Below are 57,671 nucleotides of genomic sequence, written 5' to 3'. Positions count from 1 at the left end.
ACATATAGGTTTTGTAGGAACTGGCGTTATGGGTACAAGTATTGTAAAACATTTATTGTCGTCTAATTATCAAGTAACTATTTATACACGTACAAAAGAAAAAGCGGAAGACCTTTTAAATATGGGAGCTCAGTGGGCCTTAACTCCAGGTGAAGTAGCATCTGAAGTAGATGTAGTTTTTACGATGGTTGGTTATCCATCAGACGTTAAAGAAGTTTATTACAGCGAACAAGGAATCTTTTTAAATGGTAAAAAAGGATTAATCGTCGTAGATTTGACTACATCTACTCCAACTCTTGCTATAGATATTTACAATAAAGCACTTACATTAGGGATGAATTCACTTGATGCACCAGTGTCAGGTGGTGATATTGGAGCGAGAACAGGGAAGTTATCAATCATGGTCGGAGGCGACAAAGAAGTTTTTGATACAATTTCCCCTATATTTAAGTTATTTGGAGAGCATGTTATTCATCAAGGAGATGCAGGAGCTGGTCAACATACAAAAATGGCAAATCAAATTGCTATTGCATCTACGATGATAGCAACATGTGAAGCGATTACCTATGCTAAAGAAGCGAAACTTGATCCGGAGTTGGTATTGAAATCAATAACGGTAGGGGCTGCTGGCTCATGGTCATTATTAAATTTGGCACCTCGAATGTTACAAGAAGATTTTAAACCAGGGTTTTATATGAAGCATTTCATAAAAGATATGGGCATTGCATTAGATGAGGCTCAAAAAATGAATTTGAAGTTACCAGGATTAGATATGGCTTATTCGATGTATCAAAATCTCGCAAATGAAGGGTTTGAAAATTTAGGAACACAAAGTTTAATAAAAGCCTACAATAAATAGATTTCATTCAAGCGGGGGGTATTCAGATTGGACAATCAACAAGCGACTCCACGGAGTCCAATTGCTCTTTATCTATCTTTACCAATATTGTCTTGGGCTTTTTATGACTTTGCCAATACAATTTTTTCATCCAACATTAATACTATATTTTTCCCTTTTTATACTGATGAAGTTATTGGAACAAGTTTAGCCCGACAACAGGTAGCAAGTACTTTCGTTTCGTATGCAAATGCTGTAGCTAGTATTTTCTTAGCTATTTTTTCCCCATTGTTTGGTGTTTGGATTGATCGAACTGGGTACAAAAAATTGTTTATTGTATGGTTTACATCTATTTCAATCGTTGCAACGTTTATGATGGGAGTGTTTGGTGGTATTCAGTCAGATGTACTCATGTGGGGCGTACCACTTTCTTATGCTTTAGTTGTTGTAAGTTTCGTTATTGCAAAGTTCTTTTTTAATTCAAGTCTTGTCTTCTATGATTCGATGATGAGCGATTTAGGAACAAAACAGGAGATGCCTTTAATTTCAGGCTTCGGGGTCGCGGTAGGTTATATTGGGACAATAGTCGGTTTATTAGTCTACATACTAGTAAGTGAAGGAGATTTTTATAAAGCATTTATTCCTACTGCTATATTATACCTTCTATTTTCTTTGCCACTATTTTTTATTAATAAGGATACACCAATCCCAAAACATGAACGAATAAAAGGGTCTTTTTTTGAAGGATATAAAGAAATCATTAAAACATTTAAGGATATGAAATCCCATAAGCCAGTATTTACTTTTATGATTGCCTATTTCTTTATTAATGATGCAATAGCTACCACGATAGCAATGATGGCTATTTATGCAACAGTTATCGTAGGTTTTTCATCAGGACAATTCATAATTTTATATTTGGTTTCTACAATTTCGGCGGTTATTGGTTCCTTTGCATTTGGGTATATTGCTAAAAGAATAGGTGCCAGGAATTCAGTTAGCATTGTGGCAGTACTAATGATTGTTGCCCTATTTATCGCGGTCTTTGCGTTTGATCAATGGATGTTCTGGATAGCTGGAAGTATGATTGGTATATCTCTAGGATCGATGTGGGTAACCTCTCGAACCCTAATTGTTGAATTAACCCCTGAAAATAAGCGTGGTCAATTCTTTGGCTTATTTGCATTTTCGGGAAAAGTTTCTTCTATAATAGGTCCAGCGATGTACGGGACAATCACATATCAGTTACAAGATTATGGCCCACTGGCAAGTAGAATAGCTTTATCAACATTAATTATAATGACTGTTATTGGACTAATTATTCATTTGAGCTTAAGAAAAGATTCAATAGCCAAAACCACATAGGTTTTGGCTATTTATTCATATTATTTAATCTAAGTAAGTGCTTCCAAAAATATATGACCGTTTTTTTACTGGTTTTTTATTTGATTGGGAGAAGGGCATTTGAGTGGGTTTATTCTTTAAGTTCGACTGATGTAAACCGGTGTATTCGCTTAACAGCTGCTTTGCTAGATTTAAACTCATTCTTCTTTGTGGATTACGGTAATTTTCATCTAAATGCCCCAAATGTGTTAGGCTTTGAAAATCTTCTTTTTTGGGTAATAAATGAAAATAGTAATCAGCACATTGAACTAATACAGAAGATTGTTGTTGACTAAATCGAGGATTTTCCACAAAGTGTAGTCCCAGTTTTTTAGCACGTCCAGTTTCAATCATTTTTTCAATGGTTAATCTCTTTAATTCATAGAGATATTTGTTATCAGTAGCCGTTTTAGCATGACGATTTACTGAAAAAATAGCAGAAGCTAGTTGTTCGTCAGTCCTATTTGGTTTCATGAAACCCCACCCTTCACACCTTAGAAAATTTTAAATAGCTATATTAAAGAAAATTCAGAGCATTCAATTAAATATATCATACCAATTCCTTCCCAATTTGTATAGATAATAATTAAAATGGTATAAAAAAAGATCATGAGTATAATAAAACGCAAATAAGTATTAACAATTGATGCACGTAGATGGAACACTTTAGACGCATACTTAATGGATATCAAATTACAAAGCATAGTTTCCATTTGAAATTTTTATCTTGAACATATATACAATTACTTCTTTTCAAAAAGAATAATTATTCTTTTGCGTAGAAACACAGATTTCATTTTCTTTCACATTGATGGGAGAGCCAAGAGCAATGTGTATAAATACTTCAACAACACTATGAATATCCAATTACTAGTATACAGCAACATAAAATGGATGTAAAAGATTTGGATTTCACTTTGAATTAGCAAATTTATGAATAATAGAATTAAAAAAGTGTACAATATCAAGTACTTCCAAGTTGATTATTAAGACATTAGTATGAAAGTCTAAAAGTAGAGATAAATAAAAGTTCTACAAATCGTCTATGTACTTTTGTAAGCTAGTAATGGCATAATAGATTTATGAATGAATATTCAGTATTTAAGGGGGAATAATATGTTATTACAAGATCAAACAATAATTATCACTGGTGGTTCAAGTGGAATGGGTTTTTACATGGCGAAGCGATTTGTTGAAGAAGGTGCAAATGTTGTTATTACTGGACGTAATTTAGAGCGATTAGAAACGGCTCAAAAGGCAATTTCCCATGATTTTAACCGTGTAGGTATTTTTCAAATGGATGTACGTGAACCTGAACATGTAAAGGCAATGGTCCAATTTGCTGATGAGAAGTTTGGTAGGATTGATGGACTTGTAAACAATGCTGCTGGAAACTTTATCGTTCATGCTGAAAAACTATCGCCAAACGGCTGGAAATCTGTTATTGACATTGTTTTAAATGGAACGTTTTATTGTTCTCAAGCAGTAGGTAACTACTGGATTGAAAAAGAGCAGAAAGGATCCATACTTAATATGTTGGCAACGTATGCATGGAATGCTGGAGCGGGAGTTGTACATTCTGCTGCAGCAAAAGCAGGCGTTATGTCTTTAACGAGAACGCTCGCGGTAGAATGGGGAACTCAATTTGGGATTCGAGTGAACGGAATAGCTCCAGGACCAATTGAACGCACGGGTGGAGCTGAAAAGCTATGGGAATCTGAGGAGGCAGCTGAACGTACACTTAAATCAGTACCACTTGGACGACTGGGACTTCCAGAAGAAATTGCTGATCTCGCTGCATTTATGCTTTCGAAAAAAGCAGCATATATGAATGGAGAAATCGTCACACTTGATGGCGGGCAATGGTTAAATAAATATCCTTTTTAAAGAGTAAAAATAACGATACAACCCATACTAAGCTTACTTCATTGAAAGGGTAGGATAACTATGGGTATGTGGACGTGGCCGTTAATGGGTGTAGTACTTATCATTAGTGCTATTGGTTTTAACGCAACAAGGAGAATTATGACGTTTGAAAGGAAACGCCAATCAGCAAATGATTCACCAATCCCGGAATCTGTGAAAGAACATCCTTTTGTACTAAATCCAATCATTTGGGTTTATCTTGCTTCACTTATATTTGTATCACTTCTAATATTTTATTATGCAACTTCTTTGCCTTATTAGGTAAAGAAGTTTTTATTCTGTGCTAAACCATTACTTCTCTCTTCTGTCGCTGAATATGATATGATAATAGAGTAATACGCTGTTCGTTTGTAGAACAGATAAAGGAGTAGAAGTGTATGATTTCACTTACAAGCAGAGATTTTTTAGATATGCAAATCGAAGAATTCATCATCTCGTCAGAAAAAGTTGCACACGTCCAAGTTGGTAATAGTGCAGAACATGCATTACTCGTCTTGACAAAAACAGGTTACTCGTCTATCCCGGTTCTAGATTCTAAATACAGATTAAAAGGGTTAGTAAGCACACAAATGATTACAGATTCAATTCTAGGTCTTGATCATATTGAGTACGAACGTTTGCCAGATTTGAAAGTAGATCTTGTCATGCAAATGGCTCCAATTATTCATATTACTGAAAAGTTCAAAAAAGGACTCGACCTATTGATCAATCATCCTTTTTTATGTGTAATCGATGATGAAGAAACATTTTTAGGTATATTAACGAGACGTATTGTATTAAAACAACTGAAAAAACATATCTATCTAAATAGTTAGTAGCAATAAAAAAGAAGATCTCCGAAGCAGGAGATCTTCTTTTTCACGGGTTAGAGTGGTCGTGCTTTTTAGTAAAGCTAGGATGGCCATGCTTTTGAAGGTTCTTATAAGGAGTGAGATTAATGACGACGAATGAATGGCAAATTATTAAGATACTTGCAGAAGAGGGCAATATGAGAAAAGCAGCGGAGCGCCTGTTCTTGTCCCAGCCCGCATTATCCCAACGTCTCCAATCGATTGAAAAAGATTGGGGGGTACAATTATTTCTTCGTTCGCAAAAAGGTCTCACTCCTACACCTGCTGGTGAACTTGTAATTCAATTTTCAATCGAAAATATTTTAAAGAAAGAAGAACTTCATGAAATCATTCATTCCTTGACCTCTAAGGTGCACGGAACTTTAAAAATTGCATGTGCTTCAATTGTCGGGCAAAATTGGTTGCCAATGGTGTTAAAAGATTTTGTCACAGAATATCCAGAAGTTAAAATTTCACTTATTACGGGTTGGAGTTCAGAGATTGTGAAGGCCTTATACGATGGAGAAGCTCATATTGGAATTGTTAGAGGTCATACTGAATGGAAATCTACAAAAATTCATTTATTTAGAGACACACTGTATTTAGTAGACAAAGAATTGAAAGAAGTTAAAGATGTTTCGTCAACCGACCGTCCTTTTATCCAGTTTAAAAGTGATTCAAACTACTATCAAGAGATACAAGCATGGTGGCAAAGTCACTTTTCCTCAAGTCCGAAACACCAAATTACAGTAGATCAGATTGAAACCTGTAAACAAATGGCTTTGAATGGAATTGGATATGCTATTTTACCATCCATCACTTTAAGTGGTTTAGAAAAAATCAATAAAATTGCATTAACCAACCAAGCCGAAGAGTTTGAATTAACACGTGATACTTGGCTAATAGCATATGAGTCTGCCTTTAAACTTCGACAAGTTGAAGCTTTTGTTGAAATTGTGAAAGATCATGCAGAAAGACTGCATGATTTCTCAAATTAATTACGTGTATTATTATTCGTTTTCCTGTACAATTAGACCATATTTCGCAAGATTGAAAGGGAGTTTATGAATTATGAAACAAATGGATGCATATGAAATTATTTCTTATATTCAACATGCAAAAAAATCAACACCAGTTAAGGTTTATGTAAATGGTAAAAACTTAAATAAGATATCTTTTGGTGAAAATACGAAAGTCTTTGGAGAAGGTAATTCACTTGTGTTATTTGGTGAGTGGTCTGATCTTGAAGCTGTTTTAACTGAAAATAAAGATCAAATAGCAGATATAGTGGTGGAAAATGACCGTCGTAATTCTGCAATCCCGTTAGTAGATTTAAAAGGTATAAACTCCCGAATTGAACCTGGCGCATTTATCCGTGACCAAGTTGAAATAGGTAATAACTGTATTATTATGATGGGTGCGATTATTAATATTGGAGCAGTTATTGGCGATGGGACGATGATAGATATGGGTGCGATCCTAGGTGGACGTGCTACAGTTGGGAAAAACTGTCACATTGGTGCGGGTGCTGTATTAGCAGGTGTAATTGAGCCACCTTCTGCAATGCCGGTTACTGTGGAAGATGATGTACTTATTGGCGCAAATGCAGTTGTTTTAGAGGGTGTTACAATTGGCAAAGGGTCAGTAGTTGCAGCCGGAGCTATCGTAACAAAAGACGTTCCTCCCTACACGGTAGTGGCAGGTATGCCAGCAAAAGTTATTAAGGAAATAGACGATAAAACAAAATCAAAAACTGAAATTATGCAAGAACTTCGTCAACTTTAGGATTAGATGATGAAAACACTTCAACAAATACGACGTGAATTACATCAAATTCCAGAGACTGGTTTCCACGAATATAAAACACAAGCTTATTTATTAAAGGAACTTCATACTCTTAATAAACAGCGATTAACAATTGTGGAGTGGAAAACCGGTATTATTGTTCACGTAAAAGGACTAAATCCAACGAAAATTATTGGTTGGAGAGCTGATATGGATGGTCTTCCTATTAAGGAACTTACATCTCTTCCTTTCCAATCAACTCATCATGGATATATGCATGCATGTGGTCATGATATTCATATGACGGTCGCTTTAGGATTGTTAAGACAAATTAATGAAATACCTATTAACGATTCTATGGTTTTTTTATTTCAACCTGCTGAAGAAGGACCAGGTGGAGCACTACCAATGCGAGAATGGATAAAGGAACAACATCCAGAGTTGTTACCGGATTTAATTTTAGCTTTTCATATTGCGCCAGAGTATCCTGTTGGGACAGTAGCAACTCGTCCAGGTCTATTATTTGCAAATACATCAGAGCTCTTTATAGATCTTCATGGAGTGGAAGGTCATGCAGCATATCCACATCAGACGAAAGATATGACAATAGCTGCTGCAAGTTTATTATTACAACTTCAAACGATTGTCAGTCGTTCAATCAACCCGCTTGATTCTGCAGTAGTAACAATTGGTAAAATGACTTCTGGCACAGTTCAAAATATTATTTCAGGTCATGCACGGCTAGAGGGAACAATACGTACAATGAACGCACAAACAATGACTAGTGTGAAACAACGAATTGAAGCATTTTGTCAAGCAACAGAAGTTGCTTTTGAATGCCAGGTTAAAGTAGACTATGGGTCTTCTTATTATCAAGTGTTTAATACACCAAAGATTACTAAAGAGTTTTTGAACTTTGCTAAGGATGATAAGTCGACTGTTTCAATAGAATGTGATCCAGCAATGACCGGAGAGGACTTCGGATATTTCTTGCAAGAAATTCCTGGACTTTTATTTTGGGCAGGAGTTGATTCTCCTTCCGGCTTACACAATGCAAAACTTAGTCCAGATGAAAAAGTAATAGAATATCTCGTCCCTTTTGTGGAATCTTATATACGTTCACTCTAATATATTTTTAAAAAAACCCTTCATTCTATGTGCTATTTTGCATGAATGAAGGGTTTTTATTGTGCATTAGTGAGAAATAGCAAAGTCATTAATAGAATCAGCATCATATAATATCATGAAGGACAATTTGAAAGAGATGTTTGTCTATGTATCTGTAATGTTGATAAAAACTTTACTATATCATTTGCTCGTGCTGAAAACATGTCAAAAGTCCTTCAAAAGAGGACTTTTTTATATGTCTCTTTCTATATGAAAAGGAGGTGTTTTACATGGAAAAAATCTTATTTGTTCTTTCAATCACTGGATCATGGTTCTTATTTTTAATTGGTGGATGGCAAATGCTACTAACAGTCCTAATTGTTTTTATGGTTATAGATATCATAACCGGGTTAATTAAAGCTGCGATTGAAAAGAAACTCAGCTCTAAACAGGGTTACAAAGGGTTCTTGAAAAAAGCAGCGATGATGTTAGTAATTATTTTAGCCAATTGGATAGATATGTTAACAGTTTCAGATATTCCAGTCTTTAAAACAACGGCAATTTATTTCTATATCGGTATGGAGGGATTATCAATCTTAGAAAATCTTCATTCTATTGGTGTACCAATACCTAAGATCATCTCAAAGTTTATTGATAAAATATCTAATGATGATTAACTCATACAGATAATATTTGACGTCATTCTTTATTAGTGACGTCCTTTTTTTATGGAAAGTTAACCGAGTCAATTTCATAATAAAAAATCTAGTAATAATATCCGAACAAAGTTGATTTCCGCTCCATGCGGACGCTTTCCGTGGGGCACGGCTTCAATCTCCTCGTCACTCTAAAAACATGTGCTCCTGCGGTTACTCGTCGCAAAGATCCTGGCTTTTGGCCAGTATCTTTCCTGCGGGGCTTCCAGTTTGTGCTGTTCCCACTGGAGTCGCCTTGCGCTACAATCAAACGATAGCAGTTTAAAATTAACGGATAATTAATGTGAAAACCAATTAAATGTTCTTGTTTATTATCAAATTAAGGAGTTATGAAATTGACTCAATTGTATTTCTATTTATTGAAAATCGGATGTATATCTTTCAAAATATTTATAATTTTGTTTTTTAATGTATGAGAATATATGAGGTTTCAATTCAATGATAAGCAAGATATAATTTTCTGTTAATTTAAAGGAACCTTTAAGTAGCCATTTCGTACTAATATTTATAGAGACAAAGGGGGAAGAGAGATGATTCAAAGTATTCGATGGTGTTTTGCCTTATGCATAATATTTTTGTTAAGTTTTTTATCATTAACAGAAGCATCTGCAGCAACCAAACTAGAGGTTAAAGCAACTGCTGGCATTCAAAACAAAGTTAAACACAGTCAAGGGTTACCCCTTACTATAACTGTCGTAAACAATGGGGATGATTTTTCTGGGGATCTAGTTATTGACTATTCGGAATCCTATGCAGTGGGTTCAGCAAAAGCGATTCCATTTACGGTAGGATCAGGGGAAACCAAGACATTAAATTTAACTCTACCTGGTTTAACACCTGAATTTATGTACTCAGGTTCGGAAACACAAATGTTTTATTTTTATGAAGATAGCTGGGAACACGGTAAAGAACTTGAATATATAGGAGATAAATCAATAAGTCCTAAGTTTTATGAACCCGAAACTAATTTTGTATTAACACTAACGGAAAGTCAGGATCGGCTCAGTCCATTCTCCAAGATCAAATTAAATGGTATGACTGATACTCAAGTAATAAATCTTGCACAATTAAACAATTTTGAATTTCCCTCCGATGGATCTGCATATGGCCTTGCCAATCTTATAGTAGTTGATGAGTTTGTATTAGCTGATCTGCCAGATGAGGCTCAACAAGCAATATTAGATTGGGTCCAAACAGGCGGTGTTGTCATAGTAGGTGCATCGGATAATACTGCAGCTGAATTAGGCTTGTTGTCATCACAATTGCCACTTAATCTATCTCAAGAACGACAACAAATTTCAAAAGATGTCTTTGCCAACTTTACAAACAAACAACAATTCTCTGAAGATGTTTCTTCATTCAAAGCCACATTAAACGAACAATCTCGCTTGTTAATGCAGTCGGATAATCAACCACTTGCGGCAGTAAAATCGATTGGTACAGGGGCAATTATTCAAACTTCTTTTTCGCTTGGAGATGAGCCATTCTCTAAAGAAATAAATGCTTCAGCATTTATTTCTGAATTGATTAAAAAAGCGAATCTCGGGGTCTTTACATACTCAAAGATGAATTCCGGTGATCAAGGAATCAAAGAAACAATATCGTATGAAGTGGGCCAGACGAATGAACTATTCCCATCATTTCAAGTATCCACACCTTTAATGATCACAATTGTCATCATCTATATCATGTTAGTTGGCCCGTTATTGTATTTCCTATTGAAGAGAAGAGATAAACGAGAACATGCATGGTGGATCATTCCAACTATATCTATTCTAGCGTCTGTAGCCATATTTGCTTACGGAGCAAAAGATCGCCTTATACGCCCCCAAATTCAACAGTCAAGTTTTTATACAGTCCAAGAGGATGCAAGTCTTTCTGGTTATTATATAGAATCTTTGTTGTCAAATAGGACCGGTAATTTCACATTTGAAGCTGAACCAGGGACAACGATGGTAGGCATGAAACGAATGAATGCTTTTTCATCACCTACAGGTAGTGTTCATTCAATGTCCATTCTGCAAGAAATGGCAAATAAAAATCGATTAATAATGCGAGATGTCGGTTTTTGGTCTGTTTCTTCTGTAATTGGTGAATCTCATATTAAGGACGTAGGGAAATTTGCTATTGATTTATCAGTTGAAAGCGGTAATATACGCGGAACGGTTAAAAACGAGTTTTCTTTTACAGTGAAAGATGTTTCAATATGGTCAGGCACTAAAATGATTGAGGTTGGTGATTTAGGTCCAAATGAATCTGTGGGAGTAAATGAACCGATTGGTTCCGCGATTCTTTTACCAATAGCTACTGGAGCAATTCCTTACATGGGACATTCAACAATGACACAAAGTAGTGACTTACCTAAAGAAAGAAAAAACAGTTTGATTCGTATGTCTCAAATGACCGGTAAAACCACGGCGCATCCTGCTATAATCGCACATACAGAAGATGCAATTGTCCCTATCTCTTTAGTAGATTCTCGCGCAGAAATGTCTGCAGTAAATGTACTTATACAGTCCTTTACTCCAAAAACTACTATGTCAGGGGAGTTCACATTACCTTCGTCTGCTTTTGATATCAGCGTGAGTCCAGAAGATTCATCTGCACATTATGAACAAATTGATGAAAGTAAATTTGAAGGAATCATGGTCAATGGTTCTTATATGTATGAATGGATAATACCAAGTTCTGTCCCGCTTAAACAGGTCAATTGGTTAGAATTACAGTTAGCAAATACAGATACTTCTACAATCACAATAGAAATTTATAATGTTTCATCGAAATTTTACGAAACGGTTAAAAGTGGGCGACTTTCAATCAAAGAAAATGTCAATCAATATATTTCACCAGATGGCAAAGTCCAGTTTAAAGTGACTAAACAATCATTAAACGGAGATGACTATACGCGTTTACCAGAATTACGTTTAAAAGGGGAGGTCCAAAAATGATTGAAATCAAAGGACTCACCAAAAAATATGGTTCACTATATGCACTTAATGACTTAAATCTAACGTTGAGTGAAGGAACTGTTTTTGGATTTGTAGGAGCTAATGGAGCAGGAAAATCTACGACATTCTCAATTTTAGCCACTCTCTTGCAGCCTACATCTGGTGATGCGTTCATAAATGGGAAAAGTGTTAAAACTGAACCACATGAAGTGCGTAAGCAAATCGGTTATATGCCAGACTTTTTTGGTGTATATGACCAATTAAAAGCAGATGAATACTTAGACTTTTACGGTGCAAGTTATGGAATTTCAGGAGTAAAGAGAGCAGAACTTATTCCACAATTATTAGAACTTGTGAACTTAACGAGCAAACGATATGAATATGTGGATTTGCTTTCGCGAGGAATGAAACAACGTTTATGTTTAGCGCGAGCATTAATTCATGACCCTCAGGTGCTAATCTTGGATGAACCAGCATCTGGTTTAGACCCACGTGCACGAGTTGAGATGCGTGATATATTAAAACAACTAAAAGAAATGGGAAAAACTATTCTTATTTCTTCTCATATATTGCCAGAGCTTGCTGGAATGTGTGATGAAATTGGTGTGATTGACGGTGGTAAGCTAATAGCCCATGGTTCCGTATCAGATATTCAAGCTCAATTAAAAGGAGAGCGTCTCATTACTGTAAAACTTAAAGGGTTAACTGACCGAGCAGCTCTTTTCTTTGAAGAAGACCCTTTTGTGACAGGACTAGAACAAAATTCTGAGAAACATGCGATTACGTTTAAATATCGAGGTACTGAAGATGATCAAATGCGTTTATTAAAACACGCCTTACAAGAAAATCTATCAATATTGTCATTTGCTGAACAAGAAACTAATTTAGAGGACGTATTTATGGAAATTACAAAAGGGGTGGATAGTATATGAGAGTCAACTTAAATAATCCGGTTCTCGTTAAAGAACTTAAACTCCGATTCAGGTCCATAAAAAGTTTTACAGGTATTTTGTTTTCCTAATTGCAATGAGCATTTTCGTTTTTGGTTTTATCTATCTAACGACTTCATTTAGTGGTACAGGTTATTTTAGACCAGAAGAAAGTTTTATGTTGTTCGGCCTATTGACATTTATTCAGTTAGGGCTTGTGTTGTTTATTACACCAGGGTTAACAGCCGGTTCAATCAGCACGGAACGTGAAAAACAAACGTTAAACATACTATTGACAACATCTCAAAGCTCGATGCAAATTATTCTTGGGAAACTGTCTTCATCAATAGCATTTTTGTTACTCATGTTAGTAGCTGGATTGCCAATCTATAGTTTGGTGTTCTTGTTTGGAGGTATTTCACCGGGTCAATTAGGATTAATTTTGTTGTTTTTCATTTTAACCATGATTACCGTTGGAAGTTTTGGAATTATGTTTTCGACCATTACAAAGAAAACAATTGTCTCTATGATTGCAACCTATGGGACTATGATCTTCTTAACAGGCATTACAGCCTTTTTCTTTATAATTACCTTACAGGTGGACATGATGAATTCAGGTGGGATTCAAAGTTCTTCTCCTATGGCTCACTTTTGGGCAAGTATTAATCCAGGGATATTAATCTTTACTCTGTTAAATCCAACTACTGAGAGTTTTGTAAATGAAATGACTCAAATTGAATTTCCTATATGGCTAGGGTATACCATATTCTATGTTCTACTAGCAGCATCAGCCATTACAATTTCAGTTAAAAAATTACGTGTTAATATGAAAAAATCACAATAAGAAAGTGCTAGATATGATATGGAGTGTGAAATCACGCTGGTCACAATTTCGAGAAAAAGCAACGGTAGACCAACCTATATCTAGTAAAGGACTAATATTGCTAAGCTCTTAAAGGGAAAAAAGAAACGTTAAATTAGTTTTCTGAGGTTCTTTCCAATATAGTATTATTTTGTTAAAATAAAAAAGGGTGTTCCTGAAGACTTTGCTTCTAGGAACACCCTTTTATAATGTGGCTTTTGTTTCAGCCAGTGACCTTCTTTGAGACATAGAAGCAATAAAGAAACAGATGATTAATACTATGGTACCTGCAATATAAGGGAAACTCATATTTATATCAAAGAGCACTCCTGCTAGTGCAGGGCCCACCATATTGCCAAGACTCATATAAGCATTGTTCATTCCTGCTGCAAAACCTTGTTCATTTTCAGCTTGTATTGAAATTAGAGTATTTACTGCAGGCCTTAGTAATGAAGCAGCCGTGAAAAATACGCTTGAAACAAGTAAGATTGGCCAGAATCCACCCACAAAAAGGACGGAAATCATAGCAAGTGCAGCCACAAGTAGGTTGACTAGAATTACTTTCATTTCACCAAAACGTTTGAACAATTTATTGATTACGAATGTTTGAACGATCACACCTGTAAAACCACCGACAGTAATCAATGCAGCAATTTCACCAGGTGTAAATCCATACTTTATATCCACATATAAAGCAATTGTAGCTTGAAAATTTGAAAGTCCAAAAGAAAATACAAACACTACAATTAACATTAAAAAGTATGGAGTAGTTGTTGAACGCTTCATTTGTCTGAATAGATTTTCACGTTTCAAGGTTTGAATTTGACTATCCACAGAATTTTTTATGTTTGGAAGGACCAACATTGAGATGGTTGCGGCAATTAATGACGCTGCAGTAGCAACATAAAAAGGGAATTGTATGCTAACTTCTGCTAAAAAACCTCCGATAGCAGGTCCAATCATAAATCCAAGCGACATAGAAGCACCAAGTAATCCCATTCCTTTGCCACGTTCTTCTTTAGTTGTAATATCAGCAACAAAAGCCATCATTGGAGGTACGATGAAGGCGGAACCAACACCACTAAAAAAGCGTGCTAAAAACAATACCCATAGTTCTGTCGCTGCACCGAACATAAGTTGGGATAATCCGAAAATAATCAGTCCTATAATTATTAAATACTTTCGACCGAACTTATCTGATAAATCACCAGCTAAAGGTGAAAATAAAAATTGGGAAAAAGCAAACATAGCAATTAAAAAACCAAGAGCTTGACCAGCTACACCAAATGTAGCTAAATATGCAGGCATAATTGGTATTATCAATCCTATTCCAGACATCGCAATAAACATGTTAAACATTAGTATATAAAGTGCAAAGCGATTAGGATTCCCCGCCATTTTACATCCTACTCTCTATTATAAACTCTTTCGATACACTAAAATTTTAACACAAATCTAAAATAATACCATGTAAAAAAACTTGCGGAGTTGATAACAGAATTATTGTGTTGTTAAATATTTATTCATTTGTATGGTTTGTGTCCGGAATACTCCAATTATTCACGTTCGGAGCTATAATAACAGGCATTTTAACTATAGATAAACCTATTCCTGAAAAAAAAAATATGTTACGATATAATTGAAAAGGAGTGACAGTTGTGGGGAAAACGATGATGTTATTTTTAGATCCTAACGAACGCAAATATAAAACAAAAGAAAAACTAATAGAAGGAACATTTTTACTAGTTGATAATATTGTCATTGCTGCTGAAGATCTTATCAATTACTGTAATGATTGCTTTGTCTCTTTATCGTATTCTAAAGAATACGATGCTTGTTACTGTGAACCATGTAACAAATGGATAGAAGAAGCATGTACGGATCCATCTTGTGAATATTGTGAAATAAGACCTAATCGCCCTTTATCGTAAAGGGTTTTAGGTCTTTTTATTTCCACGAAACTTACTTTTCATGAAACCTTTATATTTCGACACGGAATGGATATAAAGCAGTTTTTCTAATTTAAATGGATGACGAATAATTGATTAACGAGTAGCATTTTGTTAGTATTTAAATTGTGCTATTTATAAATACATTTCATAAGTATATCAATATTTTTTGGAGGTTTTAATGTGTCTGAACGTATGGTAGGTAAACTAGCACCACATTTTACAATGGATGCTGTGCTAGCAGATAAGTCTTTCGGCAAAGTATGTTTGGAAGAAAATATGAAACAAGATAAATGGACGGTATTATTCTTTTACCCTATGGATTTTACTTTTGTATGTCCAACTGAAATAACAGCAATGTCTGATCGTTTTGATGAGTTTGAAGATTTGGACGCGGAAATTATTGGAGTTTCAACTGATACAATTCATACTCACTTAGCTTGGATTAACACAGCACGTCAAGATAATGGATTAGGTGAACTTAAATATCCGCTAGCAGCTGACACCAACCATGAAATATCTCGTAAATACGGTGTGTTGATTGAAGAAGAAGGAATTGCACTTCGAGGACTCTTTATCATCAACCCTGAAGGTGAAATGCAATATCAAACAGTGTTCCATAACAACATTGGACGTGATGTGGATGAAACTCTAAGAGTATTACAAGCGCTTCAAACTGGAGGCCTTTGCCCCGCAAACTGGCGTCCGGGTCAAGAGACACTTTAAGCGAATTTAAAGTTTCTTTTATATCTTTTATTACCTAAAATAATGCTGGATATCTTTTTTTACTTAGACATCAACAAATCCCCACGCATACGATACGCTGTGGGGATTTTTTCACTTTACGAACAAGGAGGAATTAAATATGAAATTACGTTCACCAATGCCTGATTTAACCGGCGCAACTGTTTGGCTAAATGGGGAAGTATTGAGAAATAAATTAATTGGGACCAAACCAACACTTATCCATTTTTGGTCTGTCAGTTGTGAACTATGTAAAGAAGCAATGCCTGAAGTTAATGCCTTCCGTGATAAATATAAAAACGAACTGAATATCATTGCTGTTCACATGCCTCGATCGGAAAAAGACATGGACCTAGCAAATATAAAAAAAGTAGCATCAAAACACGATATTACGCAACCGATTTACGTTGATAACGGTCTAATATTAACAGATGCTTTTGACAATCAATATGTACCAGCTTATTACGTATTTGATAAAAACGGTCAACTTCGGCATTTTCAGGCTGGAGGAAGTGGTATGAAAATGCTTGAAAAACGTGTCAATCGAGTATTAGATGAGATGCGAAATTCTTAAATCAATTATTGTTGAGATATAAACAAGTTAGGCTCCAATGGGTTAGTGGGAAGTTTAAATTCCTTCTAGTTTAATGGGGCTTTTTTTATGACATTTTCATTTATCAACTTGATAAGAATAGAGAAGTTGGATTAATCATAGCTTAAAAGATGTTTATTAGACATAATGTTATTTCAAAAAAATATTATTTTAAATTGAAAGAAAATAGTAGCCATTTATTTCGGAATCCGTTATATTGGATTATGTGTCGTTTAGAATTAGGGGGAATGAAGCTTGGAAATTTTTAAAAAATTAAAAGAATATTATTGGCCAAATAAGCATCTATTCTTTTGGTCTCTCTTTATGCTTCTTATAACATTGTTAGTTACAGTTGCGTACCCGGTTATATTGCAACAAACAATTGATCGCGTAATTAAGGATGGTCAATATGACTTAGCATGGACTCTTGCCGGTATTTTTATTGCACTTATGATTGTCAAAGGATTTGCAACATATATAGGACAATACACAGGTGATATGTTCGGGATAAGATCCGTATATGAATTGCGAAATGGATTATATGGAAAACTGCAACGTTTACCATTTTCCTATTATGATAATGCAAAGACAGGTGACTTGATGTCACGATTAACTGCAGACGTAGAGGGGTTCCGATTTTTCTTATCGTTCGGATTCGTTGAGTTATTCCGTTTAGTGTTTCTTGTGTCCGTGTCTCTATGCATTATGTTTTACTATTCCGTGTCGTTGACGTTTGTTACTATGGCTACAATGCCATTATTAGTGGTAGCAGTTTTTCGTTTTGATAAACTCGTACATCCTGCATTTCGAGACATTCGGAAATCCTTTGGAAAGTTAAATACGAATGTTCAAGAAAATATTAGTGGGATTCAAACTGTAAAATCTCTTTCACGAGAATCTTTTCAAATTAATAAATTCAATAATTCTAATAGTGATTATAAAGATCGGTATATCTATACAGCTGAAATTTGGGCAAAATATTTTCCGGTTATGGAGTTGTTAGGAAATTTAAGCATTGTCTTATTATTCGGATATGGTGGTTTCCAAGTAATGAATGGTCAATTGACAGTAGGAGAGTTAGTGGCGTTCTATAGTTTACTAGGTTACATTATTTTCCCTATCATGAATTTAGGTTTTACGGTCAATTTGTTTTCACAATCAAAAGCTTCAGGAGAACGTTTATTAGAAATCTTAGAAGCACCAGAACCAATTACCTCAAAAGTAAACGCACAAGATGGTTCAGATATAAAAGGACATGTAGCTTTTGAGCATGTAACGCTTAAGTATCAGGAAGATGATCAAGTTGCTCTTAACGATGTTAATTTGACAGTAGAAGCCGGAAAGCGTATAGGCCTACTTGGATCAACTGGTTCAGGGAAAACTAGTTTAACGCAATTACTAACTCGTTTTTATGAACCAACAAAAGGAACAGTCAAAATTGATGGTATTAATGTTAATGATTATACATTAACTTCATTACGTTCGAATATTGGATTTGTTCTACAAGAGTCATTTTTATTTTCTTCTTCTATTAAAGCAAACATTTCTTATGGACGACCAGACGCTGCGATGGAAGATATAATCAATGCAGCAAAACGAGCAAATGCACATGATTTTATTTTGGAACAACCTAATGGATATGACACAATGTTGGGTGAGCGAGGACTAGGTTTATCGGGTGGTCAAAAACAAAGGATTGCGATTGCACGTGCACTATGTCAAAATCCAGCAATCTTGGTGCTAGATGATGCAACAAGTGCAGTTGATATGAAAACTGAATTACACATTCAACAGGGTCTGGAAGAAGTCATGAAAGGACGAACTACATTTATTATTGCTCACCGTATTTCATCGGTAAAACATGCAGATGAGTTAATCATTTTTGAGCATGGTAAAATCGTCCAACGTGGTACGCATGAGGAATTAATACAACAGCAAGGTCTTTATAAACGAATTTATGAAATTCAATACAAAGATCAACTCGAAGAAACATATGCATAGAAAGGAGGAATCTATATGGAAAAACAAGTCAATCCTAGTGTACTAAAACGATTCCGCTACTCTACCGATGAAATAATTGATGCACCATTTAACTGGCCACAACTTATTCGATTATTTACGTATGTGAAACCTTATTCACGCACGCTACTACCAAAAGCAATAATCGCTGTAACCATTACTACACTCATTAGACTACTTATACCAATTTTAATTGGTGTATATGTCATCAATAAAGCTTTAGAAAATAAAGATGGGCAGCTACTATGGATTCTTGTTGGTTCTATTGCAGTATTATTTTTAATTAATACAGTAGCCAATCGTTTTCGAATACGATGGATGAATGAAATTGGGCAAAACGTGATTTTAGATTTACGGAAGCATTTATTTACACATGTTCAATGGTTATCTCATCGATTCTTTGATCGAAGGTCGGCAGGATCTATTCTTGTTCGAATCATGAACGATATAAACTCACTTCAAGAACTATTTACTAATGGAATAGTTAATTTATTGATGGATTTGTTACTTCTTATAGGTGTTCTTATTATTTTATTTACTTTAAGTCCACCGCTTGCATTGGCAGTATTTATTATTTTGCCAATTATGTTTTTCATATCAACGACACTACGTAAAAAAATCCGTCGTTCTTGGCAAGATGTACGATCGAAGCAATCCAAGATAAACTCACATTTGAATGAGAGTATTCAAGGTATGCGTATTACACAATCGTTTACACAAGAAAATGAAAATATGGCTTTCTTTAATGGAATTAATGAAGAAAGTTACGAATCATGGCGTGTGGCTACGAAAAAGAACTCAATGTTCCGACCATTCGTAGAAATGACGAATGCAGTTGGATCAGTGGTATTAATCGTCTACGGTGCTTACTTAATTAAAAATGGAAACCTGGATCTTGGAACTTTCGTTGCTTTTGCATTTTACTTAGGCATGTTTTGGGAGCCAATTTCACGCCTTGGTATGGTTTATAATCAATTATTAATGGGAATGGCATCATCAGAACGTATTTTTGAATTCTTAGATGAACAACCTTTAGTTAACGAAAAATCAAATGCTAAAAGAGTAAGTCATTTAAAAGGTCATATTGAATTTGAAGATGTAGAATTTGGTTATGAAAAAAATCGTTTAGCATTAAAAGGAATTTCTCTTGACATGAAAGCTGGTGAGACCGTTGCTCTTGTTGGACACACCGGTTCTGGTAAGACAACGATAGCCAGTTTAGTTTCACGTTTTTATGATCCGACTAGTGGTGTTGTTAAAATGGATGGAATGGATATTCGTGATTTGTCTTTGAGTGATTTACGTGGACAAATAAGTATTGTATTGCAAGAAACGTTTATTTTCTCAGGAACAATTATTGAAAATATTCGTTTTGGTAATCCAGATGCTACAGATGAGGAAGTAAAAACAGCGGCACAAGCTGTTGGAGCCAATCATTTTATTGAACGTTTACCTAATAGTTATGATACAGAAGTAGAAGAGAGAGGAAATATATTATCTGTTGGTGAACGCCAACTATTATCATTTGCACGCGCGATCCTTGCAAATCCACGAATTATTATTTTAGATGAAGCAACTGCATCAATTGATACTGAAACTGAACTTCAAATTCAAGTAGCTTTAAGAACTCTTCTGAAGAACCGTACAGCTATTATGATTGCTCATCGATTATCTACGATACGAGAAGCAAGTCAGATTATTGTATTAGAACAAGGAAGTGTCTTAGAATCTGGTAATCATGACACGTTAATGAAGCACAGAGGTCATTATCATCAACTAGTGATGTCTCAGTTTCAAGACGAATAAAAATGAATTTGAGCGTCTTCTAAAGTTGTGATACACTATGAACATTCGTTTGGTAACGGAGGTTGAAAGGTGAAGAAAGAATTCGTAGTTATAGGATTAGGTCGATTTGGTGGAAGTATCGTTCGTGAGCTTGTTGAACAAGGTGCAGATGTTATGGCTATAGATAAATTTGCTGAACGTGTTGATGAATTTGCTTCTATCGCAACTCAAGCAATTGTGGCAGATACAACGGATGAATCTGTTTTGAAATCACTTGGAATTCGAAACTTTGAACATGTAATTGTAGCGATTGGTGAAGATATTCAATCTAGTATTTTAACCACATTGATGTTAAAAGAAATTGGTGTTAAAAAGATTACTGTCAAAGCACAAAACGACTATCATGAAAAAGTGTTACGTAAAATAGGAGCCGATCAAGTAGTACATCCAGAACGTGATATGGGGATTCGAATTGCCAATAATATTATGTCTAACAATGTACTTGATTACTTAGAATTGTCTGACGAGCATTCAATTATGGAGATTAAGGCCAATGAAATATTAGCTGGTTCAACATTAATTGATCTTGATATTCGAGCGAAATATGGAATAAACATCGTAGGCATCAAACGTGGAGCTGATATACTAGTATCTCCACAAGCAGATGAAGAGATTCTTATGGATGACGTTCTTATCGTTATCGGTGCTGATGCAGATATTATACGGTTTGAAAAGAAAGCAATGCACTAAGAAAAACGTGGAAGATTATTTGCTTTGCATGTTGATAAAAGAATATAACAATTTTAATCCCATCATAAAAGCCTTCAGTCTGGGATTTAAAGCTAAGTGAAAAGATAGGTTGTACAATAAATGACGTTGGTGAAAGAAAATCCCCATCCCTTTAAAGGGAGATGAGGAGGATCTTCACTAACGTCATTTTTTATAAATATATTGGATAAGGTAGGTTTCCGTTCCAAGCGTCCATTTGGAACGAAAAACAACGGGATACATGGAAGACTATATGAAAAAGGACTATCCTAAAAAATCAGCTTTACTGACTTCTTGGATAGCCCGACAATAACTAAGTTATGGTTGGCTACTATTCTTCACCAACGTCATTTGACAAAGAACCAAAAGGATCAAAGTAAAAACAAGAAAATCAAAAAAGCTGTGTAGCTATCACATATGTGATAAACTACACAGCTTTTTAAATGTCTTATACTTCCATGATAACAGGTAAAATCATTGGACGACGTTTAGTTTTTTCATATAAATAAGGTCCTAATATGTCTATAATTTCATTTTTTAATTCAGACCAAGGAGTTGATTTAGAATGAATTGACTTTTGTAAATGACGGTTTAACATATGTTGCGCTTCATTTATCATCGCGCCTGATTCTCTCATATATACGAAACCACGAGATATGATGTCTGGGCCAGAAACAATCTTCTGACGCTCTTGATCTGTACTAACAACGACAATAACTAAGCCTTCTTCTGATAGAATTCTACGATCGCGCAATACAATATTACCAATATCACCTATACCACTTCCATCAATGTAGATATCACCTGATGGGATACGACCTGCTATTGCTGCTTCATTTTGACTAAGTGCTAAAACTTCACCATTTTCCATAATGAATGTATTATCTTTTTCAACATCACAAGAGACAGCTAATTCCGTATGTATTTTTAGCATACGATACTCACCATGAATAGGCATAAAGAATTTAGGTTTCATCAATCTCAACATCAATTTTTGTTCTTCTTGTGATCCATGACCTGAAGTATGAATGTTATTCAATGAACCATGAATGACATCTGCTCCAGCACGGAACAATAAGTTAATTGTACGGTTGATACTACCACGATTACCTGGGATTGCAGAGGATGAAAAAATGACTGTATCCGCAGGTTGTATTTGAATTTGACGATGTGTACCATTGGCTATACGAGAAAGGGCGGCCATGGGCTCACCTTGACTACCTGTACATAGAATCATAACTTCGCTTGCAGGGAGACGATTTAATGTATGCGTATCAACAAACGTCTCTTTAGGCGCATTTATATAGCCGAGTTCACGTCCAATTGTGATTGCATTGTCCATGCTTCTGCCAAAGACGGCAATTTTACGGCCGTGATGTACAGCAGCTTCTACAACTTGCTGAACACGGTAAATATTCGAAGAAAAAGTAGCGAAAATAATTCGACCATTTACTTTACGGAATATTTCCGATAAGCTTTCTCCAACTTTACGCTCAGACATCGTGAATTCTGCAACTTCAGCATTTGTACTATCTGATAATAAACATAAAACGCCATCGCGCCCAATTTCAGCCATTTTAGTAATGTTAGCTGGTTCTCCAACAGGGGTGAAATCAAACTTGAAATCTCCTGTATGAACAATATTTCCAGATGGGGTTTTAACAACTATTCCAAAAGCATCTGGAATACTGTGAGTTGTTCTATAAAAACTAACTGATGTTTTACGGAACTTAATAACTTCATCTTCCGTTATAACATGCATTTTTGTTGTACGAAGTAATCCATGCTCTTCTAGTTTGTTGCGTAATAAACCTAGTGCAAGTTTCCCACCGTAAATAGGAACATTTATTTGTTTTAGCAAATAGGGAATGCCACCGATGTGATCTTCATGGCCATGTGTGATAAATAAACCTTTAATTTTGTCAACATTTTTTACAAGGTACGTATAATCAGGTATGACATAGTCAATCCCAAGTAAATCATCTTCAGGGAATTTTATCCCAGCATCTATTAATATTATTTCATCTTGAAATTGAATACCGTAAGTATTTTTGCCGATTTCACCTAGTCCGCCGAGTGCGAAAATCGCTGTTTGGTCATTCTTAACAAATTTCATATGTTTATATCTTCTCCACTACGTAATTTTTGCTAGCTTGCTCGTAAAGTAAATGATTACCTTCAAGTAGCTGAACAAATTCAAGTTTAAGTTTGCGATCCTTTAGAGCGAATCGAACTTCACGTTCAGATGATGCTTCGATGTACAGGCTTTGTGTGTTTTCGCGAACTGACACTTCATGTACGTTTTCTTGGTAATATACTTTGTAAATCATGTTTTGATCTCCTTTTTCACGTTCAAAATAATTTCACTGTCTTTATATTATCACGAGCCTCTTTTAAAATAAAGAAAAGCCCTACTTAAATTAGTAGGGCAATAATTTTATGCTATCAATTTTTTTCCAAGGATTCCGCCTAGGCGCCTTAATAATTTCTTTTTTAGACGTTTTAACATGGCAATTCACTCCTTATGTTTATTATACAGAATATTCAGGTTTTTGTAAAGGCTACTTATTTTTAGTATAATTCTCACAGTAGGAGGGATTAATTAAATGAAAAAAGTTTTATTTTTTGATATCGATGGTACTCTCTTTAACTCGAAAAAATATATACCAATTAAAGCAAAAGAAGCGGTTTTTGAAGCAAGAAAAAAAGGGCATGAAATTTTTATTGCAACAGGACGAGCACCATTTATGATCCAAGATGTTTTAAAAGAACTAGAAATTAATTCTTATATTTGTTTTAATGGGCAATATATTGTCTATAACAATGAGGTAGTCTTTAATAAAGGTATTGATCTAAATCAACTTAAGACTGTATCAGATTTTGCCAATATACATAATCATCCTATGGTTTATATGAATGCCGAAAAAATGATTTCTTCTATTTCATATCACCCTCATATTGAAGAAAGCATTAGTAGCTTAAAGTTTTCTCACCCACAATATGAGAAGAATTTCTATTTAAATCAAAAAATTTATCAATCACTGGTATTTTGTACAGAGGAAGAGGAGCTTTCCTATCGTGAAACCTTTCCATTATTGAAATTTGTAAGATGGCATCGTGTATCTGTTGACATTTTGCCAAAAGGGGCTTCAAAAGCAAAGGCAATTGAGTTCTTATGTGAACATTTTAATATTGCTGTAGAAGATACCATTGCATTTGGGGATGGGTTAAACGACATTGAAATGTTAGAAACTGTTGGATTTGGTGTGTGTATGGGGAATGGCCATGAAGAGGCACTTAAACGAGCAAACTATATAACAGATCATGTGGATGATGATGGTCTAGTAAAGGCCATGAAATATTTAAATCTCATATAAAAAAGGTTCCCAACAAAGCATTAGGGAACCTTTAAAATGTTTTACAATATTTTTATTATCGATTAAATGGGATTGCATTTGGAATTTCTTCGAAGGGATTATCCTTATTAATATGATCAAAAAACATAATACCGTTTAAATGATCGAGTTCATGTTGAAAAGCAATAGAAGCTATCCCTTTTAAACGTAATTTAAACTCACTTCCGTCCGGGTAAAATCCTTTTACAGTTATGCGAGCGTACCTAGGAACATATCCCTCAATAACTCGATCAACAGATAAACAACCTTCACCTACTGTTATATAGGTTTTTTCAATTGAATGGCTAATGATTTTCGGGTTTATGGCTACAAAGCTTAATTTAGATTCATCATCTGGTAAGTGGAGAGCAAACATACGGCTTGATACATTGACTTGAGGTGCAGCAATGCCGACTCCCGGACGTAAATTATATTTTTCGAGCATTTCTGCATCCTGACTGTTCTTAACATATTCTAGTAAGTCCTGTGCTAATTTTGCATCTTCAATTGATAAAGGAAATTCTACTTCCTGTGTCTTTTGTCGCAAAGTTGGATGTCCTTCGCGAATAATATCTTTCATTTCAATCATATTAGACTTCCTTTCCAGCAATTATTCTCTACTTAGTATAGCGAAGCATTTCATTCGTGCAAACGAAAAAAGGAATTTTAATGTTGTTGAATTCTACCCTTTTAAAGGGTATAGTATAAAAAGGTTTGGAGGTTATTATATGAAAAAAATTATCCTTAGCACTTTTCTTACTACTTCGTTATTGCTGTCGGCATGTTCACTTGGGGATTCTACAGTAGAACAATTATCGGTGACCCTTTCAAATGTATTTGAAGAAGAAAAAGGCTACCGTGATGCTCAACAACAATTGAATGAATTAGAAAAGGCTGAACAGGAAATGTTTAACTCTGTGATGAGTTTGACACAAAAACAAAAAGAAGAAGTTGCTTTGAAAACTGATGAACTAAAAGAATCATTAGCTGAACGATTAGTTCTACTTAATCTAGAAAACGAATCGATTGAGAATGCACAGGCTTCTTTATCCTCGTTTGATGCAATAGTAGAAGAAACAAAACAAGAAGAAATTAAAACTTCGTTATTAGAGTTGCGTGCTTTAATGGAAGAACGTTATCAAGCACATAAAGTTGTTAGTGCTGAGTACCAAGAGTTAACTGATTTGCAATCTAAACTTTACGATATGCTGATCAACGAAGATACACAACAAGTTGAACTTCAAGAACAAGTAGCAAAAGTAAATGCACAAAATGATATTGTACAATCTGCAATAAATGATTTTAATGAAAAAACACAAAAAGTTAACGAAAAGAAGACTGCTGTGTATGAATCATTAGAGGATAAAAACTAGAACGATCTCTCGAACGATCTCTTTATGAGGTCGTTTTTTTTGTATATATAGTATAGTTAAAAGAGAATTATATTATAATACAGTCACTCATTTGTACTAGTACAGAATGAAATTGATTGAATACTTAATAATTCATATAATCTTATTTCACTAGAGTCTTCTACGATTGACCATCAATTTAAAGTTGAGTATACTAGGAGAGAATGAACATTGTACCACTCTAATTTAGTAAGTTTTTTAATACAGTCAGTAAAGGAGATTTGTTAATATGGTAGCTAAAAATGTCAAACAATTAGGACCAGTAGAAATTCTACAAGAGATTGAAGAAAAGTTTGAAATGTTTCAGATTTTAAACGAAGAAGGCAAAATCGTTAACAAGGATGCAGATCCAAAGTTATCTGATGAAGATTTAACTGAGTTAATGCGTCGTATGGTTTATACACGCATTCTTGACCAACGTTCGATTTCTTTAAACAGACAAGGACGTTTAGGTTTTTATGCTCCTACCGCAGGTCAAGAAGCTTCTCAATTGGCTTCTCAATTTGCACTTAAAAAAGAAGATTTCATCCTTCCCGGGTATAGAGATGTACCTCAGATAATTTGGCACGGATTACCATTATCACAAGCATTTTTATTTTCACGTGGACACTTCATGGGAAATCAGATTCCTGAAGGTGTAAACGTATTACCGCCACAAATAATTATTGGCGCTCAATTTGTCCAGGCAGCTGGTGTAGCTCTTGGAATGCAAAAACGCGGTAAGAAATCTGTTGCTGTTACTTACACAGGTGATGGTGGTTCTTCACAAGGTGATTTCTATGAAGGGATTAACTTTGCGGGCGCCTTCAAATCACCAGCAATTTTCATCGTCCAAAATAATCAATTTGCTATTTCAACACCACGTGAATTGCAAACAGCTGCGAAAACAATAGCTCAAAAAGGAATTGCTGCTGGTATTCCAAGTGTGCTAGTTGATGGGATGGATCCTTTAGCGGTATACGTCGCAACACGTGATGCTCGTGAACGTGCGGTAAACGGAGAAGGACCAACATTAATTGAAACACTTTGTTATCGATATGGACCTCATACTATGGCTGGAGATGATCCAACGCGCTATCGGACTTCTGAAACAGATTCTGAGTGGGAAAAGAAAGATCCTCTTGTGCGTTTCCGTGCATATTTAGAAACGAAGAAACTTTGGGATGAAGAAAAAGAAAATGCTGTAATTGAACAAGCTAAAGAAGAAATTAAAGCAGCTATTAAAACGGCTGATGGAGCTCCGAAACAAAAAGTAACTGATTTAATGGAGTTTATGTATGGAGACGAAATGCCATTTAATTTAAAAGAACAATATGAACTTTATAAAGAGAAGGAGTCGAAGTAACCGATGGCACAAATGACGATGATTCAAGCAATTACGGATGCGCTCCGTACTGAGCTTAAAAATGATGAAAACGTCCTCGTCTTCGGTGAAGACGTTGGAAATAACGGTGGGGTATTCCGTGCAACTGAAGGTCTACAAAAAGAATTTGGAGAAGACCGTGTTTTTGATACACCACTTGCTGAATCTGGAATTGGTGGATTAGCAGTAGGTCTTTCTTTACAAGGATTCCGACCCGTCCCTGAAATTCAATTCTTTGGTTTTGTATTTGAAGTCATGGATTCTATTAGTGGACAATTAGCACGTATGCGATTCCGTAGTGGTGGTGTATACAATGCACCAGTTACAATTCGATCACCTTTTGGTGGCGGTGTTCATACTCCTGAAATGCATGCAGACAGTCTAGAAGGATTGATGGCAGCTTCACCAGGTTTGAAAGTCGTAATTCCTTCTTCACCATACGATGCAAAAGGGTTATTAATATCTTCTATACGTGATAATGATCCTGTTATCTTTTTGGAGCATATGAAATTATATCGCTCATTCCGTGAAGAGGTTCCAGAAGAAGAATATACAATTCCTTTAGGTGAAGCAGCTGTAAAACGCGAAGGTACGGACTTATCAATTATAACGTATGGTGCGATGGTACAAGAAAGTTTAAAAGCTGCAGAAGAACTTGAAAAAGAAGGTTTCTCTGTAGAAGTTATTGATTTACGCACGATTCAACCATTAGATATTAAAACAATTATTGCTTCAGTTGAAAAAACTGGGCGTGTGGTAGTAGTTCAAGAAGCACAAAGACAAGCGGGAATTGCAGCGAATATTGTTGCGGAAATTAATGAACGGGCGATTTTAAGTTTAGAAGCACCTGTTTTACGTGTAACTGCACCAGATACTATTTTCCCTTTCTCACAAGCAGAGACAGTATGGTTACCAAATTCCAAAGATATTATTGCGACAGCTAAAAAAGTATTAACATTTTAATAAGCACTCAGAATAGAAAGGGTGAGTTTTATGGCATTTGAATTTCGATTACCAGATATTGGTGAAGGTATTCACGAAGGTGAAATTGTTAAATGGTTTGTAGCCGCAGGTGACACCATTGAAGAAGATGATATTTTATGTGAAATCCAAAACGACAAGGCAGTTGTTGAAATTCCATCACCAGTTACAGGAAAAGTAGAAGAAGTTCTTGTTAGTGAAGGTACAGTTGCAACAGTTGGTCAAGTATTAATTCGTATTGATGCGCCAGGATATGAAGATCTCCAGTTTAAAGGAGATAAAGAAGAGGAATCAAATGTACAAGAAGAAACAGAGTCGCAAGTTCAAGCTACAGCTGAAACAGGGAAAGAAGTAGAAAAAGAAGCGACTTCTGAAGCAAAAGACCTAGCCCCTGAAAAAGACTCAACAGAACAGACGAAAGTTGATCCAAAAAAAGAAACGACAACAAAGGATGAAAAAGATCCAAATGGTCGTGTAATTGCTATGCCTTCAGTTCGGAAATATGCCCGTGACAACGATGTAACGATTTCAAAAGTCAATGGTTCAGGTAAAAATGGACGCGTAATGAAAGAAGACATTGAAGCGTTTATGAATGGCGATCAATCTGAGGCCGTTTCTCAAGACGAAGTGACTCCAAATGACAACAAGGCAGAAGAAAAAGATGAAAATAAAGAAAAGTCTGTCAAGCCATCTCTTGAAGGGGAATTCCCTGAAACACGTGAGAAAATGTCTGGTGTAAGAAAAGCGATTGCGAAAGCAATGGTTCACTCTAAACATACAGCGCCTCATGTAACCTTAATGGATGAAGTTGATGTAACAGAACTAGTTGCACATCGCAAAAAGTTCAAAGACTTGGCCGCAGAGAAAAACGTGAAATTAACTTATTTACCGTACGTGGTAAAGGCATTAGTAAGCACACTACGCGAATTCCCGGAATTCAATCGTTCATTAGATGATGAAACTAGTGAAATTATTCAGAAGCATTATTTCAATATCGGAATTGCAGCTGACACTGAAAAAGGTCTTATGGTTCCAGTCATCAAACATGCAGACCGCAAATCTGTATTTGCAATTTCAGATGAAATTAATACACTTGGTGGAAAAGCACGTGATGGAAAACTATCGCTTGCCGAAATGAAAGGTGCTTCATGTTCGATTACTAATATTGGTTCAGCTGGTGGGCAATGGTTCACTCCAGTTATTAATCATCCAGAAGTTGCAATTCTAGGTATTGGTCGTATTGCAGAGAAGCCTGTTATCAAAAATGGTGAAATCGTAGCGGCTCCTGTGTTAGCATTATCTTTGAGCTTTGATCATCGAATGATTGACGGTGCGACTGCTCAGCACGCATTAAATAACATTAAACGTTTACTTAGCAACCCAGAACTATTATTAATGGAGGCGTAAAATTATGGTAGTAGGAGATTTTCCAATTGAAACAGATACTTTAGTTATTGGCTCAGGGCCTGGTGGATATGTTGCGGCGATTCGTGCAGCACAAACTGGTCAAAAAGTAACGATTGTTGAAAAAGAATATATAGGTGGCGTTTGTCTAAACGTTGGTTGTATACCATCTAAAGCATTAATTTCGGTAGCTCACCGTTATGATCATGCAAAACACTCAGATGATATGGGCATTACAACATCTGATGTGAAAATTGACTTTTCAAAAGCTCAAGCATTCAAAGACAGTGTCGTTAAGAAATTAACGGGTGGCGTTGAAGGATTGTTAAAAGGCAATAAAGTTGATATCGTTCGCGGTGAAGCCTATTTTGTAGATGAAAATACAGTTCGTATCATGGATGAAAATTCAGCACAGACGTATAAATTTAAGAATGTGATTATTGCAACTGGTTCTCGTCCAGTTGAAATTCCATCATTTAAGTTTACTGAACGTGTTTTGAGTTCAACAGGTGCATTGAATCTAACGGAAATTCCAAAGAAACTAGTCGTAATCGGCGGTGGATATATTGGAACAGAGCTTGGTTCAGCTTATGCAAATCTCGGTTCTGAAGTAACAATTGTTGAAGGCGCAGATGATATTTTAACAGGATTTGAAAAGCAAATGACAGCAATTGTTAAAAAGAGTTTGAAGAAAAAAGGCGTGGAGATAGTAACGAAAGCAGTTGCTAAAGGAGTTAAAGAAACAAAGTCTGGTGTTACTGTAACATTTGAAGTAGGCGGCGAAGAAAAAACAGTCGAAGCTGATTATGTATTAGTAACAGTTGGTCGTCGTCCGAACACAGACGAAATGGGCCTTGAAGAAATAGGTATTAAAATGGGTGAACGTGGCTTAATAGAAGTTGATAAACAACTACGTACAAATATTAAAAATATTTTTGCAATTGGTGATGTTGTTTCCGGGTTACAGCTTGCACATAAAGCTTCTTACGAAGGTAAAGTAGCTGCTGAAGTAATTGCTGGACAAACTTCAGTTGTGGATTACTTAGCAATACCTGCTGTTTGTTTCACAGATCCTGAACTTGCAACGGTTGGGTTGAATGAAGAAGAAGCTAAAAAAGAAGGCTTTGAAGTTAAAGCTGGTAAATTCCCGTTCGGAGCAAACGGACGCGCACTAGCGTTAAATACTCCTGATGGCTTCGTTAAGCTTGTTTCTCGTAAATCAGATGGTTTACTACTCGGCGCTCAAATCGTTGGTCAGGGAGCTTCTGATATGATTGCAGAACTTGGTCTGGCGATTGAAGCTGGTATGACGATAGAAGATATTGCTATGACTATACACGCTCACCCAACACTTGGTGAGATTGTAGCAGAAGCTGCGGAAGTAGTAATGGGTCATCCAATTCATATCATGTCAAAATAATTAAATTAGATTAGCCGTACAGCGATTATCGCTGTACGGCTTTTTGTTTCTAAATCTATTATTTCACACTCCAGAAAGTATACAAAATTGGTGTGCTATGAATTCAGTATTCCTGGCATTTTAAGGAGTAGGTTCTATTATGATACCGATAATTTTTGCTCCAGGCGGACGCTTTCCACGGGGCGGGCGGTAAGCCTATCTTTGCGACGAGTAACCGCAGGAGCACATGGAACGAAGGCTAAGAACGCCACGTCGTGTGGCAACGTCTTCGTGACCAACATCCTGTTGGCCCGAGGAGACTGAAGTCATGCCCGCGAAAAGCGTCCACCGTAGCCGAAATAAACGGTTTTCTAAGGTTACCCTTCTTAAAAGGTCCGGTCGCACTTGCCCGGTTTTCTTGTTTATCAGGTCATAGTGCATGTAGGTCTGCCCATAAAGTGACCTGAAACCGAAGTTGATATAGTTGGAACCACTTTCTACGAACACTCAAATCATTAGCATTGCTTAAAAGGAATGTGAGCACTCCCCAAATTTTCTTATTTGTTTATTTTCCCATTTTTTCTTAATTATTTTTAATTAGGGTATGGTTTGATTTGTCGAATTTATGCTAGAATAGTAGTTGAAAGGATTACGGTGATACATATGAAATATTTTAAATTAATGAGTAGTATAAGTATATTAACATTAGTGTTAGTGGCATGTGGGGAAGAAGAAACAAAAGCTCCTGCTACAACACCTGAACCACAAAAAGTTGAGGAAGAAGTAGTGAAGGAAGAAGTGAAAGAAGAAGTAATTGTTGAACCAAATAGTGAAAAAGAGACAGATTTAGAAACGATTGAAACATTATATGAGTTAAATCAAGCAAATTGGTCATTCAAGCCAATTTCAGACGCACCATCAGAAGTTGTACTTTTAACAATCGATGATGCCCCAGACAAACGCTCGTTAGAAATGGCGAAAACATTAAAAGCATTAAATGCACCAGCAATCTTTTTCGTAAATGGTCACTTTTTAGACACGGATGAAGAAAAAGCTGTTTTAAAAGAGATTCATGATATGGGCTTTGCAATTGGTAATCATACACAAACGCATGCCAATCTAAAGCAACTGACTGAAGAAGAGCAACGGGCAGAAATCATGAATTTAAATGAGACAATCGTAGAGATAATTGGTGAAAAACCTAAATTCTACCGTGCACCATTTGGAGTGAATACAGATTTCAGTAAAGCACTAGTGCAAGAACAAGGGATGTTGTTAATGAATTGGACTTATGGCTATGACTGGGAAGCCGAATACCAAGATGCTGTAGCATTGACGGATATTATGGTAAATAGTATTTACTTAACACCTGGTGCAAACTTATTAATGCATGATCGTGTCTGGACTGCTGCCGCATTAAAAGGAATTGTAGAGGGTCTTCGAAAAAAGGGATATGAAATGATTGATCCAGCTACAATTCAAGGCGTAACAGAGTAATCGCGGAATTAATTGAAAGATTGCGGGAATAAAAGAAAAAATAGCGGAATTCCAGGGAAATTGCAAATATAATTCAAAAATCGCAAATATAATTCCGAATCACAACATCGGCAATAAAAAAGGCTGAGCATGTCCCGCGAAAGGGATGCTCAGCTTTTTAATTAATTAATAAAATGCTTTATGTTCTTTGATAACTCGGATTAACTTTAATTCATCGTCTTCAGGTCCTTGAACCGGTAATCCCGCTTCGATGTTCATGTGGATATACGCGATATTATCTGCAGTAATGATTTCACCGGGAATGAAAATTGGAATTCCTGGTGGATATACCATGATAAATTCAGCTGAAATACGTCCAACGGAATCAACAAAAGGAACAACTTCTGTCGTCGCATAAAACGCATCGCGTGGTGTCATGGCTAATAGTGGAATATCCGGCATCGTTACAAAAGGTTCAACAATCGCAGCATCTGAATCGAATGCTAGTGCCATACGGGTAAGTGCGTTTACTAGTAAGTTTAATTCTTTTTTCGAGTCTGCAATTGTTACGATACATAAAATATTATATAAATCAGACAATTCCACTTCTATATTGGCTTTTTCACGCAACCATTCTTCTGCTTGATGACCTGTGATGCCTAAATCTTTTACGCTAATTAGTAACTTAGTTGGATCGATATCAAACGTTGCAGACGTGCGTAAAATTTCGTTCCCAACACAACGCAAATGAGGTATTTGATTAATCCGTTTACGTGAACTATTTGCTAAATGAATCGTAGTTGTCAACAATTCATGTCCGTTAATAGCTAATTGGCGTCTTGCAGTATCCAAAGAGGCTAAAATTGGATACGATGTGGAAGTAGTCGTTAACATAGATAATATCGATTGAACGCGCTTAGATGAAACTAAGCCTTCCCGTACATTTAAAACGGAACTCTGAGTCATAGAACCACCAAGTTTATGAACAGAGGTTGCGGCCATATCAGCTCCAGCAGACATAGCAGAAACCGGTAATGACTCGTGGAAATGAATGTGAACCCCGTGTGCTTCATCTACTAATACTGGGATATTACGACTATGTGAAATATCAACAATACGTTTTAAATCTGCAGCAATGCCAAAATAGGTTGGGTTAATAACCAGAACAGCTTTAGCATCAGGATGGGCTTCAAGCGCCTTTTCAACAGATTCTGCGGATATTCCGTGTGAAATACCTAATTCCGGATCAACTTCTGGGTGAATAAAGACTGGGATTGCGCCAGCAAATACAATCGCTGACATAATAGATTTATGAACATTACGTGGAACTAAAATTTTATCATTAGGTCCACATACACTTAAAATCATTGTCATAATAGCACCGCTTGTCCCTTGGACTGAGAAAAAAGTAAAATCAGCTCCAAAAGCTTCCGCAGCTAGTTCTTGAGCTTTTTTAATAGCTCCTTTTGGCGAATGTAAATCATCTAGTGGAGAAATATTTATTAAGTCAATGGAGAGAATGTTATCGCCCACGAATTTCCGAAACTCAGGATCCATCCCACTACCTTTCTTATGACCTGGAATATGAAATTGAATAGGATTTCGATTGCTATGTTTTAGCAAGACATCAAATAAAGGGGTTTCTAATTGTGACAAAGATTATACCGCCTCAACTTTCTATTTATATAAGTGATTAACTTAATCTAGTTATTGTATCCCATTAATCGTTGATTTTTTTCCTTTCAAACATTTAGAAAAAAATTATGCATTTAGTTTAACGTACAAACTTTGAACATATAAATAAAATGAAAAACAAGTGAATTATAGCATTTTGAATAATAAAATACCATTAATATAAAAGGATTTTCTACAATTGAGTCGAATATAGTCGTATAGAAGATAGGGGGAATTTATGATGAACTGGAAAACACGCATAACGGAATTATTAGATATTAAATATCCTATTATCCAAGGGGGACTTGCATATCTAGCGTATGCTGATTTAGCAGCAGCAGTCTCGAATGCTGGAGGACTGGGACAAATTACTGCTATGAGTTTGGCATCACCGGATGAGTTGAGAAACGAAATAATAAGAGTACGTTCTTTAACTGATAAACCATTCGGGGTGAACTTTGCAATCGGTGAGCAAGGAAGAGCATTTTCTCATATGCTCCAAGTAGCAATTGATGAGAAAGTAGATGTTGTATCCATGACTGGCGGAAATCCAACGCCGATATTTGACCAACTTAAAGGAACGAATATAAAGAAACTGGTTTTAGTTGCTGCTACCCGACAAGCACAAAAGGCGGAAGAACTTGGTGCTGATGCAGTAATGGTTGTAGGGCAAGAAGGAGGAGGACACCTAGGACGTGATGATGTTGGCACGATGGTCCTTGTACCGAGAGTGGTCGATGCAGTGTCAATTCCAGTTATCGCTTCAGGAGGTATTGGTGATGGTAGGGGGTTAATGGCTGCACTTGCATTAGGGGCAGAAGGTGTGGAGATGGGTACCAGATTTATTGCTACAAAAGAGTGTGTACATGCTTCTGAATTATATAAGCAAACGCTAATCAAAAGTTCTGAAACTGGTACAACTGTGATAAAGCGTTCAATTGGATCTCCAGCACGTGTACTTATTAACCCGTGGACAGAAAAAATTCTTGCAATTGAGAAAGAAACTCCTACATATGAAGCGTTAAAATCGTACATAAGTGGAGAAGCTAATAAGCAATATATATACGAAGGACAAAATGAACTTGGTTTTGGCTGGGCAGGACAAGTGACAGGATTAATTGAAGATGTGCCATCAGTAGAAGAATTATTTTCTAGAATGATATCACAAGCTCAAACAATCAGCGTAAGATGGAACTAAAGAAAGGGTGATTCAAAAATGAGTTTTTCTTATCCATTTTCAAAAGATTGGTCCACGGCTGAAATAGTTGATGTTGTCCAATTTTTCGAAGTAATTGAAAACGCTTATGAAAAAGGTGTAAAACGTGAAGAGTTAATGGTAAAATATCGACGTTTTAAAGAGATTGTACCTTCAATGGCAGAAGAAAAATCATACTTTAGAGATTTCGAAAAAGAAAGTGGATATATATGTTATCCAATCATTAAGAAAATGAAAGAGACAACAGCCGGTGCTATTATTAAAGGAGCAAGGAATTAATCCTTGCTCCTTTAAGTTTAGTTTTTATTAACCACAATATTGTAAACAGGTAATAGTGAATCGAAAGTTTCTTCAGCAAAAGCTTCAAAATCTTTCCCGGACATCTTAATAGCCTCTTCACTTGTAAGGTGTCTTCCAACTAAAAACTCTGCTTTTTTTACATCACGTAATCGGTTTAGAAGATATTCTAATTGTTCTTTATGAGCTGTTTTTAAAGGAGTTGATTCGGGAGACATATGGTCGCCTGAAATAATAAAGTCTTGTGGCAACTTTTTAAAAAGGTTCTTATTTTTTAATAATCTGTCAGCTATTTGTACTTTATCTGGCACTTCGTAAATAATCGCTAAAATTATAAATACATGTGTACCCCATAAGCCAATTTGAAAATGAGGCATTGCTTTATAACCACGCTTATAAGGTGCAAAAGCGACCCATGAGTCTTTTGGCGGATTTACCGATCGTCTTGCGTGCTTAGCAACATGAGGAAAGAATTCATCTCCGGTTTTACCCGAAAAGTAAGTTGCATATGTATGACCTAATGACTCAAATTTTGGTCGGACTTTTTCAATTAATGCTTGCATACGATGTTCTAAACCTTCTATTTCAAAAACCTCGAAATCTGTTCGTTCCCAACCATTTTGCATTTTATATCCACCTTTCACATTTCATATGTTTAGTTTAATCGAATTATGGGGAAAAATCTTGTAAAGATACTTTATGTTATTGACAAATTCAATTTCTTAACATATTGTATATAAAACATTCAGAATAGTTAAACTAAAAAGAAAAGGGGTGTAAAGCTATGAAACAAATTGTCCATATCATTCGTAAAGAAGACCTGGAAAAAAAGTTAATTCTTGGTTTGAAATTAGAGCTTGACTATGAACTAGCCTCTTTGTTTGATGCAATGCATAAGAAAAATCAAACAGAAATCGATAAGAGTAAGGGAAGACTTAGTGAAATCCATTCAGAGTTAGAGGGTTTACATGCACTATATTAAATGGGAAAGTAGTAATCATAGTTAAGTACACCTGATCGTCTAATAAGGACAATCAGGTGCTTTTTTGTTTATAATAAGGTAAATGATGTAGAAGGGGTGTTTGATCCATTGGTACTTCAAAAACTTGATAGATATGCCAAAGCGTTAATAAAGGAAGCCGGCACAAAAATTCGTCATTCATTTGCATCTGAACTTGCAATTGAATCAAAAGCTGATGCAAATGACTTGGTGACCAATATAGATAAAGAAATTGAACAATTTTTTATTAAACATATTCGAACTGATTATCCAGAACACTTGATTTTAGGAGAAGAAGGGTTTGGGGATAATCTAAGTACTTTAGATGGATATGTATGGTTGTTAGATCCAATTGACGGTACAATGAATTTTATACATCAACAAAGAAACTTTGCTATATCATTAGGCATTTACAAAGATGGTGTAGGGGTCTTAGGTTACATATATGATGTTATGCACGATGAATTGTATAGTTCACAAAAAGGAAGTGGAGCATATTTAAACGATGAACCAATTCCAGTTCTAGAACCTACAACAATTTCTGAAGCCATTATTGGATTGAATGCAAGTTGGGTTATACCAAATCCATATATCGAAAATGAAGGTCTAATAAGACTTGTAAAAGATGCTCGAGGAATACGCTCTTACGGGTCCGCAGCACTTGAACTTGCCTATGTAGCTACAGGACGAATTGATGCCTATATGTCTATGCGATTATCCCCGTGGGACATTGCTGGAGGTGCAGTAATTGCTGAAGAAGTGGGAGCAGTTGCGACTAACTTAAAAGGACAAAAGCTACAGTTTTTGGGACAAGATACGTTCCTTGTTGCACGAAAAAGTTTACATGATTCGTTATTAAGTAATTATATTTCTTTAAAATAGTGCATACTAGAAAGAGCTCTACATAAAAAAAGCAAGAAGTGGAATAATAATTCCATTTCTTGCTTTTCTCTTATTGTTATTACAATAGAGCCGACCTTTAAATTTATTCGAATGTGGAAAATTATTTTCATGGTGTACTCGTCATATATCCTCCTAGAGGTCAATGAAGCCATGTATTCGACTTGTAACCAAGACTGCCTGGTTTGATGTCTAATTTGTTTTGTTTTTAGCTTTTCGTTCGACTCAAGAGTGGTCCTTACGTTGTTTTATAATAATCCTTGGTCGCGCATTTTCTTTTTGGTTTTAAAACCAAATCCCATTACAATGAAAAGTAATAAAATGCTTGCAAAGATGCCTGGAACACTACGAAATCCAACGGAAATTCCTATTGCGAACATTGATAATAAAGCTAGTATGGAGTATAGTGCAAATATCCATTTAAAATTTTTCATGGAATGTCCTCCTAAATATTAATTGAAATCAGACAAAAGTTATAACATGTGCTATAATAACACAGTTATGGACTTGAAAAAAGAAACTCGAAAAAAGAATATGGAGTGAAACAATGACTAATTTACGCCAAGACCTTAGAAATATTGCAATTATTGCCCACGTTGACCATGGTAAAACTACTTTAGTTGACCAAATGTTAAAACAATCTGGTACTTTCCGTTCAAATGAACATGTGGACGAGCGTGCTATGGATTCAAATGATATTGAGCGCGAGCGCGGTATCACAATACTAGCTAAAAATACAGCGATCCAATATAAAGATGTGAAGATCAACATTCTTGACACTCCTGGCCATGCTGATTTTGGTGGAGAAGTAGAGCGAATAATGAAAATGGTAGACGGTGTTCTACTTATCGTTGATGCATACGAAGGCTGTATGCCACAAACACGTTTTGTTTTGAAAAAAGCCCTTGAGCAAAATTTACAACCAATTGTAGTTGTTAATAAGATTGACAGAGATTTTGCTCGTCCAGAAGAAGTAGTGGACGAAGTTCTTGAACTTTTCATTGAACTTGAAGCAAATGATGATCAATTAGAATTTCCAGTTATTTTTGCATCAGGAATAAACGGTACAGCAAGTCTTTCTTCTGACGTTGAAGATCAGGAAGAAAACATGAAAGTAATTTATGATGCAATTATCGAAAAAATCCCGGCTCCTGTAGATAATAAAGAAGAGCCATTGCAGTTCCAAGTAGCTCTTTTAGATTATAACGATTACGTTGGACGTATCGGAATTGGCCGCGTTTTCCGTGGAACAATGGAATTAGGACAACAAGTTTCATTAATGAAATTAGACGGTAAAGTGAAAAACTTCCGTGTTACTAAAATGTTTGGATTTATGGGTCTAAAACGTATAGAAATTCAAACAGCGCATGCTGGTGATTTAATTGCGGTTTCTGGGATGGAAGACATCAACGTTGGTGAGACAGTTTGTCCAATTGAACATCCTGATGCATTGCCAATCTTACGTATTGATGAGCCTACACTCCAAATGACTTTCCTTGTTAACAACAGTCCATTCGCTGGACGAGAAGGGAAATTTGTAACATCTCGTAAAATTGATGAGCGTCTACAAGCTCAACTTGAAACAGATGTGTCACTACGTGTAGATCCTACAGATTCTCCTGACGCTTGGGTTGTATCCGGTCGTGGAGAACTACATTTGTCTATTTTGATTGAAAACATGCGTCGTGAAGGTTTTGAAATACAAGTATCTAAACCAGAAGTTATTGTTCGCACAATCGATGGTGTTCGTTGTGAGCCTGTTGAACGTGTTCAAGTGGATGTACCTGAAGAACATGTTGGTTCAATAATTGAATCAATGGGTGATCGTAAAGGTGAAATGTTGGATATGGTTAATAATGGTTCGGGGCAAGTCCGTTTAGTATTTATGGTGCCTGCTCGTGGCTTAATCGGATATTCAACTGACTTTATGACATTAACACGTGGATACGGTATCATAAACCACACATTCGATAGCTACCAACCTATGCAAAAAGGTCGTGTAGGAGGACGTAGTAAGGGTGTTCTTGTTGCTATGTCAACAGGTACAGCATCTGAATACGGAATCTTAGGAATTGAAGATCGTGGTACGATTTTCGCTGAACCAGGTTCTGAAATTTATGAAGGTATGATAGTTGGAGAACACACACGTGATAATGACTTAACAGTTAATATTACGAAAATGAAGGCAGCCAACAATATCCGTTCAGCAAATAAAGAAGCAACAACAACTAGAAAAAAACCACGTATCATGACTTTAGAAGAGTCACTTGAATACTTAAATGACGATGAGTACTGTGAAATCACACCTAAATCTATTCGTTTACGTAAAAAAGTACTTGATAAAGCTGAACGTGAGCGTGTAACGAAAAAATCTAAAACAGCTGAAAATAGCTAAGTGTGTTAGAAAGGTTGAGAAATCTTGAAAGAACAGCAATTTGTCTATGACAATATGTACCCCACTGCGCGTTTTCTTTATGAATTCCTTCCGAACTACGATTTGGCAGGATATGCGTTGTATCTTGTCATCTTGTTACTCTCTGTGTTTGTTTATAAACTCGGTTTCGCAAAAAAGTTGAAGATGTCTCAAAATATGGTCATTTTTATATTTTTGATTTTAGGATGTATAGTTCTTACATTCTTGGCCATCTTTTTACCTATAGTGGAAGGTTTAATTATTGCAGCGATGATTTTGATTCTATATAAAATTCGCTTATATATTGAAAAAAAGAGAAGCGCTAGCGTAAGCTAGTGCTTCTCTTTTTTATACTGATAAGAAACTACATAAAATTAATGTGCCAAGAACACAGTGTTCTTGGTTTTTCTTATATATGGAGACTAACATGCTAAAACGGAATTTCTTCAATGCAACTCTCGTGGGGTTTCTAACTTATTTAATTAAAAAAGAAGATTTTCCAAGCTGACAACTATAATAGGGACGTCTGTTTCAGCAAGTATATGCATTTTAGTTGGAATATAATGGTTATTATTTACTGAGTGAGCGGAAAGCTGATCTGAGTAAGCGAAAAGTTCTAAGTGGATGAAAAGTATAAACTTGTTGTACATTTTTTCATCTTGACAGTTTGTCAAATTAAGTGCAACACTTGCTCCATAAAAGCCTCGTGTGCTGTTTTCCAACCAAGGCATTTTCTTGGTCGATTATTGATTAATCCCAGTGCTTTTGTGAGATCTTCTGATGAGACATAGTCAAAATTTGTTTTCTTAGGGAAGAACTCACGTAGTAATCCATTCCCATTTTCGTTACTGCCACGTTGCCAAGAAGAATACGGATCCGCAAGATAGACGTTCATTTTTAAATCAGCTTCTAATGTAGCGTAACAACTGAACTCTTTCCCACGGTCGGTCGTTGCAGTTTGAATCGCACCTTCTGGTAGTTTTGCATTTAAAATTCGTACCGCCTTTTCCATTGACTGCGCAGAGCGATCTAGGATTAAAATACCTACATACCAACGAGTCTTACGTTCAATAAAGGTTGCAACACAGCCTTTTGCTTGTCCACGTCCAGAGACTACAGTATCCAGTTCCCAATGGCCAAATGTCTCGCGTTTACGTACATCTTTTGGACGTTTTGAAATCGGGGTACCAATATTAAAACGACCTCTTGTTTCGCGTGGCTTTTGACGTTTCCCTTTTTGGCGAAGAACCGAGATTGGCACTTCTAAGAGACCTTCATCAATCCAACGATAGATGGTTTTAAAACTGAGCTGTCCTTGATACAAGCGTCCGACAATCTGTTCAGGCGACCAGGTATCCTGCAGCTTTTCTTGAACAGCCTCTTTTAACTCAGGGGTAAATTTTGACTTCGCTCCACAGTTCGATTTCCTGGCTTGATAACGTTGTTGTGCTACTTCAGCCGTACAATCAGGATATCTCTTCAGCTCTCTTGAAATCGTAGACGGATGACGATTCAAGCGTTCAGCCACTTGACGAATAGTGTAACCTAGTTCAATGTACGTTTCTATTTTTGCGCGTTCAGATATGGTAATATGTGAGTAGCTCATAATGATATCCTCCGTTTCAATGTTGTGTGGTAACTACATTTTACACGAGGTCGTTATGGGCTTCTTTTATTTTGACTTAGGTGTTGCACTTAATATTACAATTCGTCTCTTAAAAAGGAGCTGCTCGTACTGAGTAACTATTTTAAAAAATATTAGAATGTATATAAAATTGATGTGCCATGAACATAGTTTTCATGAATGCGAAGAATAATATTCTTAAACGGATTATCTTTCAGTGATAACTCTGACTAATCCGATTAATGACGAGTTTCCATACTGTAAATTGAAACTAAAGAACAATATTATATAGGCGTTTGACAGTATGGCTATAACCCATTCTTAGGCCAGGTAGTTGAAAGAACTACTCAACTTTAAAAAATGAAGAAAAGGCCGAAATAGTATCTTCGGCCGCCCCTCTATATGAAATCAGTGTCTATTCTCACATCAACCCTAAGCAAAAATACGATATTCCCATTTGTTGAAGGGACGTGTCGAACGCAAACCTGCCGCATGATTGCCTGTAAGAAAGGGAGGAGCGAAGTGTCACTTCACTCCTCTCTTGAGGTTATGGTGCAGTAGGACTGCTGTTGAACCGGCCCCGGAAACCGAAGTCGATACAGTTTGATATATCCTTTTTTTTCAACGGATGATTAAATCATTTGTCCTTTCTTAAAGGCCGGATTTACCTTGCCCGGTTTTTCTGATACTAATAATTTTCAAAAATCAGAACCAAAAAACACAGCTTACACCATTTTGGTGCAAGCTGTGTTTTTCTAGTATACTTTTTTATAAAGTATTGGTAATATACACACGTAAATTAAATGAGCTAATACCCAGTAACTTAATGCCGACCAATCATTCCATACAGGCACTTCTTTTATTGCTAGTGAGCTTAATAGAAAGTACAAGGGGAATGTTGGTAAACATATGATAAAGCTTAAAAGAAATAACTTTGGATTAGAATCACCTATATGGAATTGATGTGCAAGGTATACAAAAATAAAGGCAGTACAAATCGAAATCAGCACGTGAAAAATAAATTCGAGTGTTTCTCCCCACATGATACTACCTATAAAAGGAATAAAGTCGACATTTAGTAATAGTGTATAAACTCGAACATGAGTTAGTGATTCAATTAATTTCAATACTAAACCTAATAGAATACCGCTAAAGACACCAATGTACAAAACCTTAAATATGTTAGGAATGTTCAATTAGAATTCATCTTCGATTCTTCTGGAACTTTTGTAAAATACAAATTGTCCCGTTGCTAATCGTGCAAGTGTCTTTTTTTCAATCCGCTCATGACATGGATCACACATATATGTATGAATTGGCCGGTTACGGAGTTTTTTTGATTGAGGTGAATCATCAGGTAACTCATTGATTGCTTCACAAATAACACATTTTACACGCATTAAAATACCCCTCCTAGTCTACTCTAACTGCTGTTACATGTTTTATGGGATTGTGCAAATTAGATCCGTCTGAGAGAAGGACATAAACAGGACCATCCTCTCGTAATGGTTTACCATCCTGACTATACTTGAATATGAGAGAGTCTGCTTGTTCTAAAGGAAAAGAATACTCTTCACCGGTTGATGTTTCAATGACTACGGATGTTGCATTATCTTTAACCTCGGCATTTTTTAAAAAATGTTTTAAATAAATGCCAAATGTACCAGTCATCATTTTGGTTTTCTCATATTTCTTTTCGCTTTTTAATGTAGGTGGGAATGTCGCTCCCTCCATAATTTCACGAGACCAATGAGCTGAGATTTTTTTTGTATAATCTTCTAACTCATTTATTTCGATTTGTTGTTCAGTAAAAAAGGTTTTTAAATCAATGCGTCGATCGTCAAATATCCACACAGCAGGATCCAGTGTTATGTTAAATTTAACTTGGCCTTTGATTGGAATAATTATTTCCATTTGAATTATGCCTCCTAACAAGTTACGTATACGTATCATCTACCATTATAACTCTTTGGCAATAGGTTAAAAAGAATTAAGATTTTAAACATTGATTGTTATGATAAACTTGCAATTTTGTCACTAGAAAGATACAATTTATTAATACTATACAAGGTAATGGGGGCGTCCTCATGGATACTAAATCACAACAATCGTACCAGCAAAAAGCTGTTGAACTATTAAAAGCAGATGGAGAGAAGATAGCAAAATTAATTAAGGTCCAAATGGACAACTTAACAATGCCACAATGTCCACTCTACGAAGAGGTCTTGGATACCCAAATGTTTGGTCTATCTAAAGAAATCGATTTTGCCGTAAAATTAGGGCTTATGGAACGTCAAGAAGGAAAGTTACTTCTTTCTACACTTGAAAAAGAATTATCTTTGATGCACGATGCTTATACAGAGAAATAAGTAAAGAACTCAAACTCAATATGAGTTTGGGTTCTTTTGCTAGAAAAAGAAAAAGAGGGTTACCGAATGATTTCTTACTTAAAACGGTATAAACAAAATTTTGATTACCCACTTCTATTTACATATATTTTTTTATGTCTATTTGGATTAGTGATGATTTACAGCGCTAGCATGGTTTGGGCTGTCCAAGTTTATGGCTACGAGCCAAATCATTTTTATAAGAGACAGGTAATTAATTTATTAGTTGCTATACCAGTATTTTTAATAGCAGCCTTTATACCTTACAAACATTATCGACGGAAATCAATTATGGCAACTATGCTTTTGATGATGTTTATTCTCCTGTTTCTTGTTCATTTTAAAGGAGATGGGGTAAATGGAGCTAGAAGTTGGCTTTCTTTTAGTTCTTTACGTTTGCAACCCTCAGAGATAGCAAAAGTAATATTAATTTTGTATTTAGCCAGTGTTTTTACAAACAAAAAATTAAAAGGCAATCTAAATTCTCTTAATGAATCAATTGCGCCACCTATAACAATTATAGTCATTGTATTTTTCTCGGTCTTATTCGAAGTAGATATGGGTAATGCTTCTATTATTCTATTCGTATCTGTTGCAGTTTTAGCAGCTAGCGGCATATACTTTAAAACATTTGCAAAGTTATTTAGCATCATTTTCGGATTAATTGTTCTATGTTCACCGATTCTATATCTAGTTAGAGATAAATTAATAACACCAAAACGGGTAGAACGTTTAGAGGCGTACTTAAATCCATTTCAGTATGCACAAGAAGCTGGATATCAAGTTGTAAACGGATACTTGGCAATTGGGGCAGGGGGGTTAAAAGGACTTGGGTTGGGTCAATCAATTCAAAAACAAGGGTATTTACCTGAACCTCAAACCGACTTCATAATGGCAATTATAGCTGAAGAGTTAGGGGTATTCGGCACATTAGTGGTTATTGGTGGACTTGGATTCATCGTTTTACGAGCTTTTACAATTGCTCTGAACACTGATGACACCCAAGCCCGTATGATTGCCACTGGTGTTGGAAGTCTTATTGGATTTCAAACATTTATAAACTTAGGTGGACTTTTGGGTATAATACCCTTAACAGGTGTCACACTCCCTTTTATTAGTTATGGCGGAACATCCATCGTTTTGTTATCTTTAGCTATGGGGATTTTGTTGAATGTGTCCATGTTTGTCAAATATGAAAAAACACGAAGCTAAGGGGGAATTTTAATTATGAAAACAATTGAAAAGATATTAGTAGCTAACCGTGGAGAAATTGCTATACGTATTTTCCGGGCTTGTACTGAATTGCAATTGCGTACGGTGTCAATTTATTCAAGGGAAGACAGTGGTTCGTTTCATAGATACAAAGCAGATGAATCGTATTTAGTAGGTGACGGACTGAAGCCCATTGATGCCTATTTAGACATTGAGGGCATTTTAAGAATCGCAAAAGATAGTAAAGCAGACGCAATTCACCCGGGTTACGGTTTTTTGTCTGAAAATTCAGAGTTCGCTAGACGTTGTGAAGAAGAAGGAATAATATTTATTGGACCAACTTCTGAACATCTAAATATGTTTGGAGATAAAGTTAAAGCCCGAAAGCAGGCAATATTAGCAGGAATTCCTGTAATTCCAGGAAGCGATGGGCCAGTTAATACTGTTCAAGAAGTAAAGGAATTTGGAGATAAAAACGGCTATCCGTTAATGATTAAAGCCTCTTTAGGTGGTGGTGGTCGCGGTATGCGAGTTGTTCTTACACCGGATGACTTGGAATCAGCCTACGAACGTGCAAAATCAGAAGCTAAAGCCGCTTTTGGATCTGATGAAGTTTATGTTGAAAAACTTGTGGCTAAGCCTAAGCATATTGAAGTTCAAATATTAGGAGACAAGCATGGCAATTTAGTACATTTATATGAACGTGATTGTTCGATTCAACGAAGACATCAAAAAGTCGTAGAAATTGCTCCTTCTAACTCCTTATCACAAGACTTAAGAGATCGTATTTGCGAGGCCGCAATTCAATTAATGAACAATGTCAAATATATAAATGCTGGAACAGTAGAATTTTTAGTATCAGATGATTCCTTTTACTTTATTGAAGTAAATCCGCGAATCCAAGTCGAACATACTATTACAGAAATGATTACAGGAATTGATATTGTTCATTCTCAAATTCATATTGCAGATGGATCATCTCTTTATGAAGAGGAAATTGGAATGCCAGCTCAAGAAGATATTCCATTGTTTGGCTACGCCATTCAAGCTCGTGTAACCACAGAAGACCCTTTGAATCAGTTTATGCCGGATACAGGAAAATTAATGGTTTACCGCTCTGGTGGTGGGTTTGGTGTTCGTTTAGATGCAGGTAATGGCTATCAAGGTGCTGTTATAACACCTTATTACGATTCTTTGCTGGTTAAAGTATCGACATGGGGTAAAACATTTAAAGAAGCCGCAGCAAAAATGGATCGAAACTTACAAGAATTTCGGATACGTGGTATTAAAACGAACATTCCTTTCCTGGAAAACGTTGTCAAACACCAAAATTTTATTACAGGTAACTTTAATACTAGCTTTATTGATTCAACACCAGAATTATTCTTATTTCCAACACGAAAAGACCGGGGAACAAAACTATTAAACTATATTGGGAACGTAACAGTGAACGGTTTCCCTGGTATAGAAAAAGAAACAAAGCCATTATTTGCGGTACCAAGAAAACCACAAATTGATTTATTAATTCCTCCTACACCTGGTACAAAACAAATTCTTGAGGAACGGGGAGTAGATGGACTTGTTCAGTGGATTCATGAACAGAAAGATGTATTGATAACTGACACAACTTTCCGAGATGCACATCAGTCTTTACTTGCAACACGCGTTCGTTCAAATGATATGTATGAAATTGCTGAGCAGTCAGCCAGAGGTATGCATGATGCATTTTCATTTGAAATGTGGGGCGGAGCAACATTTGACGTTGCGTATAGATTCTTAAAAGAAAATCCATGGGATCGTTTAATAAAAATGCGCGAAATGATTCCAAATGTACTTTTACAAATGCTAGTCCGTGGAGCGAATGCTGTTGGATACAAAAACTATCCTGATAATGTCATCCGTGAATTTATAGAAAAATCAGCGGATGCGGGTGTAGATGTATTCCGTATATTTGATAGCTTAAACTGGATTAAAGGGATGGAAGTCGCAATTGATGCTACCCGTCAATCAGGTAAAATAGCTGAAGCATCCATATGTTATACGGGTGATATTTTAGATGATAATCGTGCAAAGTATACTGTCGCTTATTACAAACAAATGGCCAAAGAATTAGAATCAGCGGGTGCTCATATTTTAGCGATAAAAGATATGGCGGGTTTATTAAAACCGGAAGCTGCGTACCGCTTAATTTCTGAATTAAAAGAAACTGTCTCAATGCCGATTCATTTACACACGCATGACACGAGTGGTAATGGGATATTCTTATATGCAAGAGCAATTGATGCAGGTGTAGACATTGTGGACACAGCTCTAGGTTCTATGGCTGGCTTAACATCTCAACCAAGTGCAAATACTTTAACCTACGCATTAAAAGGCAGTAAACGAGAGGTTCGAACAGACATTAAAGAACTTGAACAGTTGTCACATTACTGGGAAGACGTGCGTAAATTTTATACAAAATTCGAGTCTGGTATGATGAGTCCGCATTCAGAAATATATGTTCACGAAATGCCTGGTGGTCAATATTCTAATTTACAACAACAAGCAAAAGCGGTAGGACTAGGTGAACGTTTTGAAGAAGTCAAAGTTATGTATTCGATTGTAAACTTAATGTTTGGTGACGTTGTAAAAGTTACTCCTTCATCCAAAGTTGTAGGAGACATGGCACTCTTTATGGTTCAAAATGATTTAACTGAAGAAACGGTGCTATCACGAGGACAAACAATTGACTTTCCGGATTCAGTAATCGAATTTTTCCAAGGATATATTGGTCAACCTTACGGAGGGTTTCCTAAGAACTTGCAAAAAGTTATCTTGAAAGATCGCATCGCTATCACGGTACGTCCAGGTGAACTGTTAGAACCAGTTGACTTTAATCAATTAAAAGAAGAGCTTTTCCAAAAGTTAAGTCGTCCAGTAAATAGTCATGAAGTACTTGCTTATGCATTGTATCCTAAAGTATTTGATGAATATTCAGAGATGGTGAAGAAGTTTGGAGATGTATCCGTCCTTGACACGCCTACATTCTTATATGGTATGAGACTAGGTGAAGAAATCGAAGTTGAGATTCAAAAAGGGAAGACGTTGTTAGTTAAAATGGTTTCAATTAGTCAACCGCAATCAGATGGTAACCGGGTGATCTATTTTGAATTAAACGGACAACCTCGAGAAATTATCATTCAAGACATGACAGTAGATGCTGACGTCACTCAAAAACCAAAAGCTGATGTTTCTAACTCAAATCATATTGGTGCCACTATGCCAGGGACAGTTTTAAAAGTTGTTATTGAAAGTGGGAGTCGTGTCAAACGGGGCGATTATTTACTAATAACAGAAGCGATGAAAATGGAAACAACTGTACAAGCACCGCATAATGGAATAGTCAAAGAAATTCATGTGGTTGCCGGATCGTCAATTGCAACAGGAGATTTATTAATTGAGATGGAATAGTTTCTTCACATATTGGTTAAAGAACCGAGCAAAGTAACGCCCGGTTCTCAAGAAAAAAACAGTTCCCCAGACTAGGGGAACTGTTTTTTACTTTTTACTTCGGAAAAGAAGTAATACCATATAACATATTAAGCCAAAGAGTAAAGCTATCAATAGAGAGTGTAATAAAGCAAAGTATAAATTAAGTTGCGTTAAGACAACTATCATTCCGGATATGACTTGTAGAGTCACAATAATAAATGCAGTTATCCATCCATAGTACAAGACCCGTTGATCTTTATATTCCTTGAATGCATGCCAAGCTATAAATGCAATCCAGATAAAAATTAATGCTGCTGCAGTTCGATGTCCCATTTGTATCCACTCGTATATATTTGATGGTAAGGAGAAGGCACCATTTCGACACATTGGCCAATCCGCACATATTAAACCTGAATCAGTGTGACGGACGAGAGCACCTGTATAAACGACTATATAGGAATAAATGGCTACACCAACTGTATGCCACTTCAACTTGGATCCAATGCGTAATTTATCCGAGTCAAATTTTCGGTCTACTTCAAAAATTAATAGCGTTAACAATAATACGGATGCAAATGAAAGTAAGGAAATTCCAAAATGAAGCGCTAATATAAAATCACCTTGTCCCCATAGAACTTGTGCTGCTCCAATGAGGGCTTGTAAAATCAAGAAAAACATTGCCATTATTGCTAAAAATTTTGTTTCTCGTATATGTCCCATTGTTTTCCAAGACCAAATCGTTAATATTAGTATAAGAAAGCCTACACTACCAGTAACGAGTCTATGAGAAAATTCAATTAACACTTCTTTAGTGATTTCATCTGGAATTAATTGCCCATTACAACCGGGCCAACTTCTGCCACAACCCATGCCACTTTCGGTTTTTGTTACAAGTGCTCCGCCAATAAGAATGAGCAACATGCCGATTGTTGCAGCAACAGCAAACCACTTTAAGTATTTACTTTGTTGCATTAATGACACCCACTTTGTTTATACTGAACGCAAAATAACAATCCTGCTTGTTTGATAATAGCTAAGAAATAAGGAAAATACAATGTATAGTACATAATCTTAAACGTATTTTCACAAATTGTTCATAAAATATCCCCATTCCATTCACAAACGTTTAATAGAAATGCTTTATTATAGATATGTAGGATAGTGTTTAACTCAAGACCGCTATTGATTTTATCGAATTCCCACTTAGATATAGAAAAAAGATAAGTTTTTCGATATAGTAAAGGGAGCGGAATATGCTTACAACTAAGAAAGGGGGATTTTCATGTCGAACAGTCGAGTAATAACTGCAAATGACGATGATGATGGTGTTACTGAAAAAGTATCATTTTCTAAGGATTTTCTTGCATTAATTAAGATTGGAATAGTAAACTCAAACCTAGTGACAGCTTTTACAGGTTTATGGTTAGCATTTCAATTTACAGATCGTCATTTTCTAGATGAATTAGACCTAATGATGTATACACTTTTTGGTGCTGCATTAATCATTGCTGGTTCAGCTGCCATGAATAACTACATCGACCGTGATATTGATCCGTTTATGACTAGAACAAAATCAAGACCGACTGTTACAGGCAGGTTTAAACCTAAGGCAGTATTGGCACTTGCCCTAACTTTTATAGTTGTTGGTGAAATTTTGTTATTTTCAGCATCTGTTTCAGCTGGTGTATGGGGACTAGCTGGTATTATAAGCTATGTTGTTTTATACACCATGTGGTCAAAGAGAAAGCATGTTAGCAATACAATCGTCGGGAGTATTTCAGGAGCTATCCCACCAGTTATTGGATGGGCAGCAGTTGAACCAACACTTGGATGGGGTGCACTGTCACTTTTTCTAATCATGTTTGCATGGCAGCCACCACATTTTTATGCACTTGCTATGAAGCGAACGGAAGAATATCGAGCAGCAGGCATTCCAATGTTGCCGGTTATTAAAGGATTTGCACATACAAAGCGCTCAATGCTACTTTGGATATTAGTTCTTTTCCCTCTCCCATTCATGCTTATGCAACTAGGCACAGGGTTTATCATCCTTGCCACTGTGTTGAATCTTGGTTGGCTAGGAATTGCTCTAAAGGGCTTTAGTGCAAAAGATGACTTGAAATGGGCAAAAGGCATGTTTATTTATTCCCTAAATTACATGACTATTATGTTCGTTTCTATGATTATTTTCTCGATTTTCATCTAAACCGTATGAATTCTTTCTTTGATTGGAGAATTCATATAGAATAGAACCAAAGACCGATTTACACATGAATTTAATTTACGAAAGAGGGGTTGATTAAGCTATGATAAAAGGGATTAAAAAATGGCGTCTCTTTTCGCTGCTGGCTGCTCTAACAGTCTTTTTATCTGGATGTGGTGAAGAATATATATCGACACTTACTCCTGCAGGACAAGTCGCTAGTGATCAATTGGATTTAATGTATCTTTCAACAGGAATCATGGTTTTAGTAATTATCGTGGTAATGATAGTTTATATTCTCACAATTGTTAAGTTCCGTCGTTCTAAAGTTGGCGAAAATATGATGCCGAAGCAAGTAGAAGGAAGCCACACACTTGAACTTATATGGACAATTATTCCGATTGTTTTACTTTTAATTTTGACTGTTCCGACTGTGGTGGTTACATACAACTTAGCTGACGTCAGTGGTATGGACAAAAAAGACGAAGAAGGAAATGCAACAGCTGTTACGGTTAACGTAAAAGCAAATCTGTACTGGTGGGAATTTGAATATCCGGATTTAGGAATTGTAACTGCTCAAGAATTGGTGGTTCCTACGGATGAGAAAGTTTACTTTAATCTCATAGCTGCAGATGTAAAACACTCATTCTGGATTCCTGCTGTTGGCGGTAAATTAGATACTAACGTTGAAAACGTTAATACATTCTATTTAGAATTTGATAAACCTTCAAATGAACTTGAAACTGGTGTGTTTTATGGGAAATGTGCTGAACTTTGTGGTCCTTCACATGCATTAATGGACTTTAAAGTTAAATCTCTAGAACGCACTGAATTTAATGAATGGGTTACAAATATGAAAGATTCTGCCGAAGCGCAAGCACCACAAGGTGATCTAGCGTTACAAGGCCAAGAGATTTTTGCCACAAGCTGTATTGCATGTCATGCTATTTCAGGTGAAGGCTCTACTGGTGGGGTTGGTCCAAATCTTGCAACCTTTGGTGATCGTAACCGTGTAGCTGGATACATGGACTACACTGAAGACAATATAAAAAAATGGATTAATGATCCTGAAGAATACAAGCCAGGTAATTTAATGCCACAACCTGAAGATCTTAACGATGGCAAAAAGTATACAGAACAAGAGCTTTCGGCTCTGGCAGAATACTTAATGGGACTATCAGTAGAAAAATAATTTGTATTAGAATTACTAGAAGGAGGTTAAAGTTGTGAGTTTAATCGCAGAGAAAAAAAGCTTCGGTGCAGTCCTCTGGGACTATTTAACAACCGTGGATCACAAGAAGATCGCAATCCTTTACCTCATTGCCGGTGGAATATTCTTCATCATCGGTGGTATTGAAGCGATGCTTATTCGTATCCAACTTGCAGTGCCTGATAATGACTTTGTGGCTGCAGGTTTATATAATCAAATCTTAACAATGCATGGTACAACCATGATATTCCTTGCAGCCATGCCATTACTATTCGCGTTCATGAATGCAGTGGTACCACTGCAAATTGGTGCGCGTGACGTAGCATTTCCATTCTTAAACTCTTTAGGTTTCTGGATGTTCTTCTTTGGAGGAATCTTCTTGAACTTGTCATGGTTTATGGGCGGAGCTCCAGATGCTGGTTGGACGTCTTATGCGTCTTTATCAATCGCATCTCCTGGTCATGGGATTGACTTTTATGCATTAGGTTTACAGATTTCAGGTGGTGGTACATTAATCGCCGGGATTAACTTCCTAGTAACAATCATCAATATGCGTGCTCCAGGAATGACTTATATGCGTATGCCGTTATTTACCTGGTCTACATTTGTAGCATCTGCATTGGTATTATTTGCTTTCCCTCCACTTACAGTGGGTTTGTTCCTTATGATTTTTGATAGAATGTTTTCTGGGAACTTTTTTAACCATCTGTTGGGTGGTAATACAATCATCTGGGAGCATTTATTCTGGATTTTCGGGCATCCTGAAGTATATATTTTGGCTCTTCCGGCATTTGGTATATTCTCTGAAATTATACCAACATTCGCTCGGAAACGTTTATTCGGATACTCAGCCATGGTCTTTGCAACTGTATTAATCGGTTTCTTAGGTTTCATGGTTTGGGCTCACCATATGTTCACAACAGGAATGGGCGCTACAGCTAATGCTATATTTGCCGTAGCGACAATGGCAATTGCTGTTCCAACTGGTGTTAAAATCTTTAACTGGCTACTTACAATGTGGGGCGGTAATGTTAAATTTACAACTCCAATGCTATACGCGTTAGGGTTTATCCCTTCTTTCGTAGCAGGTGGTGTAACAGGCGTTATGCAAGCATCAGCACCTCTTGATTACCAATTACATGACACTTATTTCATCGTCGCTCATTTCCATTACGTTATCATTGGTGGGGTAGTATTTGGGTTATTAGCTGGTTTGCATTTTTATTGGCCATTAATGTTTAACACAATGTTGAATGAAACGCTTGGAAAGATAACTTTCTGGCTATTCTTTATTGGATTCCATGCAACATTCTTTATTCAACATTTCCTTGGATTACTTGGGATGCCACGTCGTGTGTTCACTTACGGTGCAGATCAAGGTTGGGATTTGTTTAATCTAATAAGTTCTTACGGTGCTATTTTCATGGCGGTTGCAGTAGTTGTATTAGTTGCAAATATTATTATGACCATAGCAAAAAATCAACCTGTAGGAAGAGATCCTTGGGAAGATGGTCGTACACTTGAGTGGGCAATCCCACAACCTGTTCCATTTTATAACTTTAAACAAACACCACTTGTTCGCGGTTTAGATACTTACTGGATTGAAAAACAAGAAGGTAACAAAGAAGGAATGACTTATGCAGAACCAGTAATGGATATCCACATGCCAAATAATTCAATTATTCCTTTTATTATGGCTTTTGGTTTATTCGTAGGTGCATTTGGTGCTTTATTCAACGGAGAGAAAGCTTGGGCAGTTCCAGTATTAATTCTAGGATTACTCATAACATTTATATCAATGGGCGCACGTTCTCTAAAAGATGATCTTGGTTACCATATTCACAAAGAAGATTTATTGAATGACAAAGGGGGAAAACACTAATGGACTTAAATTCTAAGTATACCCCACAGTCTTGGCCGGAACATCCAGAACAAGCAACACTTGAAGGCAAGAATAAGTTTGTTGGCTTTTGGCTTTTCTTAGGTGGAGAAACAGTGTTGTTCGCAAGTCTATTTGCAACTTACTTGGCTCTGAAAAATAAAGGACCTAGTGGAATGGAGTTCACTACTCAAGGTTTGTTTGAATTACCATTAGTATTTATCATGACCATGTTACTATTAACATCTTCTCTAACTAGCGTATATGCAATGTATCATATGAGAAACTATAATTTTAAAGCTATGCAAGCATGGTTAATGATTACAGTTTTACTTGGTGCGGCATTCTTAGGATTTGAAATTTATGAATTTAACCATTACGTACATCTTGGATTTACGTATGATCAAAGTGCTTTCAGTACGGCGTTCTTTACTTTAGTAGGAACACATGGATTGCATGTATTGATTGGTTTAGGATGGATTATTCTTCTGATGATTAGAAACGCTAAACGTGGATTGAATCTCTATAATGCTCCTAAGTATTATGTAGCATCACTATACTGGCACTTTATCGATGTAGTTTGGGTATTTATCTTTACTGTAGTCTACTTGATGGGAGCGTTGGAATAATGGCAAATAATGCTGATACTCATGTTAAAAATCGTACTGAATATGAATATAGCCGACGCCGCTCAGCAGATGAAATGCGTGGTCAAGTTACGACGTTTGCGATAATGATTTTCTTAACATTAATTGCGTTTTCAGCAGTCTATGCTGGTTTTTCTGCATATTATGTTGCCCCAATAATTTTATTATTAGCAGTTGTACAAGTCGTTTTACAATTGTATTATTTTATGCATATGAGCCAAAAAGGCCATGAGACGGCATCTATGTTTTTATATACGGGCGTGCTTATTGCGTTTATTACCGTATTAACATTTTTAACTATTATTTGGTGGTAATAAATTAAATTTAAACAAGCAAGGAAATTACTTTTCCTTGCTTGTTTTTATATTGTCCTTTATTTGTTCATAGTTCGTTCATTGATGTTCCTGTCTTTGAGCCTTATAATAGGGGTACTGATACAAAAAAGGGAGTGATATTCTATGCCTTTCAATATATTTGGATTTCAAGCCTTATGGAGTCCGTTATTCATTCTTTTTTCTATTTTGATCATCGCTTTATATCTTTACATTACAACCCAAAGTAAATATATAGTTGAAGGAAGTCAGCCAGTAAGTAAGAAAGAAATTAGTGCTTTTGTTATTGCGATTGTATTGCTGTATATTGTAAAAGGATCGCCAATAGATTTAATAGGGCATATACTGTTTTCAGTTCATATGACTCAAATGGCAATATTGTTAATGTTAGTACCCCCGTTATTAATTACTGGAATTCCAAATTGGATTTGGCGTAAAGTGATTGAAAATAAATTTGTTAAACCCTTGTTTCGTTTTTTCACAAAACCATTATTATCATTGATTGTTTTTAGTGGTTTGTTTTCGTTTTATCATATTCCTGTTATTTTTGATGTTGTTAAGCAAAACGAATTATATCATATTTTATTTACACTACTTTTGTTCATATCCTCTATTTTCTTATGGTGGCCAATTATTAATAAATTAGAAGGCGAACATCAAGTTCATGGTCTAAGTAAAATTGGATATATCATTGGGAGTGCGATTTTGATAACCCCTGCATGTGCTTTGATTATATTTGCTGATCAGCCAATGTACTCAACATATACTAGCGGGGAAGCATGGTTAAAAGCAATGGAGTTATGTGTTCCTGCATCGACATTAGCAAATCTATCCCTATCAGGTCCAGAATTATTTACAAACATGCCAGTTCTAGAAGATCAGCAATTGGGTGGAGTTGTTATGAAAATTATTCAAGAAGTAATTTATGGAGTAATCTTGGCGATGGTTTTCTTTCAGTGGTATCAATCTGAACAAGACAACGCAGAAGATATTACCAATAAAGCACTTAGTGATCGTCAAACTTATATTGCAAATAAATAATCATAATTTATACTTGTGAGTGTTAGGAGAAAATTAAATGAATTTACCATTCTTACCAACTATTAGTACCTTCTTCATTGTCTTAAGTGCTGTTCTGGTTGCTATTGGTTGGACATTGATAAAGCAAAGGAAAATAGAAGCTCATAAAAAAATGATGTTTGCAGCTGCAATTGCAGCATTAACATTCTTCATTTTATACGCGTCAAGAACAATATTCATTGGAAACACTGCTTTTGGTGGACCTGACGAATATAAAATATATTACACAGTATTCTTAGTTTTTCATATTATATTAGCTACAACGGGTGCTGTTTTTGGTCTAGTTACAATTTGGGCTGGGTATAAGAATAATCTAAAAAGACATCGTAAGCTCGGACCAATCACGAGTATCATTTGGTTCTGCACAGCCATTACAGGAGTTGCTGTGTACTCACTTCTCTATGTAATTTACCAGGGTGGAGAAACTACATCAGTATTTAAAGCTATTTTAGGATTATGACCTAAATTAAACTCTCTTTTTCGAAATAAGAAGTTGAGATTCTTAAAGTAATTCTTCTTGGTATATACTATAAAAGAGGACTGTCCCAAAAGTGAAAACTTTTAGGGCAGTCCTCTTTTAACGATATAAGATCTATATGTTTTTTCGAGTTAGTACCTTGAATTTGTATTTGTAGTTGCTATGTCTAGCTCCAAAACCTAGCCACGGGTCCCTTGGGTGGGCGTTATCTTTCCTTTCGTACCCTTTGAACTCAGGCGAAACGCCCTTTCATCCTTCCAGTAAGGGCGTCGCGCTAGAAGACGCTTCGCACTTTTCTTATATTGATTTTCTAAATCCAGTGATTTCCGTTATAACGCACTTTCATGTTTCGAAGCTAGTATCGATGCAGAAACATGCGGACGCTTTCCTCGGATGATCTGTGAGCCTCCTCAGGGCAACAGGATGGTGAATACGAAGGTGTTGCCTAGCCGAAAGTGACGTTCTAACCTTCGTGCCATTGTGCGTCCTCCTGGGGGGCTCAATTGTGCACGCTATAGTCCCGTATAAAGCACAGTTTGCTTAAAGAAATTACCCAACCTTAAAAAATGAAGAAAAAGGCCGAAATAGTATCTTCGGCCGCAACTTTCCATAAGATCAGTGTCTATTTCTCGTCAACCTAAATTAAAATGCGATATGCCCATTGGCTGATGGGATGCGTTGGCCGCAAACCCTCCGTAAGAGTGTCTGAAAAAAAGAGATGAGCGAAGTGAAACTTCGCCCATCTCTTTTTTTCTTGTGATTACAGTGCAGTGGGTTTGCCGTACAAAACGATTCGGAAACCAAAGTTGAGAAAGGTTGAAGGCGAAGTCCTATTAGAATAAAGGCTTGGGTACTCTCATTTTATAAAATATGATGACTTTTTATATGTATTTTCATTGATTTTTTGATTTTTAAAAGGTGCCGCCCACGGAAAGCGTCCGCCTGTAACGGAAACCACTAGACTTAAATAGAAGGCTATCTTATAAAGGACCGGGCCAACTTTGCCCGGTTTTTGTTACAAGATAAGAAAGTATATG

53 protein-coding genes and 1 pseudogene (1 of these 54 running past the window's edge) are annotated in these 57,671 nt (G+C 36.1%); 41 read left to right on the top strand and 13 right to left on the bottom strand.

Translation table 11 applies throughout. The features are described from left to right. Both B371_RS0120085 and B371_RS0120080 read left to right on the top strand, forming a co-directional pair. Positions 1-859, top strand: the 3' portion of a protein-coding gene (locus tag B371_RS0120085; protein ID WP_019416123.1) for an NAD(P)-dependent oxidoreductase. 14 nt of this gene lie to the left of the window's left edge; 859 of the gene's 873 nt are visible here — the last part of the coding sequence; the start codon falls outside the window, past its left edge; its stop codon occupies positions 857-859. Between the two features lie 27 nt (positions 860-886). After that, positions 887-2,203, top strand: a complete 1,317-nt coding sequence (locus tag B371_RS0120080; protein ID WP_019416122.1) for an MFS transporter — start codon at positions 887-889, stop codon at positions 2,201-2,203. Between the two features lie 24 nt (positions 2,204-2,227). Here B371_RS0120080 and B371_RS0120075 read toward each other — a convergent pair whose 3' ends face one another. Next, a complete protein-coding gene (locus B371_RS0120075; RefSeq protein WP_019416121.1) occupies positions 2,228-2,695 on the bottom strand; it encodes a YkyB family protein in 468 nt (155 codons plus the stop codon). Positions 2,696-3,337: 642 nt separating this feature from the next. On the opposite strand from B371_RS0120075, the gene fadH reads away from it, so the two are divergent. The 10 genes and pseudogenes from fadH (at position 3,338) to B371_RS22200 (ending at position 13,306) form a co-directional block, all read left to right on the top strand. Next, on the top strand, positions 3,338-4,108 hold the full coding sequence (gene fadH, locus B371_RS0120070; protein WP_019416120.1) for a 2,4-dienoyl-CoA reductase: 771 nt from the start codon (positions 3,338-3,340) through the stop codon (positions 4,106-4,108). A gap of 60 nt (positions 4,109-4,168) precedes the next feature. Beyond that, a complete protein-coding gene (locus B371_RS0120065) occupies positions 4,169-4,408 on the top strand; it encodes a hypothetical protein (RefSeq protein ID WP_019416119.1) in 240 nt (79 codons plus the stop codon). A gap of 116 nt (positions 4,409-4,524) precedes the next feature. Continuing rightward, positions 4,525-4,962, top strand: coding sequence for a cyclic-di-AMP-binding protein CbpB (cbpB, locus tag B371_RS0120060; RefSeq protein ID WP_019416118.1), 438 nt, complete (start codon positions 4,525-4,527; stop codon positions 4,960-4,962). Between the two features lie 122 nt (positions 4,963-5,084). Next, positions 5,085-5,975: a LysR family transcriptional regulator gene (locus B371_RS0120055; RefSeq protein WP_019416117.1), complete on the top strand. Its 891-nt coding sequence runs from the start codon at positions 5,085-5,087 to the stop codon at positions 5,973-5,975. A gap of 73 nt (positions 5,976-6,048) precedes the next feature. Then, positions 6,049-6,762 carry a 2,3,4,5-tetrahydropyridine-2,6-dicarboxylate N-acetyltransferase gene (gene dapD, locus B371_RS0120050; RefSeq protein WP_019416116.1) on the top strand — a complete coding sequence of 238 codons (714 nt, stop codon included), beginning with the start codon at positions 6,049-6,051 and terminating at the stop codon, positions 6,760-6,762. A gap of 9 nt (positions 6,763-6,771) precedes the next feature. Beyond that, positions 6,772-7,890, top strand: coding sequence for an N-acetyldiaminopimelate deacetylase (locus B371_RS0120045; protein WP_019416115.1), 1,119 nt, complete (start codon positions 6,772-6,774; stop codon positions 7,888-7,890). 269 nt (positions 7,891-8,159) lie between these two features. Beyond that, positions 8,160-8,546, top strand: a complete 387-nt coding sequence (locus tag B371_RS0120040; RefSeq protein WP_019416114.1) for a holin family protein — start codon at positions 8,160-8,162, stop codon at positions 8,544-8,546. A 569-nt stretch (positions 8,547-9,115) separates the two neighbouring features. Next, a complete protein-coding gene (locus tag B371_RS0120035; RefSeq protein ID WP_019416113.1) occupies positions 9,116-11,533 on the top strand; it encodes a hypothetical protein in 2,418 nt (805 codons plus the stop codon). Further along, positions 11,530-12,465 carry an ABC transporter ATP-binding protein gene (locus tag B371_RS0120030; protein ID WP_019416112.1) on the top strand — a complete coding sequence of 312 codons (936 nt, stop codon included), beginning with the start codon at positions 11,530-11,532 and terminating at the stop codon, positions 12,463-12,465. The genes B371_RS0120035 and B371_RS0120030 overlap by 4 nt, the downstream gene beginning before the upstream one ends. Further along, positions 12,462-13,306, top strand: a pseudogene (locus B371_RS22200) (ABC transporter permease). Before B371_RS0120030 ends, B371_RS22200 begins: the two are co-directional and overlap by 4 nt. Before the next feature lie 222 nt (positions 13,307-13,528). Here the strand turns inward: B371_RS22200 and B371_RS0120020 are convergent. After that, positions 13,529-14,722 (bottom strand): tetracycline resistance MFS efflux pump, encoded by a 1,194-nt coding sequence (locus tag B371_RS0120020; protein WP_019416110.1) that lies wholly within the window; start codon positions 14,720-14,722, stop codon positions 13,529-13,531. A gap of 260 nt (positions 14,723-14,982) precedes the next feature. Between B371_RS0120020 and B371_RS22195 the strand changes: the two genes are divergently transcribed. From B371_RS22195 to B371_RS0119990, 6 genes are all read left to right on the top strand, one after another. Next, positions 14,983-15,255, top strand: coding sequence for a hypothetical protein (locus B371_RS22195; RefSeq protein ID WP_019416109.1), 273 nt, complete (start codon positions 14,983-14,985; stop codon positions 15,253-15,255). A 201-nt stretch (positions 15,256-15,456) separates the two neighbouring features. Next, positions 15,457-15,999, top strand: a complete 543-nt coding sequence (locus tag B371_RS0120010; RefSeq protein ID WP_019416108.1) for a peroxiredoxin — start codon at positions 15,457-15,459, stop codon at positions 15,997-15,999. 139 nt (positions 16,000-16,138) lie between these two features. Next, positions 16,139-16,591 (top strand): TlpA disulfide reductase family protein, encoded by a 453-nt coding sequence (locus tag B371_RS0120005; protein WP_019416107.1) that lies wholly within the window; start codon positions 16,139-16,141, stop codon positions 16,589-16,591. 273 nt (positions 16,592-16,864) lie between these two features. After that, complete coding sequence (locus B371_RS0120000; RefSeq protein ID WP_019416106.1) at positions 16,865-18,610, top strand: ABC transporter ATP-binding protein; 1,746 nt, start codon at positions 16,865-16,867, stop codon at positions 18,608-18,610. A 15-nt stretch (positions 18,611-18,625) separates the two neighbouring features. Further along, entirely contained in the window at positions 18,626-20,434 is a 1,809-nt protein-coding gene (locus B371_RS0119995) for an ABC transporter ATP-binding protein (RefSeq protein ID WP_019416105.1), read from the top strand. A 69-nt stretch (positions 20,435-20,503) separates the two neighbouring features. Next, positions 20,504-21,163 (top strand): TrkA family potassium uptake protein, encoded by a 660-nt coding sequence (locus B371_RS0119990; protein WP_019416104.1) that lies wholly within the window; start codon positions 20,504-20,506, stop codon positions 21,161-21,163. Between the two features lie 466 nt (positions 21,164-21,629). On the opposite strand, the gene rnjA is transcribed toward B371_RS0119990, so the two are convergent. Both rnjA and B371_RS0119980 read right to left on the bottom strand, forming a co-directional pair. Further along, positions 21,630-23,297, bottom strand: a complete 1,668-nt coding sequence (gene rnjA, locus B371_RS0119985; RefSeq protein ID WP_019416103.1) for a ribonuclease J1 — start codon at positions 23,295-23,297, stop codon at positions 21,630-21,632. 4 nt (positions 23,298-23,301) lie between these two features. Then, complete coding sequence (locus B371_RS0119980; protein ID WP_019416102.1) at positions 23,302-23,511, bottom strand: DNA-dependent RNA polymerase subunit epsilon; 210 nt, start codon at positions 23,509-23,511, stop codon at positions 23,302-23,304. Between the two features lie 276 nt (positions 23,512-23,787). Between B371_RS0119980 and B371_RS0119975 the strand changes: the two genes are divergently transcribed. Beyond that, on the top strand, positions 23,788-24,558 hold the full coding sequence (locus B371_RS0119975; RefSeq protein WP_019416101.1) for a Cof-type HAD-IIB family hydrolase: 771 nt from the start codon (positions 23,788-23,790) through the stop codon (positions 24,556-24,558). A 55-nt stretch (positions 24,559-24,613) separates the two neighbouring features. Here the strand turns inward: B371_RS0119975 and def are convergent, their stop codons facing one another. Beyond that, positions 24,614-25,165, bottom strand: coding sequence for a peptide deformylase (gene def, locus B371_RS0119970; protein WP_019416100.1), 552 nt, complete (start codon positions 25,163-25,165; stop codon positions 24,614-24,616). Between the two features lie 139 nt (positions 25,166-25,304). Here def and B371_RS0119965 point away from each other — a divergent pair, with 139 nt between their 5' ends. The 6 genes from B371_RS0119965 (at position 25,305) to B371_RS0119940 (ending at position 32,632) form a co-directional block, all read left to right on the top strand. Beyond that, positions 25,305-25,949 (top strand): YkyA family protein, encoded by a 645-nt coding sequence (locus tag B371_RS0119965; RefSeq protein ID WP_019416099.1) that lies wholly within the window; start codon positions 25,305-25,307, stop codon positions 25,947-25,949. 268 nt (positions 25,950-26,217) lie between these two features. Then, positions 26,218-27,333 (top strand): pyruvate dehydrogenase (acetyl-transferring) E1 component subunit alpha, encoded by a 1,116-nt coding sequence (pdhA, locus tag B371_RS0119960; protein ID WP_019416098.1) that lies wholly within the window; start codon positions 26,218-26,220, stop codon positions 27,331-27,333. 3 nt (positions 27,334-27,336) lie between these two features. Then, entirely contained in the window at positions 27,337-28,314 is a 978-nt protein-coding gene (locus tag B371_RS0119955; RefSeq protein ID WP_019416097.1) for an alpha-ketoacid dehydrogenase subunit beta, read from the top strand. Positions 28,315-28,344: 30 nt separating this feature from the next. Next, on the top strand, positions 28,345-29,739 hold the full coding sequence (locus B371_RS0119950; RefSeq protein WP_019416096.1) for a dihydrolipoamide acetyltransferase family protein: 1,395 nt from the start codon (positions 28,345-28,347) through the stop codon (positions 29,737-29,739). Between the two features lie 4 nt (positions 29,740-29,743). Next, positions 29,744-31,156 carry a dihydrolipoyl dehydrogenase gene (lpdA, locus tag B371_RS0119945; protein WP_019416095.1) on the top strand — a complete coding sequence of 471 codons (1,413 nt, stop codon included), beginning with the start codon at positions 29,744-29,746 and terminating at the stop codon, positions 31,154-31,156. A 642-nt stretch (positions 31,157-31,798) separates the two neighbouring features. After that, complete coding sequence (locus B371_RS0119940; RefSeq protein ID WP_019416094.1) at positions 31,799-32,632, top strand: polysaccharide deacetylase family protein; 834 nt, start codon at positions 31,799-31,801, stop codon at positions 32,630-32,632. A gap of 165 nt (positions 32,633-32,797) precedes the next feature. Here the strand turns inward: B371_RS0119940 and B371_RS0119935 are convergent, their stop codons facing one another. Beyond that, positions 32,798-34,267 carry an aminotransferase class I/II-fold pyridoxal phosphate-dependent enzyme gene (locus B371_RS0119935; RefSeq protein ID WP_019416093.1) on the bottom strand — a complete coding sequence of 490 codons (1,470 nt, stop codon included), beginning with the start codon at positions 34,265-34,267 and terminating at the stop codon, positions 32,798-32,800. A 259-nt stretch (positions 34,268-34,526) separates the two neighbouring features. Between B371_RS0119935 and B371_RS0119930 the strand changes: the two genes are divergently transcribed. After that, positions 34,527-35,483: a nitronate monooxygenase family protein gene (locus B371_RS0119930; protein WP_019416092.1), complete on the top strand. Its 957-nt coding sequence runs from the start codon at positions 34,527-34,529 to the stop codon at positions 35,481-35,483. An 18-nt stretch (positions 35,484-35,501) separates the two neighbouring features. Then, positions 35,502-35,780, top strand: a complete 279-nt coding sequence (locus B371_RS0119925; protein WP_019416091.1) for a UPF0223 family protein — start codon at positions 35,502-35,504, stop codon at positions 35,778-35,780. A gap of 17 nt (positions 35,781-35,797) precedes the next feature. Here the strand turns inward: B371_RS0119925 and B371_RS0119920 are convergent, their stop codons facing one another. Beyond that, complete coding sequence (locus B371_RS0119920; RefSeq protein ID WP_019416090.1) at positions 35,798-36,424, bottom strand: YktB family protein; 627 nt, start codon at positions 36,422-36,424, stop codon at positions 35,798-35,800. Positions 36,425-36,582: 158 nt separating this feature from the next. On the opposite strand from B371_RS0119920, the gene B371_RS0119915 reads away from it, so the two are divergent. Beyond that, positions 36,583-36,780, top strand: a complete 198-nt coding sequence (locus tag B371_RS0119915; protein WP_019416089.1) for a hypothetical protein — start codon at positions 36,583-36,585, stop codon at positions 36,778-36,780. A 108-nt stretch (positions 36,781-36,888) separates the two neighbouring features. Next, complete coding sequence (locus B371_RS0119910) at positions 36,889-37,680, top strand: inositol monophosphatase family protein (protein ID WP_019416088.1); 792 nt, start codon at positions 36,889-36,891, stop codon at positions 37,678-37,680. 266 nt (positions 37,681-37,946) lie between these two features. Here B371_RS0119910 and B371_RS0119900 read toward each other — a convergent pair whose 3' ends face one another. Next, a complete protein-coding gene (locus B371_RS0119900; RefSeq protein WP_019416087.1) occupies positions 37,947-38,132 on the bottom strand; it encodes a YlaF family protein in 186 nt (61 codons plus the stop codon). Between the two features lie 113 nt (positions 38,133-38,245). On the opposite strand from B371_RS0119900, the gene typA reads away from it, so the two are divergent. Beyond that, on the top strand, positions 38,246-40,093 hold the full coding sequence (gene typA / locus B371_RS0119895) for a translational GTPase TypA (protein WP_019416086.1): 1,848 nt from the start codon (positions 38,246-38,248) through the stop codon (positions 40,091-40,093). Between the two features lie 24 nt (positions 40,094-40,117). Then, on the top strand, positions 40,118-40,447 hold the full coding sequence (locus tag B371_RS0119890) for a YlaH-like family protein (protein ID WP_019416085.1): 330 nt from the start codon (positions 40,118-40,120) through the stop codon (positions 40,445-40,447). Between the two features lie 334 nt (positions 40,448-40,781). Here the strand turns inward: B371_RS0119890 and B371_RS0119885 are convergent, their stop codons facing one another. The 4 genes from B371_RS0119885 to B371_RS0119870 all read right to left on the bottom strand — a co-directional run bounded on the left by B371_RS0119885 (position 40,782) and on the right by B371_RS0119870 (position 43,649). Beyond that, a complete protein-coding gene (locus B371_RS0119885) occupies positions 40,782-41,717 on the bottom strand; it encodes an IS30 family transposase (protein WP_019416084.1) in 936 nt (311 codons plus the stop codon). A 773-nt stretch (positions 41,718-42,490) separates the two neighbouring features. Then, entirely contained in the window at positions 42,491-42,931 is a 441-nt protein-coding gene (locus tag B371_RS0119880) for a hypothetical protein (protein WP_019416083.1), read from the bottom strand. Continuing rightward, positions 42,932-43,135, bottom strand: coding sequence for a YlaI family protein (locus B371_RS0119875; RefSeq protein ID WP_019416082.1), 204 nt, complete (start codon positions 43,133-43,135; stop codon positions 42,932-42,934). A 13-nt stretch (positions 43,136-43,148) separates the two neighbouring features. Beyond that, entirely contained in the window at positions 43,149-43,649 is a 501-nt protein-coding gene (locus tag B371_RS0119870) for a hypothetical protein (RefSeq protein ID WP_019416081.1), read from the bottom strand. Positions 43,650-43,822: 173 nt separating this feature from the next. On the opposite strand from B371_RS0119870, the gene B371_RS0119865 reads away from it, so the two are divergent. From B371_RS0119865 to pyc, 3 genes are all read left to right on the top strand, one after another. Next, positions 43,823-44,104, top strand: a complete 282-nt coding sequence (locus B371_RS0119865) for a YlaN family protein (protein WP_019416080.1) — start codon at positions 43,823-43,825, stop codon at positions 44,102-44,104. A gap of 66 nt (positions 44,105-44,170) precedes the next feature. After that, positions 44,171-45,334 carry an FtsW/RodA/SpoVE family cell cycle protein gene (locus B371_RS0119860; RefSeq protein ID WP_019416079.1) on the top strand — a complete coding sequence of 388 codons (1,164 nt, stop codon included), beginning with the start codon at positions 44,171-44,173 and terminating at the stop codon, positions 45,332-45,334. Between the two features lie 15 nt (positions 45,335-45,349). Continuing rightward, positions 45,350-48,784 (top strand): pyruvate carboxylase, encoded by a 3,435-nt coding sequence (gene pyc, locus B371_RS0119855; protein WP_019416078.1) that lies wholly within the window; start codon positions 45,350-45,352, stop codon positions 48,782-48,784. Positions 48,785-48,871: 87 nt separating this feature from the next. Here the strand turns inward: pyc and B371_RS0119850 are convergent, their stop codons facing one another. Then, positions 48,872-49,777: a heme A synthase gene (locus B371_RS0119850; protein ID WP_019416077.1), complete on the bottom strand. Its 906-nt coding sequence runs from the start codon at positions 49,775-49,777 to the stop codon at positions 48,872-48,874. A 310-nt stretch (positions 49,778-50,087) separates the two neighbouring features. Here B371_RS0119850 and cyoE point away from each other — a divergent pair, with 310 nt between their 5' ends. From cyoE to B371_RS0119815, 7 genes are all read left to right on the top strand, one after another. Further along, positions 50,088-51,011, top strand: a complete 924-nt coding sequence (gene cyoE, locus B371_RS0119845) for a heme o synthase (RefSeq protein ID WP_019416076.1) — start codon at positions 50,088-50,090, stop codon at positions 51,009-51,011. A 100-nt stretch (positions 51,012-51,111) separates the two neighbouring features. After that, positions 51,112-52,200 carry a cytochrome c oxidase subunit II gene (coxB, locus tag B371_RS0119840; protein WP_019416075.1) on the top strand — a complete coding sequence of 363 codons (1,089 nt, stop codon included), beginning with the start codon at positions 51,112-51,114 and terminating at the stop codon, positions 52,198-52,200. Between the two features lie 34 nt (positions 52,201-52,234). Continuing rightward, positions 52,235-54,100, top strand: a complete 1,866-nt coding sequence (gene ctaD / locus B371_RS0119835; protein WP_019416074.1) for a cytochrome c oxidase subunit I — start codon at positions 52,235-52,237, stop codon at positions 54,098-54,100. Continuing rightward, positions 54,100-54,726, top strand: coding sequence for a cytochrome (ubi)quinol oxidase subunit III (locus B371_RS0119830; protein WP_019416073.1), 627 nt, complete (start codon positions 54,100-54,102; stop codon positions 54,724-54,726). Before ctaD ends, B371_RS0119830 begins: the two co-directional genes overlap by 1 nt. Continuing rightward, on the top strand, positions 54,726-55,058 hold the full coding sequence (gene ctaF / locus B371_RS0119825) for a cytochrome c oxidase subunit IVB (protein WP_019416072.1): 333 nt from the start codon (positions 54,726-54,728) through the stop codon (positions 55,056-55,058). The genes B371_RS0119830 and ctaF overlap by 1 nt, the downstream gene beginning before the upstream one ends. Positions 55,059-55,202: 144 nt before the next feature. After that, positions 55,203-56,117 (top strand): cytochrome c oxidase assembly factor CtaG, encoded by a 915-nt coding sequence (gene ctaG, locus B371_RS0119820; RefSeq protein ID WP_019416071.1) that lies wholly within the window; start codon positions 55,203-55,205, stop codon positions 56,115-56,117. Between the two features lie 37 nt (positions 56,118-56,154). Then, a complete protein-coding gene (locus B371_RS0119815) occupies positions 56,155-56,616 on the top strand; it encodes a DUF420 domain-containing protein (protein WP_019416070.1) in 462 nt (153 codons plus the stop codon). The last annotated feature ends 1,055 nt before the right edge of the window (positions 56,617-57,671 follow it).

This window comes from Paenisporosarcina sp. TG20, from assembly GCF_000286315.1.
Taxonomy (GTDB): domain Bacteria; phylum Bacillota; class Bacilli; order Bacillales_A; family Planococcaceae; genus Paenisporosarcina.
Note: the sequence above shows the minus strand (reverse complement) of the source record. Positions and strands in the feature narration are given on the sequence as shown.

Coding starts and splice junctions, on each gene's coding strand:
- B371_RS0119850 (WP_019416077.1), bottom strand. CDS start 49,777: ATGCAACAAAGTAAATACTTAAAGTGGTTTGCTGTTGCTGCAACAATC.
- lpdA (WP_019416095.1), top strand. CDS start 29,744: ATGGTAGTAGGAGATTTTCCAATTGAAACAGATACTTTAGTTATTGGC.
- B371_RS0119830 (WP_019416073.1), top strand. CDS start 54,100: ATGGACTTAAATTCTAAGTATACCCCACAGTCTTGGCCGGAACATCCA.
- cyoE (WP_019416076.1), top strand. CDS start 50,088: ATGTCGAACAGTCGAGTAATAACTGCAAATGACGATGATGATGGTGTT.
- B371_RS0119995 (WP_019416105.1), top strand. CDS start 18,626: ATGGAAAAACAAGTCAATCCTAGTGTACTAAAACGATTCCGCTACTCT.
- B371_RS0119860 (WP_019416079.1), top strand. CDS start 44,171: ATGATTTCTTACTTAAAACGGTATAAACAAAATTTTGATTACCCACTT.
- def (WP_019416100.1), bottom strand. CDS start 25,165: ATGATTGAAATGAAAGATATTATTCGCGAAGGACATCCAACTTTGCGA.
- B371_RS0119980 (WP_019416102.1), bottom strand. CDS start 23,511: ATGATTTACAAAGTATATTACCAAGAAAACGTACATGAAGTGTCAGTT.
- B371_RS0120075 (WP_019416121.1), bottom strand. CDS start 2,695: ATGAAACCAAATAGGACTGACGAACAACTAGCTTCTGCTATTTTTTCA.
- B371_RS0119955 (WP_019416097.1), top strand. CDS start 27,337: ATGGCACAAATGACGATGATTCAAGCAATTACGGATGCGCTCCGTACT.
- B371_RS0120005 (WP_019416107.1), top strand. CDS start 16,139: ATGAAATTACGTTCACCAATGCCTGATTTAACCGGCGCAACTGTTTGG.
- fadH (WP_019416120.1), top strand. CDS start 3,338: ATGTTATTACAAGATCAAACAATAATTATCACTGGTGGTTCAAGTGGA.
- B371_RS0119815 (WP_019416070.1), top strand. CDS start 56,155: ATGAATTTACCATTCTTACCAACTATTAGTACCTTCTTCATTGTCTTA.
- ctaG (WP_019416071.1), top strand. CDS start 55,203: ATGCCTTTCAATATATTTGGATTTCAAGCCTTATGGAGTCCGTTATTC.
- B371_RS0119975 (WP_019416101.1), top strand. CDS start 23,788: ATGAAAAAAGTTTTATTTTTTGATATCGATGGTACTCTCTTTAACTCG.
- B371_RS0119915 (WP_019416089.1), top strand. CDS start 36,583: ATGAAACAAATTGTCCATATCATTCGTAAAGAAGACCTGGAAAAAAAG.
- B371_RS0119870 (WP_019416081.1), bottom strand. CDS start 43,649: ATGGAAATAATTATTCCAATCAAAGGCCAAGTTAAATTTAACATAACA.
- pdhA (WP_019416098.1), top strand. CDS start 26,218: ATGGTAGCTAAAAATGTCAAACAATTAGGACCAGTAGAAATTCTACAA.
- B371_RS0120040 (WP_019416114.1), top strand. CDS start 8,160: ATGGAAAAAATCTTATTTGTTCTTTCAATCACTGGATCATGGTTCTTA.
- B371_RS0120035 (WP_019416113.1), top strand. CDS start 9,116: ATGATTCAAAGTATTCGATGGTGTTTTGCCTTATGCATAATATTTTTG.
- B371_RS0120065 (WP_019416119.1), top strand. CDS start 4,169: ATGGGTATGTGGACGTGGCCGTTAATGGGTGTAGTACTTATCATTAGT.
- B371_RS0119900 (WP_019416087.1), bottom strand. CDS start 38,132: ATGAAAAATTTTAAATGGATATTTGCACTATACTCCATACTAGCTTTA.
- B371_RS0119875 (WP_019416082.1), bottom strand. CDS start 43,135: ATGCGTGTAAAATGTGTTATTTGTGAAGCAATCAATGAGTTACCTGAT.
- cbpB (WP_019416118.1), top strand. CDS start 4,525: ATGATTTCACTTACAAGCAGAGATTTTTTAGATATGCAAATCGAAGAA.
- B371_RS0119865 (WP_019416080.1), top strand. CDS start 43,823: ATGGATACTAAATCACAACAATCGTACCAGCAAAAAGCTGTTGAACTA.
- B371_RS0119885 (WP_019416084.1), bottom strand. CDS start 41,717: ATGAGCTACTCACATATTACCATATCTGAACGCGCAAAAATAGAAACG.
- dapD (WP_019416116.1), top strand. CDS start 6,049: ATGAAACAAATGGATGCATATGAAATTATTTCTTATATTCAACATGCA.
- B371_RS0119920 (WP_019416090.1), bottom strand. CDS start 36,424: ATGCAAAATGGTTGGGAACGAACAGATTTCGAGGTTTTTGAAATAGAA.
- B371_RS0120030 (WP_019416112.1), top strand. CDS start 11,530: ATGATTGAAATCAAAGGACTCACCAAAAAATATGGTTCACTATATGCA.
- B371_RS0119940 (WP_019416094.1), top strand. CDS start 31,799: ATGAAATATTTTAAATTAATGAGTAGTATAAGTATATTAACATTAGTG.
- B371_RS0119925 (WP_019416091.1), top strand. CDS start 35,502: ATGAGTTTTTCTTATCCATTTTCAAAAGATTGGTCCACGGCTGAAATA.
- B371_RS0119930 (WP_019416092.1), top strand. CDS start 34,527: ATGAACTGGAAAACACGCATAACGGAATTATTAGATATTAAATATCCT.
- typA (WP_019416086.1), top strand. CDS start 38,246: ATGACTAATTTACGCCAAGACCTTAGAAATATTGCAATTATTGCCCAC.
- B371_RS0120020 (WP_019416110.1), bottom strand. CDS start 14,722: ATGGCGGGGAATCCTAATCGCTTTGCACTTTATATACTAATGTTTAAC.
- B371_RS0120045 (WP_019416115.1), top strand. CDS start 6,772: ATGAAAACACTTCAACAAATACGACGTGAATTACATCAAATTCCAGAG.
- ctaF (WP_019416072.1), top strand. CDS start 54,726: ATGGCAAATAATGCTGATACTCATGTTAAAAATCGTACTGAATATGAA.
- B371_RS0119950 (WP_019416096.1), top strand. CDS start 28,345: ATGGCATTTGAATTTCGATTACCAGATATTGGTGAAGGTATTCACGAA.
- pyc (WP_019416078.1), top strand. CDS start 45,350: ATGAAAACAATTGAAAAGATATTAGTAGCTAACCGTGGAGAAATTGCT.
- rnjA (WP_019416103.1), bottom strand. CDS start 23,297: ATGAAATTTGTTAAGAATGACCAAACAGCGATTTTCGCACTCGGCGGA.
- coxB (WP_019416075.1), top strand. CDS start 51,112: ATGATAAAAGGGATTAAAAAATGGCGTCTCTTTTCGCTGCTGGCTGCT.
- B371_RS0120055 (WP_019416117.1), top strand. CDS start 5,085: ATGACGACGAATGAATGGCAAATTATTAAGATACTTGCAGAAGAGGGC.
- B371_RS0119965 (WP_019416099.1), top strand. CDS start 25,305: ATGAAAAAAATTATCCTTAGCACTTTTCTTACTACTTCGTTATTGCTG.